The organism is Pumilibacter intestinalis (genome assembly GCF_943193005.1).
Classification (GTDB): Bacteria; Bacillota; Clostridia; order Christensenellales; family Pumilibacteraceae; genus Pumilibacter; species Pumilibacter intestinalis.
The window spans coordinates 57672-108569 of the sequence record NZ_CALPCH010000009.1; the positions used below are offsets into that span (position 1 = coordinate 57672).

38 protein-coding genes and 1 pseudogene (1 of these 39 cut by a window edge) are annotated in these 50898 nt (G+C 50.5%); 35 read left to right on the forward strand and 4 right to left on the reverse strand.

Annotated features, from left to right (window positions below; all coding sequences use genetic code 11):
* On the forward strand, nucleotides 1-976 hold the 3' portion of the coding sequence (locus NFR55_RS05920; RefSeq protein ID WP_251547247.1) for an ATP-binding protein. It extends 218 nt beyond the left edge of the window; 976 of the gene's 1194 nt are visible here — the last part of the coding sequence; its start codon lies beyond the left edge, outside the window; the stop codon is at nucleotides 974-976.
* Nucleotides 977-1024: 48 nt separating this feature from the next.
* Here NFR55_RS05920 and NFR55_RS05925 read toward each other — a convergent pair whose 3' ends face one another.
* On the reverse strand, nucleotides 1025-1618 hold the full coding sequence (locus NFR55_RS05925; RefSeq protein WP_251547249.1) for a recombinase family protein: 594 nt from the start codon (nucleotides 1616-1618) through the stop codon (nucleotides 1025-1027).
* 374 nt (nucleotides 1619-1992) lie between these two features.
* Here NFR55_RS05925 and NFR55_RS05930 point away from each other — a divergent pair, with 374 nt between their 5' ends.
* From NFR55_RS05930 to NFR55_RS10520, 17 genes are all read left to right on the forward strand, one after another.
* Nucleotides 1993-3645 (forward strand): Ig-like domain-containing protein, encoded by a 1653-nt coding sequence (locus NFR55_RS05930; protein WP_251547251.1) that lies wholly within the window; start codon nucleotides 1993-1995, stop codon nucleotides 3643-3645.
* Nucleotides 3646-3753: 108 nt separating this feature from the next.
* Complete coding sequence (locus NFR55_RS05935) at nucleotides 3754-6207, forward strand: alpha-amylase family glycosyl hydrolase (RefSeq protein ID WP_251547254.1); 2454 nt, start codon at nucleotides 3754-3756, stop codon at nucleotides 6205-6207.
* A 15-nt stretch (nucleotides 6208-6222) separates the two neighbouring features.
* Nucleotides 6223-7122: a hypothetical protein gene (locus NFR55_RS05940; protein WP_251547256.1), complete on the forward strand. Its 900-nt coding sequence runs from the start codon at nucleotides 6223-6225 to the stop codon at nucleotides 7120-7122.
* Between the two features lie 6 nt (nucleotides 7123-7128).
* On the forward strand, nucleotides 7129-7926 hold the full coding sequence (locus NFR55_RS05945) for a LacI family DNA-binding transcriptional regulator (RefSeq protein ID WP_251547258.1): 798 nt from the start codon (nucleotides 7129-7131) through the stop codon (nucleotides 7924-7926).
* A gap of 61 nt (nucleotides 7927-7987) precedes the next feature.
* On the forward strand, nucleotides 7988-9238 hold the full coding sequence (locus NFR55_RS05950; protein ID WP_251547260.1) for an extracellular solute-binding protein: 1251 nt from the start codon (nucleotides 7988-7990) through the stop codon (nucleotides 9236-9238).
* Between the two features lie 40 nt (nucleotides 9239-9278).
* The gene (locus NFR55_RS05955; RefSeq protein ID WP_251547262.1) at nucleotides 9279-10976 is read left to right on the forward strand and encodes a glycoside hydrolase family 13 protein; all 1698 of its coding nucleotides are present in this window, start codon (nucleotides 9279-9281) and stop codon (nucleotides 10974-10976) included.
* Nucleotides 10976-13207 carry a glycogen/starch/alpha-glucan family phosphorylase gene (gene glgP / locus NFR55_RS05960; protein ID WP_251547264.1) on the forward strand — a complete coding sequence of 744 codons (2232 nt, stop codon included), beginning with the start codon at nucleotides 10976-10978 and terminating at the stop codon, nucleotides 13205-13207. Before NFR55_RS05955 ends, glgP begins: the two co-directional genes overlap by 1 nt.
* Nucleotides 13186-14613, forward strand: coding sequence for a 4-alpha-glucanotransferase (gene malQ / locus NFR55_RS05965; protein ID WP_251547266.1), 1428 nt, complete (start codon nucleotides 13186-13188; stop codon nucleotides 14611-14613). The genes glgP and malQ overlap by 22 nt, the downstream gene beginning before the upstream one ends.
* 14 nt (nucleotides 14614-14627) lie before the next feature.
* Entirely contained in the window at nucleotides 14628-16127 is a 1500-nt protein-coding gene (locus tag NFR55_RS05970) for a carbohydrate ABC transporter permease (protein WP_251547268.1), read from the forward strand.
* On the forward strand, nucleotides 16124-16969 hold the full coding sequence (locus tag NFR55_RS05975) for a sugar ABC transporter permease (protein ID WP_251547270.1): 846 nt from the start codon (nucleotides 16124-16126) through the stop codon (nucleotides 16967-16969). The genes NFR55_RS05970 and NFR55_RS05975 overlap by 4 nt, the downstream gene beginning before the upstream one ends.
* Before the next feature lie 338 nt (nucleotides 16970-17307).
* Entirely contained in the window at nucleotides 17308-18180 is an 873-nt protein-coding gene (locus tag NFR55_RS05980) for an InlB B-repeat-containing protein (RefSeq protein WP_251547272.1), read from the forward strand.
* A 323-nt stretch (nucleotides 18181-18503) separates the two neighbouring features.
* Nucleotides 18504-19271, forward strand: coding sequence for a hypothetical protein (locus NFR55_RS05985; RefSeq protein ID WP_251547274.1), 768 nt, complete (start codon nucleotides 18504-18506; stop codon nucleotides 19269-19271).
* Between the two features lie 97 nt (nucleotides 19272-19368).
* Entirely contained in the window at nucleotides 19369-20565 is a 1197-nt protein-coding gene (locus NFR55_RS05990; RefSeq protein ID WP_251547275.1) for an alpha-L-fucosidase, read from the forward strand.
* Nucleotides 20566-20591: 26 nt separating this feature from the next.
* Nucleotides 20592-21023, forward strand: a complete 432-nt coding sequence (locus tag NFR55_RS05995) for a DUF4430 domain-containing protein (protein WP_251547277.1) — start codon at nucleotides 20592-20594, stop codon at nucleotides 21021-21023.
* Nucleotides 21020-21538: a hypothetical protein gene (locus NFR55_RS06000; RefSeq protein WP_251547279.1), complete on the forward strand. Its 519-nt coding sequence runs from the start codon at nucleotides 21020-21022 to the stop codon at nucleotides 21536-21538. The genes NFR55_RS05995 and NFR55_RS06000 overlap by 4 nt, the downstream gene beginning before the upstream one ends.
* Nucleotides 21539-21637: 99 nt before the next feature.
* Nucleotides 21638-21778, forward strand: coding sequence for a hypothetical protein (locus NFR55_RS06005; protein ID WP_251547280.1), 141 nt, complete (start codon nucleotides 21638-21640; stop codon nucleotides 21776-21778).
* A 58-nt stretch (nucleotides 21779-21836) separates the two neighbouring features.
* Complete coding sequence (locus NFR55_RS10520; protein WP_275556914.1) at nucleotides 21837-24737, forward strand: hypothetical protein; 2901 nt, start codon at nucleotides 21837-21839, stop codon at nucleotides 24735-24737.
* Nucleotides 24738-24799: 62 nt separating this feature from the next.
* Here NFR55_RS10520 and NFR55_RS06015 read toward each other — a convergent pair whose 3' ends face one another.
* Together NFR55_RS06015 and NFR55_RS06020 are read right to left on the reverse strand one after the other, a co-directional pair.
* A complete protein-coding gene (locus NFR55_RS06015; protein ID WP_251547282.1) occupies nucleotides 24800-25804 on the reverse strand; it encodes a GGGtGRT protein in 1005 nt (334 codons plus the stop codon).
* Nucleotides 25805-25818: 14 nt separating this feature from the next.
* Nucleotides 25819-26484 (reverse strand): iron-sulfur cluster assembly scaffold protein, encoded by a 666-nt coding sequence (locus NFR55_RS06020; protein WP_420851540.1) that lies wholly within the window; start codon nucleotides 26482-26484, stop codon nucleotides 25819-25821.
* 231 nt (nucleotides 26485-26715) lie between these two features.
* Between NFR55_RS06020 and glpK the strand changes: the two genes are divergently transcribed.
* The 11 genes and pseudogenes from glpK (at nucleotide 26716) to mnmA (ending at nucleotide 40785) form a co-directional block, all read left to right on the forward strand.
* Nucleotides 26716-28206 carry a glycerol kinase GlpK gene (gene glpK / locus NFR55_RS06025; protein ID WP_251547286.1) on the forward strand — a complete coding sequence of 497 codons (1491 nt, stop codon included), beginning with the start codon at nucleotides 26716-26718 and terminating at the stop codon, nucleotides 28204-28206.
* Between the two features lie 39 nt (nucleotides 28207-28245).
* A complete protein-coding gene (locus NFR55_RS06030; RefSeq protein WP_251547288.1) occupies nucleotides 28246-29490 on the forward strand; it encodes a nucleotidyltransferase family protein in 1245 nt (414 codons plus the stop codon).
* A 124-nt stretch (nucleotides 29491-29614) separates the two neighbouring features.
* Nucleotides 29615-30274, forward strand: coding sequence for a redox-sensing transcriptional repressor Rex (locus NFR55_RS06035; RefSeq protein ID WP_251547290.1), 660 nt, complete (start codon nucleotides 29615-29617; stop codon nucleotides 30272-30274).
* A 138-nt stretch (nucleotides 30275-30412) separates the two neighbouring features.
* Nucleotides 30413-33034, forward strand: a complete 2622-nt coding sequence (gene adhE, locus NFR55_RS06040; protein ID WP_251547292.1) for a bifunctional acetaldehyde-CoA/alcohol dehydrogenase — start codon at nucleotides 30413-30415, stop codon at nucleotides 33032-33034.
* Nucleotides 33035-33052: 18 nt separating this feature from the next.
* Nucleotides 33053-33805, forward strand: coding sequence for a phosphotransferase family protein (locus NFR55_RS06045; RefSeq protein ID WP_251547294.1), 753 nt, complete (start codon nucleotides 33053-33055; stop codon nucleotides 33803-33805).
* A gap of 289 nt (nucleotides 33806-34094) precedes the next feature.
* Nucleotides 34095-36407, forward strand: a complete 2313-nt coding sequence (locus NFR55_RS06050) for an anaerobic ribonucleoside triphosphate reductase (protein WP_251547296.1) — start codon at nucleotides 34095-34097, stop codon at nucleotides 36405-36407.
* A 213-nt stretch (nucleotides 36408-36620) separates the two neighbouring features.
* On the forward strand, nucleotides 36621-37142 hold the full coding sequence (gene nrdG, locus NFR55_RS06055) for an anaerobic ribonucleoside-triphosphate reductase activating protein (protein ID WP_251547298.1): 522 nt from the start codon (nucleotides 36621-36623) through the stop codon (nucleotides 37140-37142).
* Between the two features lie 153 nt (nucleotides 37143-37295).
* The gene (locus NFR55_RS06060) at nucleotides 37296-38135 is read left to right on the forward strand and encodes an NAD(P)/FAD-dependent oxidoreductase (RefSeq protein ID WP_251547300.1); all 840 of its coding nucleotides are present in this window, start codon (nucleotides 37296-37298) and stop codon (nucleotides 38133-38135) included.
* A gap of 126 nt (nucleotides 38136-38261) precedes the next feature.
* Nucleotides 38262-38501: pseudogene (locus tag NFR55_RS06065) on the forward strand (hypothetical protein); the annotation flags it as partial.
* 233 nt (nucleotides 38502-38734) lie between these two features.
* Complete coding sequence (locus NFR55_RS06070) at nucleotides 38735-39673, forward strand: magnesium transporter CorA family protein (RefSeq protein ID WP_251547304.1); 939 nt, start codon at nucleotides 38735-38737, stop codon at nucleotides 39671-39673.
* A 17-nt stretch (nucleotides 39674-39690) separates the two neighbouring features.
* Complete coding sequence (gene mnmA / locus NFR55_RS06075) at nucleotides 39691-40785, forward strand: tRNA 2-thiouridine(34) synthase MnmA (RefSeq protein WP_251547306.1); 1095 nt, start codon at nucleotides 39691-39693, stop codon at nucleotides 40783-40785.
* 206 nt (nucleotides 40786-40991) lie between these two features.
* Here mnmA and NFR55_RS10525 read toward each other — a convergent pair whose 3' ends face one another.
* The gene (locus NFR55_RS10525) at nucleotides 40992-42473 is read right to left on the reverse strand and encodes a DnaJ domain-containing protein (RefSeq protein WP_275556915.1); all 1482 of its coding nucleotides are present in this window, start codon (nucleotides 42471-42473) and stop codon (nucleotides 40992-40994) included.
* 461 nt (nucleotides 42474-42934) lie between these two features.
* Here NFR55_RS10525 and NFR55_RS06090 point away from each other — a divergent pair, with 461 nt between their 5' ends.
* The 6 genes from NFR55_RS06090 (at nucleotide 42935) to pta (ending at nucleotide 50682) form a co-directional block, all read left to right on the forward strand.
* Nucleotides 42935-46015: a response regulator gene (locus NFR55_RS06090; RefSeq protein WP_251547307.1), complete on the forward strand. Its 3081-nt coding sequence runs from the start codon at nucleotides 42935-42937 to the stop codon at nucleotides 46013-46015.
* A complete protein-coding gene (locus tag NFR55_RS06095) occupies nucleotides 46002-48053 on the forward strand; it encodes a bifunctional diguanylate cyclase/phosphohydrolase (RefSeq protein ID WP_251547319.1) in 2052 nt (683 codons plus the stop codon). The genes NFR55_RS06090 and NFR55_RS06095 overlap by 14 nt, the downstream gene beginning before the upstream one ends.
* A 17-nt stretch (nucleotides 48054-48070) precedes the next feature.
* Nucleotides 48071-48424 carry an Hpt domain-containing protein gene (locus NFR55_RS06100; RefSeq protein ID WP_251547321.1) on the forward strand — a complete coding sequence of 118 codons (354 nt, stop codon included), beginning with the start codon at nucleotides 48071-48073 and terminating at the stop codon, nucleotides 48422-48424.
* A gap of 22 nt (nucleotides 48425-48446) precedes the next feature.
* Nucleotides 48447-48686 (forward strand): hypothetical protein, encoded by a 240-nt coding sequence (locus NFR55_RS06105; protein WP_251547322.1) that lies wholly within the window; start codon nucleotides 48447-48449, stop codon nucleotides 48684-48686.
* Between the two features lie 346 nt (nucleotides 48687-49032).
* Nucleotides 49033-49578, forward strand: coding sequence for an MntP/YtaF family protein (locus tag NFR55_RS06110; RefSeq protein ID WP_251547323.1), 546 nt, complete (start codon nucleotides 49033-49035; stop codon nucleotides 49576-49578).
* A 102-nt stretch (nucleotides 49579-49680) separates the two neighbouring features.
* Nucleotides 49681-50682, forward strand: a complete 1002-nt coding sequence (gene pta, locus NFR55_RS06115; protein WP_251547324.1) for a phosphate acetyltransferase — start codon at nucleotides 49681-49683, stop codon at nucleotides 50680-50682.
* Nucleotides 50683-50898: the final 216 nt, after the last annotated feature.

The following is a 50898-nucleotide window of genomic DNA, read 5'->3' on the forward strand; positions in this document are numbered from 1 at the left end:
TGAATATATAGAAAACGCTTATCAAAAAGATAAGTGCAATTTTGTATTGATTGACGAGGTGCAATTATGCCCGAAATTCGAACTCACGATAAACAGTTTGCACGCATCGGAAAAGTACGATATTTTTTTGACGGGTTCAAACGCATTCTTATTAAGCTCGGATCTTGCGACGCTGTTTACGGGTAGAACTTTTGAAATCAAAGTATATCCGTTTTCATTTAAGGAGTATCAAGAGTATTTTGGGTATGGCGATATATTTAACGCCTTTGAAAACTATTTGAAAGAGGGGGGAATGTCCGGCTCGTATCTTTATAACGATTTGGAAACTAAATACGATTACATTGCAGACATCTTTAATACGTTGATTGTGCGTGATATTCGCCAAAAATACAAAATCAAAAATCCACAACTTATGGATAGGTTGGTCGATTTTTTAATGGATAATATATCGAACCTGACTTCCGCAAGAAATATTGCGGAAACACTCACTGGCAATAAAGATAAGACGAACCATAAAACGGTCAGTAGCTATATGCAATACTTATGTAACGCATTTGCATTTTACAAAATACGCAGATACGATATACGCGGCAAAAAATACTTGAATACAAACGATAAATTTTATTTAAGCGATCATACTTTCCGTTATGCAAAGCTCGGCACGAAAAATCTTGACTACGGACGGGTGCTTGAAAATATTGTGGCAATCGAATTGTTGCGACGCGGGTATGAAGTGTATGTCGGTGTTTTGTATAAAAAAGAAATTGATTTTGTTGCCATAAAACGAAACGAAAAGATTTATATACAAGTCAGTGACAGTATAAGCGAACAAGCGACGTTTGAGAGAGAATTATCTCCGTTGCTTGCCATAAAGGACGCATACCCTAAAATGATACTGACGAGAACGCGGCATGAGGAGTATTTGCACGAAGGAATCAGAGTAATAGATATTGCCGATTGGCTATTAAAATGTTAGTTGCATTTTCTTACGTTATCTCAAAATGACGAAAATCATAATTAACTGTTAATCATAATAGCCTTTTACATACCGATAAAAAGTAGTGGGGCGGAGGTTGGTAAGGCGTAAGGCTTCGGCGTAAGATATGGTGTGAGAAAGGTAGGCGGCGGCAACTTCCGAAAAGTTGGAAGGGATAGCTACGCGGGGGCGTCCGAAACGAACGCCTTTTTGTTTGGCGATTGCAATGCCTTCGGCTTGGCGGGTGCGGATGTTTTCCCGTTCGTTTTCGGCAACGAAAGAGAGGAGCTGTAACACAATGTCGGCAATCAATCGTCCGATTAGATTTTTATAAGTGCGAGTATCGAGAAGGGGCATGTCGAGTACAAGAATATCCGCGCCGACGTCTTGGGTAATATGCTTCCATTCTATTATAATAGAGTCGTAGTTGCGCCCTAATCTGTCTATGGATTTAATGACGAGCAAATCGCCCGTCTTTATTTTTTTGAGCATTTTTTTGTATTGCTCGCGCTCGAAGTCTTTGCCGCTTTTTTTATCGCAGTAAATTTTGTTGAAGGTGACGCCGCAACGCATAAAAGCGTCGAGTTGGCGTTCTAACTTTTGGTCTTTGGCGGATACGCGCCCGTAGGCATAGTTGCTCATTTTCATTTCTCCTTTCTATATGTGAATTTGAATTTAATTCTATTATAGCGCAGCGGAAAAAGCGAGCAAATAAAAAAAATCACCAAAATCTATACTTTTTGCAAAAAGGGGGTTGACAACCGAATTTTTGTGTGATATAATACAAATATCCTAAAATACTGTTGAAATCGTGTGCTTTCTTGCAAAAAATACTTTCTCCAAATCGTATAATTTTTGGAGATGATGAGAACAACGGTTTGTTTTATATGTTTTAGGTTAAACAGTTAACTAACTGTCTGCGTGCAAGTCGGGCTGAAAATCGGTGTTTGAGAAAGAATTAAAAAACTTAATTTTTTCTTTTAACATAAAAAATTTTTTAAGGAAGGGAAAACAGTATGAAGAAATCAAACCTACTTACGACAGTTGTTCTTGTTGCCGTATTGGCAATGTGCTGCGGTTTGCTCGCGGCTTGCGGCGACGAAAACACGCACACTCACACGTACTCGACCGATTGGTCGAAAGACGCAAGCGGTCACTGGCACGTTGCTACTTGCGACGACCTCAAAGAAGGCGACAAAGACTATAAGAAAGATTTTGCCGCTCACGTTTGGGGCGACGATGACGAATGCGACGTTTGCAAATACGTAAAGGCGGCGGCTACGGAGATTACGCTTAACAAAACCGAGCTTGCGCTTAGTATAGCAAATACCGAGGATACTCTTACGGCTACGTTAAACGGCAGCGGTACAGTTGCTTGGACGTCTTCCGACGATACCGTAGTTCAGGTAGGAGAAGAAACGGGTGCTGTGGAGGCTCTCAAGCCCGGCACGGCAACCGTAACCGCCACGGTTACGGGTACCGAAGTTACGGCAACCTGCCAAGTTACCGTTGCCGACGCGTACTATATAATCGGCGGAATGGATTCGGCTTGGAGTAAGGCGGGAGCTTTCGGCGGAAACTTTGCATATTTCATGCCGACCCAAACGGAAGGCATTTACAAGACCGAAAGTTTTGAATTGCCCAAACTCGGTAATTTCCAGGTTGCGCCCGTAGGCAATATCTGCGTGGACGACAACGACGAAAACGTATGGTGGAAGCATGCGTTCAACGGCGATAACATAAATACGGACGATAAAGTGTTGAGCAATAAAAGCGGCAACATTGCAGTTGAAAAGCACGGAATGTACACGATTACCCTCGACCTGACAGGTGAAAAAGCCGTAGTTTCGGGCGTTTGCGACGAGGAAATCGAAGACCCCGAAACCGAAACAATTTATTATCTGTTCGGCAGTATGAACAGCTGGCAGGTAGCTGACACGGTTGACGCGGCAGGCGAATATGTATTTACAAACAATCCCGACGGAACGATTACGCTGACAGTGGAAATGACAAGATACACCGAATTCAAAGTTTTGGCGGTGGGAATGAAATACAATATCGAGTACGCCGAGTCTGCAGTACCTCGCGATTTGATAGGCAAGAATGGTACCGCTACCGTCGATACTGCATACAAACTCACATGGGTTGACGGGAAGACTAATATCTGCGTAGGTTTATCGGGTAAGTATACTTTCACGCTTGACCCCGACGGCGGCAAAAACAACATTTTAAGCTATACCTTCGAGGCTACCGACAAGACCGAAACGGAGCCCGCAGTTCTCCATTATTTCATTAAGGGCGACGCTTTAACGGTTGAAAACGGTTGGAACGTGGGAACGGCTGAAGCGTATGAGTTAAAAGAAAGTTCCGAGTCTTCCGGCGAGTATACGATTACAATCGAGCTTAAAAACAGCGGCACGTTTATGTTTTGGTCATGCGCCGAAAATGGAGACGGCACTTATACGGACCAGGTAGATTATTATAACAAAGACACTATTACTACGCTTAACGCCGCAAACGATTGCGTTACCGTTAGTAGCAGCAATTATGCTCCCACCGAAGCGGGCTGGTATACTATAACGCTTAATCCCGCCACCAAAACTTTAACCGTAAGCTATTCGGCAACAAATCCCGATGCGGGAGCTGCCACTGACAATCCTACGCTCTGAGCGTAAATCATACTACAAGTTTCCGTACCGAGGACTTCGACTTGTTTCGGAGTCTTCGGCGCGGAATAATTTTGCGGATTAAACGGTTAATCGAATTTGGAGGGAATTATGAGAAAGAGAAACTTGCTTTGCGTTATAGTGGCTGTTGTAATGCTGTTCGGCGGCGTTTTCACCGGATGTACGGTAAACGGCGGCGATAAAAAGCCCGGTACGGGCGACAATTCGGGCGGCAATTATACCGTTACCGAAGAAGCGGCATTGAAATACGAGCAAAATCTTACTTGGGGTGAAGAGAACCACCTATACATTCACTATTTGAGAGGGGCTCACTCCGAGAAGGAACACGGCAAAACCAACAGTGCGGCGGCACCCGATTATTCCGCCCCGATATCTTCCGACGTTTACGGCGATTGGGGGCTTTGGGTGTGGGAATACGTGCCTACCAACAGCGAGGGCAGGGCGTTTTATCCGATGAAGATAGACGAGTCGGGCGCGGTTTACGATATCGACCTTACGGCAACGTATAACGACGGCGGCTGGGACAGCGTATCTTGCGAAAACAAGGGGCTTGAAATAGGATACGGCGAAGCGACTTGGCTGGGTATTCAGATATTCTCGCAAGACAGCCGCATTAACGGCGCGGGCTTTTGGGTAAACGACGGCGGCGACGTGTATCTGGAATTGACGGCGGCAAAACGCGACAAGGGAGATTATCATTGGTTCGTTCGTCAGAGCGAAGTGCAAGACGGCAACGACCGCTTTTCGGACGCGGACGTAAATGACCCTTACGCGGGAATTCCCGCGGGTTCGGCAATCACCAAGTACGACGTGATATCCGATAAGGGAAACAACAACGTATACGCGCAACAAGCCGTAGCGGAAGGTTGGGAAGAAAACAGCGTAGGCTATCAAATATTCATTGCCTCGTTTGCGGATAGCAACGGCGACGGAATGGGCGATTTGAGAGGCATTATAAACAAGCTCGATTATCTTTCCGCCCTCGGCGTGGATACGCTTTGGCTTACTCCTTTTCAGCACTCCAATTCCTATCACGGCTACGATATCATGGATTACTTTACGGTAGACCCGCGCTTCGGCACGCTCGACGATTACAGGGAGTTGCTTTACAAGGCGCACCGAAAGGGCATGAAAGTTGTGATGGATTTCGTTTTGAACCATACCTCGCTTTCAAACCCTTGGTTTACGAAATCGCAGAACCTCGTAAAAGAAACGGTAACGCTACCAAACGGCAGCAAGAAAGAAATCGATTACCGCAATTTCTACACTTGGCAGAACGAAGAATATATAAAGAGCATAGACGAGAGCACTCAAGAGGGGCGCAGAGCAAAGAAGCAGTGGTTTAAGGACGCCAACGGATATTATTTCTTTTCCAGTTTCGGCTCTTCCATGCCCGAATTGAATTTCGACAATCAGGCTACGCGCGACGCGATACTCGAGGTTGCTTTGTATTGGATGAGTTTCGGGCTTGACGGTTTTCGTCTTGACGCTGTAAAGCACATCTATATGGCGAACGAAAATCCCAACCATTCCGATTGGATAGTAAAAGACAGCGACGAAGAAAACGACGCCGATTATTCGTTCGATATGAATAAAAACGCGCATTTCTTCATGGAGTTCAACGCAAAGCTCAAAGCGACCTATCCCAACGCGATTTTGATAGGCGAAAATTTCAACGGCGACCCCGCTTATCTTGCGGGACTTTACGGCGGCTTGGATTCGCAGTTTAATTTCAACTGGTATTACGATACGACGTCGGCTTTGAATAAAATCGCGAGCGGCGAACAGGATTACGCGGCGAAAATTTTGAACCAGTACGACGCCGCACAGTTCAATTTCTCGCAGTACCGCAAAGATTATATCGACGGCGTGTTTACCTCTAACCACGATATTCAGCGCGCCCGCGACAGATTGAACGCAACGGATACGGGCGAGGGAGTTCCTCTTTCCTCCGTGCGCGGCGACGAGGCTTGGAATTCGTCCGAAGGACTCGCAAAACTTTGGGCGGGACTGTCTTTGACCGTTCCCGGCATAACGTGGATTTACAACGGCGACGAGCTCGGGATGTTCGGCTCGAAAACGCCTAATCCCGCAGGCGACAGCGCGGGGCATGAGGATAGGTGGTATCGTCAGCCCATGAAATGGTCGAAGGAGTTTGACGAAAGCGGCGACAACTGCAAATATCTTATCGGCTTTAACGACTACACGATGACGTGGGACGCTCTAAACGCTCAGCTCGACGGAGTGAAAGAGCAGACCGCAGACCAAAATTCGATATACTCCGTTTACAAGGAACTCATAAAAATTCGCAAAGAAAATCCCGCTCTTGCAAGAGGCAAAGTGGTTTCGCACACCGCAAAAGGCAATGTGGTTTGCTATTCGGTAAAGGACGCCACAAGCGAAATTCTCGTGTATGTGAACGCTTGCGCCACGCCGCAAGCCGCAAACTACTCGCTTCCGAGCGGTGCGGAGCTTCTTTACGGAAGCGGCTTAGCGGACTCTAAAGTGCCGTCTATGTCTATACAAATTTACAATGTTAAATAAGGGGGGCGAACCGAAATGAAAAAGATACTGACTTTGGTTCTCGCAAGCATACTTTTAACGGGCGGCTCTGCCGCGGCGGTTGCGCTGAAAGCAAAAGCCGAAGCGTTGCCCGAGGCGCAGTCGGCAACGGTTGCAACGGAACAAAGCAAATTGTACTTGGTTCCCGGCACATATATGCTTGACGGCGTGAAAGCAGAAAACTCCGTTAGCGCCGGAGCTACCAAACTTACGGCGGAAGAATGCGCCGAAATCTTGACGGATAACGCGTATTTGTGCACTCTTTCGGCGGGCGAGGCTCTTCCCGTGCCCGCGAGCGACAGGGTGGATAAAAACGGCGAGCCGTATACGTTTAACGGTTGGTGGTCGATTGTGAACGCAACCGTTACGTATTTCGACAAAATGCCCGAACTTTCCGAAACGCTCTATCTTTACGCCGATTGGCGTGCGGAGCTGTCGCAACGCAAAGACCCCGTAATTCCCGACGAGAGCACGGTTGCCGTTCCCTCCAACTACATGTCCATAAAACGCGCGGCGACGGGCAAAGAGGAAATCGTAACATTGCGAATAAGCGGCACCGACGACGTAAACGCCGATACGCTCGGATATTACAAACCCGTTCAACTTTATAACGATTGGTTCGAACTTAACCCCGGCGACGTTATCACCGTTTATGCGGCTGGATTGGGCGGAGAAGAACAAACGCAAGCCGCTCCGCTCGACGTTGCGGGAAATCGCATCACGTTTGAAAACAGTACCGAAAATGCCAACAATACGGGAACGTATTTGAAATTGGACGCAAACGACTCTCGGGCTCTCGTTTACAGGGCAACGCAGAAAACTCGCGCATTCAGAATATACGTGAAGTTCAAGTCGAAGGGCGCGGAAATGTTGGTGTATATGGAGCCGAAAAACTAACCGCGCATGGAAAAACTTACGATTAAAGATATTGCGCGGCTTGCGGGAGTGTCGGTTGCAACCGTTTCTTACATAATAAACGGTAAAAACGCGGAAAGGTACACTGCGGACACTAAGCAAAAGGTTTTGCAAATCGTAAACTTATATAATTTTCAGCCTTCTCGAATAGCGCAGTCTTTCGCATTGAGCAAAAGCAACAACGTAATCATTCTATCCGAAAAATACGAATCCGTTTTGCAAAAAGCCGAAAGTTACGATTTTTTGAGATTGTTCGGAAACGCGTTCGAAAGACTGGGCTACAACCTCATTATACGCACTTATTTGGAGAATACCAAAATCGACACGGCGGACGCCATAATTTGCATGGGCGTGGAAGAGGACAGGTTTCTCAAGCTCGCGCGTGAAAACTTTGTTCCGCTTTTATCCGTAGACGGAATAATACACGACGAGTTGTTCTTTCAAATCGTTCAGGATTTCGGCTATGTGGTAGAGTGCGCCGAGAAAAAGTTCGGCAAGAATAATTTCGCGTTGGTGCTCGTGGATATGTACAATCAAGCCGTGAAGGACGAGTTGAGCAAACTGCCGTGCGAAGTGATTTTTATCGGCGACGACCAAGTTCGCGGCTTGACGGGGTGCAACATAGTTACGGTAAACGCATCACTTTACAAGTTGTGCGGCGAGTATAACGAAAATATTCTCTTGATACCCGCCAACACGGAAAGAAAGGTTAACGCGCTTGTGGACTGTTTTTACAAGGCTACCGAGAGAGTGCAGGGCGTTTGTCATACCGTAAGGGTAAGGTAATCCGTAGTAATAACAGATTGAGCGGTGAAAAAAATCAATTGACTTTTTATGGAGGTATATTATGAAAAAGTTTGCTTCTTTTATTGTTTGCCTTATACTCGCAATGAGTGCCGTGCTCGGCTTAACGGCGTGCGGAGTGAGTAAAGATGCCGTAGTGATATGGGCGGCGGAGGAAGAAAAAGCTCTTATGGAAACGCTCGTGAGCGAGTTCAAAGCGGCGAACCCCGACGTGGAAGAGGATATCAAAGTGGTGGTGCAAAGCGTGTGGAACGCGCAAAGCGTTGTGGCGAAAGACCCCGAAGCGGCGGCGGACGTTATCATGATACCGCACGACCAAGTGGGCATAATGGCAAAGCAGGGCTTGCTCGCCGAAATTCGCGACGGCACTTCCGCCACGTTTGCGACGGACATCAAAACTCTGAACGCGCCCGCCACGGTGCAACAGGCTACGTACGACGGAAAAGTGTACGGTTTTCCGCTCACAATGGACACCTACATACTTTATTACGACAATACGATTTTTACCGATGCCGATACCGTAAAGAGCGTTGACTCCATGCTTGCGTTCGATATGCCGAATATTCCCGACAGGGACGAAAAAGCGGCGGCGTTCGGGTTCCGTATCGAGGACGGATTTTATTTGAATATGGGATTTTTCGCCATGGGGTGCACGCTTTACGGCGAAAACGGCGACGACGTAACGGCTTGCGACTGGAACAACGCCGACGGCTTGAAATTTATGAAATACGCGGCGGAGAACTTCCGCATGAGCGGAAAGAAATTCAAATCGGGCGACGTGAGCAATCTTGCGAGCGCAGTGCTCAATCATCGCCAAGGCGCATGTATTTCGGGCGGCTGGGAAATGCAGGATACTTTCAAAAACGCCGCGCACATAAGTTACACGACTCTCCCGAGCATTACGGTAGACGGCGACGAAAAACAGCTCGTATCTTTTTCAAACAGCAAATTGTACGCGGTGAACAACCGTTCTAAGTATAAGGGAACGGCTTCGCGCCTTGCGGCGTTCGTCACGAGCGAAGAATGTCAACTCCGTTTTGCGAGCGACAGGGGATACTATCCCACAAACTTGAATGCGCAGAGTAGCGAGAGCGTGACGGGAAACGCGTTCTTTCAAGTAATACGCGCGCAACTCGATAATTCGGTACCCGTTCCCGTTATTCCCGAAATCTCGCGCTACTGGGAGCCTGCCAAAACGCTCGGAACCTCGTTATACAACGGCTCTCTCAAAGGCGACGACGCGAGCTTGCAAGCTGCGCTCGACAAGTTTGTTGCGAGTTTGCGGCAAGATTAGTTGTATGCGATTTTAACGCGTTCGCTTAACCGAGGAGAATATGAACGAATACGCTATTTACCACCGACCCGAAAGCGAATACGCCTACGCGCTCGATAATCGAACGCTTCGCATTGTTCTGCGAGTGGCGGAAAACGAGCGGTTGCAAGCGGTAGAACTGTTATACAACAATAAATACGACTTTACCGAGCGCAGGAATACGGTAGAGATGAAACTTTGCGCGAGCGACGGCGTATTCGCTTATTACGGCGTAAACGTAACGCTTGCCGACGTGCGCTTTGCTTATATCTTCAAGATAAAAGAAAAGGGCAAGACGTATTACTATTCGGAAAACGGACTGACGGAAAGTTACGATTTTGCGCTTGCCTATTACGACTTTTTTCAATTTCCGTTTATCAATCCGTCCGACACGGTAAAACGCATACCGTGGACGGCGAGCGCGGTGTTCTATCAGATTTTCGTCGACCGTTTTTGCCGCGGGAATTTTACCAAAGACGACGGGTATATAACGCAAAAGTGGGAAGAAATTCCCACCGCAAAATCGTACTGCGGCGGCGACTTAAAGGGCATAACGCAAAAGCTCGACTATCTTGCGGATACGGGCATAAACGCCTTGTATCTCACGCCTGTGTTTACGGCGAACAGCAATCACAAATACAATATCTCGAGTTACGAAATTGTCGATTCCTCGTTCGGCTCGCTCGGCGATTTGTGCGATTTGTTGGACGAAGCGCACGCGCGAGGTATGCGGGTGATACTCGACGCGGTGTTCAATCATTGCGACTGCACGCACAAATATTTTGCGGACGTAATGCAAAAGGGGCGGGAGTCGGAATATTACGATTGGTTTATGATTGACGGCGATTCGCCCGACCTCGAAAAGGGCAACTACGCGCACTTTGCCGACTGCAAGTATATGCCCAAATGGAACACGAACAATTCCGCCGTGCGGCAGTATCTTATCGGCATTGCGGTATCGTATCTGAACACGGGGTTCGACGGCTTGCGTTTGGACGTTGCCGACGAGGTGTCGCACACCATGTGGCGGGAGTTGCGCGAAGCGGTGAAAGCGATTAAGCCCGACGCGCTTATACTCGGCGAGGTGTGGCACGAGAACACTCACTATTTGCGCGGCGACGAATTCGACGGCGTGATGAATTACCGCGTGCAAAAGGCGTTTATCGACTATTTCGCTTGCGGCAAAATCACGGCGAAAGAGGCGGCAAACAAACTCAACCGCGTGCTCATGCAAAATTTCGAGCAAGTCAACGCAATGATGCTCAACTTTTTGGACAATCACGACACGCCGCGCTTTCTGCGCTTTTGCGGCGGGGATAAAGACAGGTTGCTTGCGGCGTTATGCGCGCTCGTGCTTTTTCCGGGAATGCCGTGTATCTTTTACGGCACCGAACTGCCGCTCGACGGCGGGGGCGACCCCGACTGCCGCCGCACATTCGATTGGACTTTTTCAAGTCAAGACGAGGAGTATTTTTCGCGGTACAAACAAATTCTTGCGCTGAAAAAAGAAGCGTGCGCACAGAACGGAAACACGGAAATCGGAGCGAAAAACGGCTTGCTTATAATTGTGCGAGAGAGTGCGTGCGAGCGGCTTACGGCGGTATTCAACACGGAAACGGCGCGTTCGTTTGCGTGCGCGGGAGAATTGCTGTACGGGCAAAATTACGACGGCAAAACTCTCGGTTCGAACGGTGTATTTGTTTTTAAGGAGAAAAAGTAATGACAGAGAAATTGTTGCAAGAATTAAAAGAATACGATGCGGCGGGCAAGGATATAAAAACGCTGTATACCGAAATATCCGAACTTTGCATGAAATACATTGCGCCCGAAAAGCGCGAGGGGCGCACAGCGTATTATCTTTCCATCGAATATCTAATGGGCAGAATGTTCCACAACAACCTACTCGAACTCGGCGTTCTGGAGGAAGCGGAAAAGATTTTATCGGAAAAGGGCGTGAATATAAGCGATTTCGAGGAGATAGAAGACGCCGCACTCGGCAACGGCGGCTTGGGGCGTTTGGCGGCGTGTTTTCTCGATTCGGCGGCGGGGTGCGGTTATCCGCTCGACGGCTACGGTATACGCTATAAATACGGCTTGTTCAAGCAAAAGTTCGAAAACGGCGAACAGGCGGAAAGCGCGGACGATTGGCTTATCTGGGGTGACCCGTGGAGCGTGCGGCGCGAAAACGAAAAGCGCGTTGTGCACTTTGCGGATATGGACGTGACCGCCGTTCCCTACGATATGCCCATCGTCGGCAAGAGCGTGAACACCCTGCGCTTGTTTGCCGCCGAGGGGAGCGAGCAGGCGCAAAAGATATGCGAATATTTGTATCCCGCGGACGACACCGAAGAGGGAAAACTATTGCGTATTCGGCAGGAATACTTTTTGTCGGCGGCGGCAATCGGCGAACTTGCGGAAAGGTACGTTGAAAAGCACGGGCGCAACTTTAACGAGTTTGCAAAGTACCACAGCTTACAGCTCAACGACACGCACGCCGTGATGTCGGTCGCGGAGTTTATACGCTTGCTCACTAAGAACTACGGCGTATCGTTCGCGCGTGCGCTCGATATTGCCAAGCGCACGTTCAACTATACCAATCACACGATTTTGCCCGAAGCGTTGGAGTGTTGGAATTACGCGCTCATGGAAAAGATATTGCCCGAAATCGCGGAGGTGTTCAAAACAATTCAAATTTATGCCGAGCGGGAGTGGAAACGCAAAAAGTGCTCCAAAGAGGAAATTGCGGCAATGTCCGTGTTGCACGGCGAAAGTTTGTCTATGGCAAACGCGGCTGTGTACGTGGGCGAAAAGGTCAACGGCGTGGCGGCAATCCATTCCGAGCTCGTAAAGCGCAACCTGTTCCCCGTGGCGTACAAATACTATCCCGATAAATTCCAAAACGTGACCAACGGCATCACGCAGCGGCGTTGGCTCATGCTGTGCAACCGCGAGCTGTCCGCGCTTCTCGACAGCAAGCTGACGAGCGCATGGCGCGAAGATATGACAAGGCTCGAAACGCTCGATACAACCGACACGGCGGAGTTTATCGCGGTAAAAGCCGAAAAGAAAAAACAGCTTGCCGAATACATTTTACGGCATGACGGAATACAGCTCTTGGACGGGGCGATTGTCTATGCGCAGGTCAAGCGGCTTCACGAATACAAGCGGCAACTCATGACGGCGTTTGCAATCTTGCGAATTTATTACGATTTGAAAGACGGGAAGCTGCCCGATTTCCGCCCGTCGGTGTTCCTGTTCGGCGCGAAGGCGGCGAGCGGGTATTTCAGGGCTAAAGGCATTATCAAGTACCTGAACGAGATTGCGCGGCTTGTAAATAACGACGAACAAACTAATAAGCTGTTGCAGGTGGTGTTCGTGCAAAATTACAACGTGTCGTATGCCGAGAAGATTGTTGCGGGCGCAGACGTGAGCTTGCAGGTTTCCACGGCGGGTTTCGAGGCGAGCGGCACGGGCAACATGAAATTTATGCTGAACGGCGCGGTAACGTGCGGCACTATGGACGGCGCGAATATAGAGATTGTGGAGCACGCGGGCAAGGATAACAATTACATCTTCGGCGCGAGCGTGGAAGAAATCGAGCGTTTGAAAGATACGTACGACCCGAACGAAATATTATCGCAAAATCCCGACTTAAAGCGGGTTGCCGAAACGCTGACGGACGGCACGTTCTCGGACGGCGGCAAGGGTTATTTCAAGGAACTGTACTCTTCGCTTACAGTGGGCGCGCATTGGCACAAGCCCGACCATTACTTTATCTTCCGCGATTTGCCCGAATACGTAGACTCGCTGATAAGTGTTAACCGCGACTATGGGAACAAAGCGGCGTTTGCGAAAAAGCAGATGGAAAACACGGCGCACGCGGCGTTCTTTTCGTCCGACCGCGCAATTGCCGATTATGCGAGAAAGATATGGAATATCGAAAAGGCATAAGAAAATGCGGAATACTAATGCCCGTGTTCTCGTTGCCGAATAAGTACGGTATCGGGAGTTTCGGCGATGAAGCGTATCGCTTTGTGGATTTTCTTGCCGCCACGGGGCAGAGCTATTGGCAGGTACTGCCGCTTTCACCTACGTCTTACGGCGATTCGCCCTATCAGTCGCCGTCGGCGTTTGCGGGCAATCCGTATTTTATCGACCTCGACTTGTTGCGCATGGACGGACTCATCACGGACGAAGAATGCCGCGCCGAGCGGACCGAGGATAAATCAATCGACTACGCGAAACTGTACGGGCGCAGATTTGGGGTGCTCGAAAAGGCGTTCGGGCGGTTTTGGAAACCGCGTTCGTATGCGCATTTCGAGGAGGATAACCGCGATTGGCTTTTGCCGTATGCCGAGTTTATGGCGCGGAAGCGAGCCAACGGCGGCAAGGCATGGAACGAGTGGAAAGAAAAGGCAAGCAACGTGCAGGCAGACGGCGAGTTTTGGGTGTTCTTGCAATACGAATTTTATTTGCAGTGGAATGCGCTCAAATCGTACGCCAACGCGCGGGGCGTAAAAATCATAGGCGATATGCCCATATACGTTGCCTACGACAGCGCGGACGTATGGAACAGTCCGCAATACTTTTTGCTCGATGAAAAAGGCATGCCGAAAGAAGTGGCGGGCGTGCCGCCCGATGCGTTTTCTTGCGACGGACAACTTTGGGGCAATCCGCTGTACGATTGGGACGAAATGAAAAAGGACGGATTTGCGTGGTGGAAAAAGCGTTTCGGCGCGGCACTCGATATGTACGACTTAGTGCGTATTGACCACTTTCGCGGCTTTTCCGATTACTATGCGATTCCGTTCGGGGAAACGACGGCGCGGAACGGAAGGTGGAAAAGCGCACCCGGGAAAGAGCTGTTTGCGGAACTCAAAAAGGAATTTCCCGACGCGAATATCATCGCCGAGGATTTGGGCGTGATAGACGAGCGAGTGCGCGACTTGTTAATGCAGACGGGTTTCCCCGGCATGAAAATCGCGCAGTTTGGGTTCTCGGAGGATAACAGCGGATACAATCCCGAAAACTATCCGCAAAACTGCGTTGCTTACACGGGAACGCACGACAATCCCACAACGAAAACGTGGGCGAAAAACTTAAACGCCGCCGAAAAGGCACGTTTTCATAAATCGGTTCGGCGGCATATCGGAGAAACGGACTCGATTGCGTTGATACGGAGTTTGCTATGTAGCGCGGCGGAAACGGTAATAATTCCCATGCAGGACTATTTGTCGCTGGGCGAAGAAGGGCGCGTAAATACGCCGTCTACACTCGGACGGAATTGGGTTTGGCGCGTAAAACAAAATTATAAGCGGCACGGAAAACAAATAAAACGGTTGTGCGCGTTGCGGTAAGGAGGTGACGGGGTATGGAACAAAAGTATACGGACAATGCGTTTGTGAAATTCTTTAAGAGCATAGGCGCGTGGTTCGCGGCACTGTGGAGCGGCATTTGCTCGTTCTTTCGTAAGCTCCCCAAGCGGATTGGTGGTGCGTTCGTGCGGTTGGGGAGAGCATGCAAGCGGTTTGCGCTCGACTTCGTTCGCGGGCACTGGACGAATAAACTGTCGTACATATTTATGGGCGCGGGAAATATCGGCGCGGGGCAGTATATAAAGGGCTTTTTGTATCTGCTTATCGAGGGCGCGTTTATCGCGTTTATGACGCTGTTCGGCGGCTCGGCGTTCGTCGGGTTCTTTACGCTCGGAACGACCGCCATGAATACGGGCGACGCGGTAGACGAATGGGGCAATCCCATAGTGGCGCACGGCGACGATTCGTTGCTAATGCTCTTATACGGAGTATGCACGTTGCTCGTGATAATCGCGTTTGCCGTGCTCTATTTCAAATCGATTTTTTCGGGCGTTGCGGCAAGAAAGATTAAGGAAAGCGGCGGAAAACCCAAGTGCTTTAAGCGGGAAATATTCGAGCTGTTCGACCAAAAGCTATATAAGACCATGCTCACCGTTCCCGTTTTGTGCGTGTTGGCGTTTACCGTAGTTCCGCTCGTGTACATGATACTCATGGCGTTTACGAGCTACGACCACAATCATCTGCCGCCCGCCTCGCTGTTCGATTGGATTGGCTTCGAAACCTTCGGCAAAGTGTTTGCCAATCCGCAGATAGCGGGCACGTTCTTTCCGCTCCTCGGCTGGACGCTTGTTTGGGCGCTTATCGCCACGGTAAGCTGTTACTTTGCGGGGATATTCCTTGCCATGCTCATCAACCGCAAAGGGGTGGTGGGCAAGCCCGTGTTCCGCACTGTCTTTGTTTTGACCATTGCCGTGCCGCAGTTCATAACGCTGCTCACCATGTCGAACTTTTTGCATATCGACGGTCCGCTAAACACCGTGCTTATGGACTTGGGGCTAATCAAGGAGCGTATCGGGTGGCTAACCGACGTTTCGCACAATGCCGTCCTGCCGCGCTTCTCGGTGCTCATGGTGAACTTATGGATTGGTGTGCCGTATACCATGCTCATAACTACGGGCGTGCTCATGAACATTCCCAAAGACTTGTTCGAGGCGGCGAAGCTCGACGGCGCAAGCCCCGTAAAGCTGTTTGCGCGAATAACGCTACCGTATGTTATGTTCGTGACGGGACCGTATTTAATACAGCAATTTATAGGAAACATCAATAACTTTAATATTATCTATTTGCTCACGGGTGGAGGTCCGTCCGTGCCCGAATACCATATCGCGGGCAAAACGGACTTGCTCATAACATGGCTGTATAAGCTGACAATCGAGCAAAACGATTACAACCTCGGTTCGGTTATCGGCATTTACACGTTCGCGGCGTGCGCGGCGTTCTCGCTCGTAGCCTATTCACGGACGAGCGCGGTGAAAAACGAGGAGAATTTTCAATGAGAAAGAGCATGAAACGCAGAAGAATTGCGGGCAATATAATTGCGGAGAGCGCGCTTATTATTCTTTCCGTCATTTGGCTTATCCCCATTGTGTGGATTGTGTTGCAGGCGTTCCGCAAAGAGTCGGGCGCACTTACGTACACCTTCTTTCCGCAGGAACTTACTCTGGGCAATTTTGCTACGCTTTTCAAAAATACGATGTTCGGGCGGTGGTTTCTCAACACCTTTTTAGTCGCGATTGCGTCGTGCGTGCTGTCTACGATAATCACGCTAATGGTGGCGTATGCAATGAGCCGTTTCCGCTTTAAGGCGAGAAAGCCGTTTATGAAAATCGCGCTTGTTTTGGGAATGTTCCCCGGCTTTATGAGCATGATAGCCGTGTATTATATTCTCAAAGCGTTCGGTTTGGACGGTCAGCTCGTGTCGCTCGTGCTCGTATATTCGGGCGGCGCGGGACTCGGGTTCTACGTTGCAAAAGGCTTTTTCGACACCGTATCCAAATCGCTCGACGAATCGGCGAGGTTGGAGGGCGCGTCGAGCTGGAAAGTGTTTTGGAAGATTATAGTGCCTATGAGCAAGCCTATCATAGTATATACCGCGCTCATGGCGTTTATCTCGCCGTGGTCGGATTTCATTTTCGCCAAAGTAATATTGGGAACGAACAGGGAAAGCTATACTGTGGCGATAGGCTTATTCGAACTGCTTGACAGCACGCACAAAAACACATATTTCACCTGTTTTGCGGCGGGCTCCATTCTCGTTGCCGTACCCGTAATGTTGCTGTTCATCTTCTTGCAAAAATACTATGTGGAGGGAATTGCCGGCGGCTCTGTCAAAGGCTGACGGAAGAAAAAACGAGAGTCCGTCCGAGCAATTCAGACGGACTTTTTGTATATTGAAAACTTGCGAAACGCGCTCATTTATGCTATATTATTATTGTAAACACGGTCGGTTGGTAAATTTGCCTTGAAATGGGTAAAAACGGTGGGCAGTATTTTTATCAACTAAACACAATCTTGTCGGTCTAAAAGTCTTCTGGCTTTTAGACCGATTTTTCTTATATGCAGTCCGACAAGTTTTCGTAATCTATCGGTTGACTGTATTCGAAAAAAATGCTATTATATTTACAGAAATTCGATTTTTTAAGAAGCTTTATGAAAAATATGCTTTCAAAACGAATAATGAGAATAGTTGTTGCTATCGTAATTGCGTTGTTTTGTTTCGGTTTGACGGGGTGTTCGGATATAGGTTCGCAATTGGGCATTCCGCAAGAAGATGAAATCCATATAGAAAATGGATTTGTATACTATATGCCTAAAAAAGGCACTATTGCCTATTTGGTCGGAATACAAGCCGAGGCGGGAGATGAAAACGGGCTTGCTGTTATTCCAAAAGAATGCGACGGTAGAACGGTAAGTAATTTGGGGTATCAAAAGAAAATCGAGCATTGGTCCGGAACGTACTATAAAGCAGAATTGACAATAGACGAAAGCATAAAAGAGGTTTTTATCCCGTCATCGGTTAGGAGTGCGAAAAATTTAACAACCAATAATGGTAGAGTTAGATTTATTGTTAATAGTCGTATCGATGATTATCCTATATGTCCCGGTCTTAATGGCTATGACAAAATAGTTTTTGTTTATCCCGAAGATTGTTTATGGAGTGAAAACGCTTATATAAAATATAAGCAGTCGATTGTTAACAACGCAGAGGTAAAAACGGGCAACATATATTTTAATCTAAATCCTAATGAGGGTGATGAATATTGCTATTGGCTTGATTATCTGGAAGCGAAAGGTAAAATCAGGAGGCCGAAAGACCCTATAAGGGAAGGATATGCTTTTACGGGTTGGTATACCGAATCGGAATGTGTCAACATATGGGATTTTGAATGTGAAGTAGAGCTTGCATATTTAAAATCCGAAAATGAGGTAGTAAATATCAATAGTGACGGTTATCGATTTAGTGAAGAAACTTTTGATGAATATAGAAATTATATAGAGTCTGTATCAAACCATAAAATCACTCTTTATGCGGGATGGGAGAAGGCGTGAGAGAATATTCGATTGTTTATATGATAATCGGATAAGACAGATTTTGTAGTACACACTATCAAAAACGCGAGATTTCGTAAAACACACACATAAGAAAATGCCGTGATTAGCCTGAAAGCCGATTGCGGCATTTTTGTTTGTCAAAAAAGATTTTGCAAGTAGACAATAATATATTACGATAAATTTATAAAAAGTTATTGTAAAATCAATTCAATAAGAACGGGATAAATGAGATTAAGACGAATAATGTGCTTTTATCCGACAAACAGGCGAAATCGCGGAGCGGAATATTACGGCGGTATATAGAGAAAAATATACTCGGAATGGAAGTGCGGGATTACGAAAAGTCGAGTTACGGCGGATATGCGTATAGGCGGGTGCAAAGGCTCAGAAAAAGGGGAGAAAAGCGGGGGATATTCGTGCCCGCGCTCGAATACGAGCTCACAAAGCCCGACAAGCGTCGCACGGCGTTTTGGATAACGGCAATAGTCTCCGCGGCGATATTTGCGGGTATCACGGCGGGGCTGTGGCTGCTGTATAACGAAATTATAAAGATATTTTCCGACCTCGGCGGGTTGTTTCGTTTTATGCGTTATGTGTTCAATCCCGACGTGCTGTTCGGTTCGTTCGGGCTGTCCGCTCTGCCGGGTATACTTATGGCGGGCATGTATATTTTGATATTCGTGTTGCTTTCCGTGCCCTTTTCTTCCGCCGTTTATTTTTACCGTTTGGTGCGCGACGCGTATTATATGTCGCACTGCTCCAAAGAGGAATTCGCAAAGGGCGAAATAGTGGCTTCCCGCATGTTCAGCCTCGCGGTTTTTTTAACGGCGATTACAATCCTTTTGATAGTGCTGTTGGCGTATATATCCGTTGCGAGCGCGATGATATATATAGGTCTTATCTACGGCGGACTTGCCGCTGTGCTCGGCACTTTGCTCGCGCTCATACTCATAGAAAGAACGAAATCAAGCAAGTGGTTCGATACCCTCGACGAAAGCAAAAAGCAGAGTTATTTGGCGCACGAGAGCGCGTTGCGCATGGCAAAATCCCGCGCGCGCAAACCGTATGCGCAACGCTTCGACGATTAGATTTTTCGGAGCGGTTATTTGCGATTGACTTGAAAAAAGTTACGTGATATACTGATAGCGTTTGATAAAAACGAATTGAGAAAAAGGAACGTCGCAAATGGATTACGGTTACATAGAGCGTTTCAAGCGGTTGGGGTTCGGCATATTCGTGCATTTCGGATTATACAGCTTGGTAGGCAAAGGGGAGTGGCACTATTCGCTCGGCGGCATAAAGCCCGAGGAATATAACGCCCTCGCCGCAAAATTCAATCCCCATGAAAATTGGGCGCAAGAGCTTGTGCAAACCGCAAAGGACGCGGGCGCGAAGTATATTACGCTCACCACCCGTCACCACGACGGATTTTCCCTATACGATACGCGCGGACTTAGCGATTTCGACGCTCCGCACTTTTGCGGCAGAGACCTTGTGGGCGAGTTCGTTTCGGCGTGCAAGAGCGGCGGTATAGTTCCGTTTTTCTATCACACTTTACTCGATTGGCACAACAAAGATTACGAAAACGATTTTCCCGCGTACATAGACTATCTCGTTGAGAGCGTGGAAACGCTTTGCACGCATTACGGCAAGATAGGCGGACTGTGGTTCGACGGCATGTGGAACAAGCCCGCCGCCGACTGGCAACAGGACAGGCTGTACGGCGCGATAAGAAAACTGCAACCCGAAGCAATGATAATAAACAACACCGGACTCGACGAGTTGGGCAAGACGGGTCACCCCGAAATAGACAGCGTAACTTTCGAGCGAGGCAAGCCCGCGGCGGTGGACCGCACGCACAAGCCCGTGGCGGGCGAGGTGTGCGAGGGTATAACCGACCACTGGGGATACACAGAAAACGATATTTGCACAAAGTCGGTGCGCGACTTGATAGAAACGCTTATAGACTGCCGCAAATTCGATTGCAACTTTTTGCTGAATATAGGACCCAAGGGCGACGGCAAAGCGCTCGAGGGCGAAAGCGCGTGCTTGCGTGCAATAGGCAAATGGATTAGAGCGAACAAAAACTTTATCTACTCCGTTAAAGCGGCGGATTTGAACGCCGAAAACGCGTGCGTGCTCACCGACGGCGAATGGTATTACGCGGTGATAAAGAAAGTTCCCATGAGCGCGATAGCAAACGTGGCGAGAGCGGAAGATTTCAAGCGCGTTAAAATCGATACCGATAAAAAGTTGAAAGACGCCGTTTGGCTTGACAGCGGCGAGCGCGTGGAAACTTTCGACGACGGCGTTACGTTCGACGCCAAGCCGTTCGATTACGGCACGAGCTTGGGTGCGCGAGTAGCAAAATTCAAACTTTAACCACACTGCTTACGAGGAGATAAAAAATGAAAAAGAGATACGTTTTTGTTGCGGCTGTAATCGCGGCGTTGTGCGCGTTTATATCGGCGTGCACGCCTATCGAAAAAGAACCGCTCGTGATAAAAGAGTCGGATAAGCACATTGTTATAACGGCGGACTCGGAGAGAGTGAGCATTACGAACGACACCACGCTTTTGGACTATATGAACAGTTTGAAACAGAGCGGCGAACTCGAGTTCGAGATTGCGAACGGCATGGTGGTTTCCGTTAACGGAATAGCCAACGCCGACCCGAGTTACTGGATGCTGTACACGAGCGACGCCGACAATGCCAACGCGGCGTGGGGAACTGCGGAATACAAGGGCGAAAAATACGGCTCGGCTATGTTCGGCGCGGAAAAGCTGAAAATAAAGAACGGCGAAATTTATATTTGGGTTTATCAGTCGTTTCAGGCGTGAAAACAACAAAAAGCATTATAACGGCGGGAGTGTTCACCGCCGTTTTGATAGGCGCGCAACTTGCTCTTAGCGGCGTTGCGGGTGTTGAGATAGTAACGGTTTTGTTGCTGTCTTTTTGCTACAGGTGCGGAGTAAAACAGGGTATGCTCGTGGTCAATGCGTTCACGCTTTTGCGGTGTTTCGTATTCGGCTTTTTCCCTAACGTGATGGTATTGTATTTCGTGTATTACAACCTTTTCGCCGCGGTATTCGGACTGATAGGCGGAGCGTTCAAGCGCGTTTACGGAGTGCGAAAGCATATAGTCGTGGTAATAGCGGCGGTGGTTATGACGGCTTTGTTTACCGTTGCGGACAATATCATTACGCCCGTAATGTACGGCTTTACGTTAAACGCCGCCAAAGCCTATTGGATTGCGTCCGTTTATACCGCCGTGCCGCAAATGCTGTGTTCGCTCGTAACCTCGCTGTTGCTTTTTCCGCCCCTTCTCAAATTCATGCAGGCGAGCAAATTTTAAGTCGCAGGTATCGAGCACGGCGGAGTCGGCGTTAAGGTCGGTTTTGTCTACGCCGCAAAAAACTGCGCGGAGGGCAAAGACCTCATAACGCTTGCATCTATGTTCCGCATGCCGGTGAGCTTGCACAATATAGAAGATAAAGATATTTACCGTCCGCATGCTTGGAGCGCGTTCGGCACAAAAGAGCTCGAGAGCGCCGACTACCGCGCCTGCACCGAATACGGCGAACTTTACAAATAAAATTAAAGGATATTGCGTTGAACTTGACTTAAAAAATCGAATTGTTTATAATATTGAAATGGATATTATAAAAACACTGAAAAATCCGCCTAATGCGTATCGCGGCAAACCTTTTTGGTCGTGGAACGGCGAGCTTGAAGAAAGCGAGCTTTTGCGCCAAATCGACTGTATGCACGATATGGGGTTCGGCGGATTTTTTATGCACTCGCGCACGGGACTTATTACCGAATATTTGGGCGACGAGTGGTTTAGACTTGTGCGTGTATGCGCAGAGTATGCGTATAATAAGTACGGCATGGAAGCGTGGCTGTACGACGAGGACCGCTGGCCGAGCGGCACGTGCGGCGGCATGGTTACGAAAGACAGGAAAAATCGCCTGCGGTTTTTGTCGTTGTACGACGGCGACGAGCAAGCGATTGCCTGCAAAGAGGTTGCGGGTATTTTGTACCGTTATGCCGTTCGGTTGGAAACGGACGAAAGCGGCGAACAACGGCTTGCGGACTGTTACGCGGTTGAGAGCGAAAGCGAGGTAAAAGAGGGATACCGTTACGCGGTGTTTGCCGAGGAAGAACAGCAGTGTTCGGATTTTTACAACGGCTTTACGTACATAGACGCGATGAACCGCGAGGTTACCGAGCTGTTTATTGAGAGCACGCACGAAAAGTATTATAAAAAATGCGGCGATTTGTTCGGCACGGCTATAAAGGGAATATTTACCGACGAGCCGCACAGGGGTTGCGTGTTCAACGGCTTCGGCATATCAAACGAAAACCGCGACCGCATGACTCCGTACACGGCGCAACTGCCCGCAAGTTACGCTCGCAAGTACGGGCGCGAACTGTGCGTGCCCGAAATATATTGGCGCAAAAAGGATAGCGATTACAATAAGACGGCGACGGAATACATCGACGTGCTCGACGACCTGTTTACGCAAAACTTTGCCAAACCGTGCAAAGATTGGTGCAACGAACACGGCATTATGATTACGGGACACATTTTGCACGAGGACTCGCTCAGTATTCAGGCGAGCCTTACGGGTTCGTGTATGCGCTATTACGAATATATGGACTATCCCGGGATTGACGTGCTTACCGAAGAAAACAATATATACTGGGCGGCGGTGCAGTGCTCGTCGGTTGCCCGTCAGCTCGGCAAAAAGTTTGTGCTCAGCGAACTTTACGGCGCGACGGGCTGGAATATGACGCTCCAAAGATACAAGACCTGCGCCGATTGGCAGGCGTTTTTTGGAATAAATTTCCGCTGTCCGCATTTGTCTTGGTACACGATGCATGGAGAGGCAAAGCGCGATTATCCCGCAAGCATACTTCACCAAAACGCTTGGTACAAAGATTGGAAGGCGCTCGAAGATTATTTCGCGCGACTCGGAGTATTGAGCGCGGAGGGCAAAAAACTTTGCGACGTGCTGTACGTTGCGCCCATGCGGGAAGCGTGGGGGTGCGCTCGCCTCGGTTGGATGGAAACACTGTGCGCCAAAGACCAAAACGCCGCGCGATTGGATAAAGAGTATTTCGACGATTTTCGCCGCCTGTTTGAAAGCGGCATAAATTTCGACTACGGCGACGAAGAAATCATTCGCAAATACGGCAGTGTGGAAAAAGAAAACGGAATAACGTATTTGCGTGTGGGAAAAGTGCGGTACGATAAAGTATTTTGGAATTCGGCATACGATATATGCAAAGAAACGCGCGAACTTATAGAGCGGTATAAGTCCGAGGGCGGATTTGTTACCCGCGATACGGAAGCGATTTCGTCCGCTTGGCGTTTTCAAACCCCTAAAGGCGTTGCGGTTACGGCATACGAGTTTGGCGGCGATATTTGGGCGTACGTTCTCAATACCGACAAACAAAGCTCTGCTACGGGCGAAATAGTTATACCCGATTCGCTCGACGGATACAACGCCGAAATTTGGGATTTTCGCGTAGGCGAGAGGGTAGGAAAAGCGGAAACGGCAAAACGCGGCAAACGCAACGTTTTAGCCGTGAATTTGTTTGGCGGGCAGGAGCTGATAGTGCGGTTTACGCGCGGCGTTACCGCTTCGGTCGAAAAAGGAAAGAAATCGGTAAAAGCGGCGTTGCCTAAAGAGTTTGCATATGAGTTGACCGAACCTAACGTATTGCCGCTTGACGAAGTTGTGTGGGAAAAGGACGGGCAAATACAAAACGGCGGAAAGCCGTGCAATGTTTTGCACGTAGACCGCAAAATACGCGCCGATTGCGGGAAGATGTTGCGCGGCGGCGAAATGTTACAGCCTTGGTTTGTGAAAAAGTACGGCGAAAGCGGGGAGGAGCAAAAACTTTGCAATCTTTCGCTTGCATATACGTTTAATGCCGAAACCGTTCCTGCCGACACCGTTTATTTGGCAAAAGAGAAAACCTTACTTTCCGTAACCGTAAACGGCGAACCGCTCGGGAAAGCGTCGGATTTGTTTTGGGCGGATAAATGCTTCACGCTTTACCCGATTGCGCTTAAAAAGGGCGAAAACAAAATCGTGATGAGCGGAGAGTTTGCGGAGACCGACGGACTCGAAGCGATATATATACTCGGAAATTTCGGAGTGACTTTACCCGCAACCCTTACCCGTTTGCCCGCTTCGCTTACGGCGGGAGATATTTCCGAGCAAGGCTTGCCGCATTATTCGGGGTCTGTAAAATACCATACCGGCATTACCGAGGGAAACGTGCGCATTGCTTTCGGCGACTTAAAGTGCGCCGTTATGCGCATACACGGCGGCAAAGAAATGCAAACGCTTGCTTTCGCGCCGTACGAAACAACGGTTTCGCTATGTTCCGAGCTAATACTCGAAACGGTATTCAACAGGCGCAACACGTTCGGACCGTTACACCAAACAATGCCGCAATCGTGCTGCGCGCCCGACAGTTTTTTAACCGATGGCAAAGACTACGTGCCGTTTACTCCTTTATATCAAGGGCTTTTATAAAAGAAAAGAGCTTCGGCGCAATTTGCCGAAACTCTTTTTGTTTTATTGCATTGTGCTTTTTGTTACTTCGTCATAGCCTCTTGCACGGCTACTGCGCAAGCAACCGAGGCGCCGACCATGGGGTTGTTGCCCATGCCGATTAAGCCCATCATTTCAACGTGGGCGGGAACGGAGGACGAGCCCGCAAACTGTGCGTCGGAGTGCATTCTGCCCATGGTGTCGGTCATGCCGTAAGAGGCGGGACCCGCAGCCATGTTGTCGGGGTGGAGGGTTCTGCCCGTGCCGCCGCCCGAGGCAACCGAGAAATATTTTTTGTCGTTGTCTACAGCCCACTTTTTGTAAGTGCCCGCAACGGGGTGCTGGAAACGGGTGGGGTTGGTGGAGTTGCCGGTTATGGAAACGTCTACCTTTTCATGCTGCATTATGGCTACGCCTTCGCGCACGTCGTCCGCGCCGTAGCAACGAACTTTGGCTTTCTCTCCGTCCGAGTAGGGGAGAGTTTGCACTACTTTGAGCTCGCCTGTGGCGTAGTCGTATTTGGTCTGCACGTAGGTGAAGCCGTTTATGCGGGAGATTATCATAGCCGCGTCTTTGCCGAGACCGTTGAGGATTACCTGAAGCGGCTCTTTGCGCACTTTGTTTGCGGTTTTGGCAATGCCGATTGCGCCTTCGGCGGCGGCAAAGCTCTCGTGACCCGCGAGGAAGCAGAAGCATTTGGTTTTCTCGTCGAGCAGCATGGAAGCGAGGTTGCCGTGTCCGAGACCCACCGCGCGCTGTTCGGCAACCGAGCCGGGCACGCAGAACGACTGCAAGCCTTCGCCGATTGCAACCGCGGCTTCGGTGGCTTTCTTGCAACCTTTCTTAATCGCGATTGCACAGCCCACGGTGTAAGCCCAGGTTGCGTTTTCGAACGCTATCATCTGCGTGGATTTAACGATTTTCTCCACGTCTATGCCCTTGTCGAGGCAAATTTTGCGAGCGTCTTCGAGGTCTTTAATTCCGTTTGCCTTGAGAGCTTCGTTTATTTTCTTTATTCTCTTGTCATATCCTTCAAAAGTGATACTCATGGTTTTCTACCTCCTTACTGCTTTCTCGGGTCGATATATTGCGCCGCGCCTTCAAATCTGCCGTATGTGCCGGTGGAAGACTTGAGGGCTTCGTTTGCGTCCATGCCGCCGCGTATCTTTTCCATCATTACGCCGAGTTTCACGAATTCGTAGCCTATAACAAGACCCTCTTTATCGAGCGCGAGCTTTGTTATGTAGCCTTCCGCCATTTCGAGATAGCGAACGCCTTTGGCTTCGGTGGAATATATCGTACCTATCTGACTGCGAGTGCCTTTGCCGAGGTCTTCGAGTCCCGCGCCTATCTCGAGTCCGTCCTCTGAGAAAGCCGACTGCGTTCTGCCGTATACTATCTGCAAGAACAGTTCGCGCATTGCGGTGTTTATCGCGTCGCAAACAAGGTCGGTGTTGAGGGCTTCGAGGAGCGTTTTGCCGGGGAGAATTTCGCCCGCCATAGCCGCGGAGTGGGTCATGCCCGAGCAGCCGAGCGTTTCAACGAGGGCTTCGCGAATTACGCCCTCTTTTACGTTGAGCGTAAGTTTGCACGCGCCCTGTTGCGGTGCGCACCAGCCCACGCCGTGAGTGAGTCCGGATATGTCTTTGATTTCTTTGGCTTGCACCCACTTGCCCTCTTCGGGAATGGGCGCGGGACCGTGATGCGGTCCTTTTTTGACGCAAATCATTCTTTCTACGTCTTTTGAGAAATGCACGTTTTATGTACCTCCGATTGATTTCTTGTATACAATTATATCACTATATCGGCGCAATAAGCAACTGTTTTTCAAAGTTTTGTTGCAATCGCGGGCAGAGTGGGCGCAAACCGTAAATTCGCCGCGTTATAATACCGTTTTTGTGGTTTTTCGTTAACTCGAAATCCTTGAAAAAGCGCGAAATATGTGTTATAATGTTTATATATGGAAAAGACAAAACGCGGATACGTGCTTGCCGTAGACCAAGGCACAACGAGCACGCGAGCCATAATATTCGACGAAAACGGTGAGATAGCGGCTTGCGCTCAGCACGAGTTTAAGCAGATTTACCCCAAACCCGGCTGGGTGGAGCACAACCCCGAAGATATAATCGCTTCGGTTTATAAGTCCATAAGCGAGGCGGCGGCGAAAGTAAACGCGGCGGATATAGAGGCGGTGGGCATAACCAATCAGCGCGAAACGGTTATAGCTTGGGACTCCGAGACGGGCAAGGCGGTGTATAACGCCATAGTTTGGCAGTGTCGTCGCAGTGCCGACGAGTGCGCTCGGCTCACCGAGGCGGGGTGCGACGAACTCATATACGAAAAAACGGGACTTATGCCCGACGCCTACTTTTCGGCAACCAAAATAAAGTGGATAATGCAAAACGTGCCCGAGGCGTTAAAGTTGCAAAACGCGGGCAGACTGCGCATAGGCACGGTGGACACATATCTTATGTACATGCTGTCGGGCGGAAAGATATTCGCAACCGACTACACCAACGCCGCCCGTACCATGCTTTTCAACATACATAAAAGAGAGTGGGACTCCGACTTACTGCGGCTTTTCGGCATAAAGCGCGAAACGCTTCCGCTCGTTTGCCCGTCCGGCTACGAGTTCGGAAAAACGTCGGGTTCGCTTTTGGGCAGAGAAATTCCCGTTTGCGCAGTTGCGGGCGACCAGCAAGCCGCGCTTTTCGGGCAGAGGTGTTTTGCCCGCGGCTCTATGAAATGCACTTTCGGCACGGGCTGTTTTTTGCTGTGCAACACGGGCGGCGACGCGGTGAACTCCAAGCGCGGACTGGTTACCACTCTTGCGTCGGACGCCGACGGACTGCCTTGCTACGCCCTCGAGGGAAGCGTGTTTACTGCGGGGAGCGCGGTGCAGTGGTTGCGCGACGAAATGGGATTTATCAAAACGTCGGGCGAGAGCGAAAGCGCGGCTTTGAGCGTGCCCGACAGCGGCGGCGTGTACGTAGTGCCCGCATTCGTGGGGTTGGGTGCGCCATATTGGGACAGCGACGCCCGCGGCATAATATGCGGAATTACCCGCGGCACGAGGCGAGAGCACATAGTTCGCGCAACGCTCGAGTCTATAGCGTATCAGTGTTTCGACGTGATACACGCAATGGAGCGCGACACGGGCGCGGAGATAAAGCGGCTTAACGTAGACGGCGGCGCGAGCGAAAACAACTTTATGATGCAGTTTCTCGCCGATATTTCGGGAGCGGAAATAGTGCGCCCGCGCGTGACCGAAACAACCTCGCTCGGAGCGGCAATGCTCGCCGCCCGCACTCGCGGAGAAAAGACCGCCGCCATGCTTCAAAAAACGGACTTTGCGGGCAAGATTTTCAAACCCTCTGTTTCCGAAGCGGAGCGGCAAAGGCGGATACTCGGCTGGAAGAGCGCGGTTGCAAAGGCGAGATACAAGCAGTAAAAAGATACAGGCAGCGGAAAAAGTTACGGAGGAAAAAACATGCGCGAAAAACTTGACGTGTTTTCATATATAGATACGGCGTGCGCGGTGCTCGACAGTAAGCGCGAGGGCTACGGCAAGAGCGCGGCGAGAATTTCGGCGTATCTCGAAAAAGCGTTTGAAAACGTGGATTCGTTGGTGGGCGTAACCTATCGTATAAAAGCCACGCCGTCGCTCAAAGAGAAGATAATACGCAACAACTTATATAAGCAGTATTCCGCAGAGGAGCTTGTGAGCGCGTGCTCGGATATAGCGGGCATACGCCTCGAGTGCCGTTTCCTCGACGACGAAAAAGCTCTTTTCGAAAGGCTGGAGGAGTTGTTTTGCAACGAGGACGAAAACGGATATTACTATCCCGACGGGCACAAGCACCTTATGCTCAAGCTCGGTTCGCCGCAACCCGAACGGCAGAAAAACGGACTGGAGATATACCGCATAGACGGCTACGTAATTCTCGGCGGCGAGAGATACAATTACGAACTGCAAATTAAGTCGCTTGTTAACAGCTTTTGGTCTGAAATCGAGCACAAGATAATCTACAAAAACAAGCGTTTCATGCTCATAGACGGTTTCGTAAACGAGCTTATGAGCAGTATCAACGAAAACCTGAAGAACATAGACCGACAGCTCAACATGCTGTTTCACCACTGCTTGGATACCTCGCAGTCGGGTCAGACGGCGGCTATAGGCAACATGTTGCTCGGACTCATTAACGAGGTGTTTTCCCGCCTTGTGGAAAACAAAGTGGGGGTGTCGGTAAATATAAAGCCGTACAGTCAAGCGCTCGTGAAATACATCCTCGAGTATTCGTCGTTCGCGCTCCGGCGCGACGATAAAGCATACGAGGGCTTCGGCAAAGAGCGTTCGCCGTTCGGACAGACGGTCGTTCATTTCATGGAGTGGATGCGGTCGGTCAAACTCAACGAGATACCGGTGGGAAGCCCCATAACTTTCGGTCGCCCTTTTGTGTACGAAAACGAAATGCAGGAGATAATAGGAAAGAAGTTCATTGCGGAAATAAACCGCGATTTCTTTTGCAACACATTTTTCCACATACTGTTTTCGCTCGAGGTGGGCAACGATATGCAAGACTTCGCAACCTACGTGCGCTACTACGAGCACAGAATAGGGGCGGCGCAAAAATCCGAAACGGGCAAAGTGCGCCTTAAGTACGAGATAGAAAAGGCTGACGTGGGAAAACTCGTGCTCGAAAAAGAAATAGCTCGGCTCGCCGCAATAGAATAATAAAGTACAGAGTGGAAAAAGTGCGGTAATTCGTTTGACAAAAAAATGCAAATATCATATAATATAAATCGATAATAAATTATCGATTTGCGGTTTGTTATCGAATTACCTCGGCGGAGCAGAGATGATTGAAGTAAAAGAGGGCGTTACCGCCTCCAAAGCCACAATTTCGCGCCTACCCGTATATCTGCGGTTCTTGCGTGACAAATTAAAGGCGGGGGACGAAAACGTATCGAGCACGCTTATAGCCGGACAGCTTCGGCTCAATCCCGTGCAAGTGCGAAAAGACCTTGCGCTCGTTTCGTCCGCCTCGGGAAAACCCAAGCTCGGGTTTAAGATAAAAGAGCTGATTGAGAGCATAGAGAGCTTTTTGGGCGTGTGCAACACGCACGACGCCGTGCTCTGCGGGGTGGGAAGCCTCGGGGTAACTCTCTTAAAGTACGAGGGGTTTAAGAACTACGGGCTCAACATTGTGGCGGCGTTCGACACAAACCCCGAACTCGTGGGCAAGAAGATAAACGGCATAACGGTGTTTTCTTACAATTCGTTGCCCGCAAAGGTTAAAAGGCTTAACATAAAGGTGGGCATAATCACCGTGCCCAAGGAGGCGGCGCAGTCGGTTGCCGACGGTATGGCGGCGAGCGGCATACGCGCGATATGGAATTTCGCGCCCACGCATTTGAGCCTTTCGCCCGATATAGCGGTTAAGTACGAAGACCTCGCGGCGTCGCTCGCGGTGCTCAGCAAAAAGCTGGAAGACAAGTTGCGCGACGAAGAAACATAACCCCGTAGGAGATTGCCACGGGCATAAATGGCTCGCAATGACATGCGCCCCAACCCGTCATTGCGAGCGCAGCGAAGCAATCCCCTGCATGAGAAAAATCACTAAGTATTCAACTTTATTAAAGAGGAGATAAAAAACATGGAAAAAACGGCTATCGTAGACAGCGTTGAGAGCTTGCTCGAGCGTATCGAACAAGTACGCGCGGCGCAGAGAGAGTTTTCGTCTTTTTCGCAGGAAAAAGTGGATAAAATCTTTCTTGCCGCGGCGAGCGCAGCCAACAAGATGCGCATTCCGCTCGCAAAGCAGGCGGTGGAAGAAACGGGTATGGGCGTTGTGGAGGATAAAGTAATAAAGAACCACTACGCCGCGGAGTATATCTACAATGCGTATAAAGACACCAAAACTTGCGACCTTATAGAGGAAGACAAGGCGTTCGGTATTCAAAAGATAGCCGAGCCTATAGGCGTAGTGGCGGCGGTAATACCCACCACCAACCCCACGAGCACGGCAATATTCAAAGCGCTCATCTGCCTTAAGACCCGCAACGGCATAATAATAAGCCCGCACCCGAGAGCCAAAAACTGCACCATAGCGGCGGCTAAAGTGGTGCTCGAGGCGGCTGTTAAAGCGGGTGCGCCCGAGGGCATAATCTCGTGGATAGACGTTCCGAGTTTGGATATGACCAACACGCTCATGAAGAGCGCGGATATAATTCTCGCAACGGGCGGACCGGGCATGGTTAAAGCGGCGTACTCGTCGGGCAAACCCGCTGTGGGCGTAGGCGCGGGCAATACGCCGGCTATTATAGACGACACCGCGGATATAAGCCTTGCTGTATCGAGCATAATCCACAGCAAAACTTTCGATAACGGCATGATTTGCGCCTCCGAGCAGTCGGTTATAATACTCGACAAAGTATATAACGCGGTTAAAAAGGAATTCAAGGCTCGCGGCTGCTATATCTTAAACGAAGAAGAGTGCGAAAAGGTACGCAAAACCATACTCATCAACGGCGCGCTCAACGCTAAGATAGTGGGGCAGAAAGCGCACACCATTGCCGCGCTTGCGGGCGTAACCGTACCCGAAGACACCAAGATAATAATAGGCGAGGTGGAGAGCGTGTCGCTCGACGAAGAGTTTGCGCACGAAAAACTCAGCCCCGTGCTTGCTATGTATCGCGCCAAAGACTTTTCCGACGCGCTCGAAAAGGCGGCTCAGCTCGTTGCCGACGGCGGATACGGACACACCTCGAGTTTGTACGTGAACGCCGCGAGCGAGCATGACAAGATAAACAAATTCGCGGCAAAGATGAAGACCTGCCGCATACTCGTAAACACTCCCTCGAGCCACGGCGGCATAGGCGACCTCTACAATTTCAAACTCGCGCCGTCGCTCACGCTCGGTTGCGGCTCGTGGGGCGGCAACTCGGTGTCGGAGAACGTGGGAGTAAAACACTTATTGAATATAAAGACCGTAGCGGAAAGGAGAGAAAACATGCTGTGGCTCAGGTTGCCCGAAAAAGTATATCATAAGAAAGGGTGCTTGCCCGTTGCGCTCGACGAACTCAAAGCAGTTATGGGCAAAAAGCGTTGCTTTATAGTTACCGACGAATTTTTGTTCAAGAACGGATACACCAAGTGCATCACCGACAAGCTCGACCAAATGGGAATTGCGCACACCACCTTCTTCAACGTGTTGCCCGACCCCACGCTCGGATGCGCCCGCGAGGGAGCGGAAGCAATGCGCGCGTTCGAACCCGATTGCATTATAGCTCTCGGCGGCGGCTCGGCAATGGACGCGGGCAAAATCATGTGGGTGCTGTACGAACACCCCGAAGCCGATTTCATGGATATGGCTATGCGTTTCGTGGATATCCGCAAGCGTGTGTACACCTTCCCCAAAATGGGCGAAAAGGCATACTTTATCGCCGTTCCCACCTCGGCGGGCACGGGCAGCGAGGTAACTCCGTTCGCGGTTATCACCGACGAAACCACGGGCATCAAGTATCCGCTTGCCGACTACGAGCTTTTGCCCAAAATGGCTGTAATAGACGCCGACCTCATGATGAACATGCCTAAGGGGCTTACCTCCGCGTCGGGCATAGACGCAATGACTCACGCGCTCGAAGCGTACGCGAGCATGCTCGCCACTCCGTATACCGACGGTCAGGCACTCGTGGCTCTCAAGCTCATATTCGAAAATCTTCCCGCGGCTTACGAAAAGGGCGCGGCGGACGCCAAGGCTCGCGAAAACATGGCGGACGCGTCCACCATGGCGGGTATCGCGTTTGCCAACGCGTTCTTGGGCGTGTGCCACTCCATGGCTCACAAGCTCGGCGCGTTCCACCACCTGCCGCACGGCGTTGCCAACGCTCTGCTCATTACCGAGGTAATGAAGTTCAACGCCTCCGAGAACCCCAAAAAGATGGGTACGTTCTCGCAGTACGCCTACCCGCACACTCTCGCTCGCTACGCCGAAATAGCCTCGTTCTTAGGGCTCGGCGGCAAGAACGACGAGGAGAAATTCAACAACCTTCTCAAAGCGGTAGACGAACTCAAAGCCAAAGTGGGTATCAAAAAGACCATAGCCGATTACGGCATAGACGAAAAGAATTTCCTCGACCGACTCGACGAAATGGTGGAGCAGGCGTTCGACGACCAGTGCACGGGCGCAAATCCCCGTTATCCGCTCATGAGCGAAATCAAGGAAATGTATCTTACCGCTTATTACGGCGAAAACAAAGCAAAGAGCAAAAAGTAAAAAAGGGAGGGATAAATTATGAAACTCGATAAAGTAATGGCACAGCGCACCGACAAAACGGTGTACCGCGACGGCGACAAGGTAATCAAAGTTTTCTCGGCAGAGAAGCTCAAGTCCGACGTTCTCAACGAGGCTCTCAACCAAGCCCGCGTGGAAGAAAGCGGACTCAAAATACCCAAAATTTGCGACGTTACCCGTCTTGACGACGGACGTTGGGCTATAGTGATGGACTATATAGAGGGCAAAACTCTCGCCGAGCTTATGGAAGAAGACAAGGCGAACTACGACAAGTATCTCGAAAAGTTCGTGGACTTGCAACTCGGCGTTCACAGCAAAAAAGTGCCCCTTCTCAACAAGCTCAAAGACAAAATGATGCGCAAAATCAGCGAAACCGATTTTTCGGCTACCGTTCGCTACGAGCTCAACGTAAGACTGGAGAGCATGCCCAAGCACACCAAACTGTGCCACGGCGACTTTAACCCCTCCAACGTGATTATAGCCAAAAACGGCGAAGCGTATATAATAGACTGGGCGCACGCAACGCAGGGCAACGCCTCCGCCGACGTGGCTCGCACCTATCTCTTGTTCTGCCTTGCCGGCAAAACGGAGGTTGCGGAAAAGTATCTCAAACTCTTCTGCGAAAAGAGCGACACAGCCAAACAATACGTGCTCAAATGGTTGCCCATAGTGGCGGCGAGTCAGTCCGTGAAAGGCAAGCCCGAGGAAAAAGAATTTCTTTCCAAATGGGTTGACGTTGTGGAATACGAATAAAATACAAAGGCTCGAGCCGCTTGAAGCCCTCTCGCACGAGAGGGCTTTTTTGTCAAGCGTTTTGGCATGATTTTCGCAAAATTTAATTATCTTTTTTTATTGGAAATCCGTTGACACGGCATAGCGGAGAGTAGTATAATCAAAGCACTCACCGACAAAACACGACACAATATATGGTGGATAATTTTGGAAAATATTTGAAACTAAATCAATATATTGTATTTTTTCGCGGCAGGCGAATAAAATAAACCAAATAGTGTAAGTCAATACAATCGGAGGATGAACGTATATGAAACAGATTGTCAAACGCGACGGACGAAAAGTTGCTTTCGAGGGCGCAAAAATCGAGAACGCCATAGCGAAAGCTCTTTCGGCGGCCAAGGTGCACGACGTAAAGCAGGCGAAAAATCTCGCCAAGCAGGTGGAGGACTCGTTTGCTCCTTCTTACGTGCCCACCGTGGAAGAGGTGCAGGATAAGGTAGAGGCCGTGCTTATAGAGAACGGACTCGTGCGCACCGCCAAAGAGTATATACTTTACCGCGCCGAACGCACCCGTATACGCGAAACCAACACGCGGCTAATTAAAACGCTCGACGAGCTTACTTTCAAGGAAGCCCGCGACAACGACGTAAAGCGCGAAAACGCCAACATAGACGGCGACACCGCAATGGGCACTATGCTCAAGTACGGAAGCGAGAGCGCGAAGCAGTTTTACGAAATGTGCGTGCTCAACCCCAAGCACAGCGAAATGCACAAGAGCGGAGACATACATATTCACGACCTCGACTTTCTCACGCTCACCACAACTTGCTGTCAGATAGATTTGGATAAACTGTTTACGGGCGGATTTTCCACGGGTCACGGATTTTTGCGCGAGCCCAACCACATAGCTTCTTATGCTTCGCTTGCTTGCATAGCGGTGCAGAGCAACCAAAACGACCAGCACGGCGGGCAGAGCATACCCAATTTCGATTACGACCTCGCGCCCGGCGTTGCCAAGACCTACGCCAAAAACTACCGCGACAACTTAGGGCGCGCGCTCGAGCTTCTCACGGGCGACAGGGCGGCGGCGGACGTTGCGATTTCGTCTTTCGAGCAACTTAAGAGCGAGGGCGTAACTCCCGTGCTCGACAACAACAACGGCTACGCCGAAAAGGAAGCCGCGCTTCTCAAAAAGAACTTCAACGCCGACGTTGTGGCTAAGGCTCAGGCGTTCGCGCTCGAACGCGCCCTGCCCGAAACCGACCGCGCAACCTATCAGGCGATGGAAGCTCTCGTGCACAACTTAAACACCATGCACTCCCGCGCCGGCGCGCAAATTCCGTTTTCGTCCATAAACTACGGAACGGACACGTCGAGCGAGGGCAGAATGCTCGTGAAAAATCTTTTGAAAGCAACCGAGTCGGGACTGGGCAACGGCGAAACGCCCATATTCCCGATACAGATATTCAAAGTGAAAGAGGGGGTAAACTACAACCCCGGCGACCCCAACTACGACTTGTTCGAGCTCAGTTGCAAGTGCAGCGCAAAGCGTTTGTTCCCCAATTTCTCGTTTATAGACGCGCCGTTTAATTTGCAGTATTACAAACCGGGGCACAAGGAAACGGAAATTGCGTATATGGGTTGCCGCACCCGCGTTATAGGCAATTCTTACGACCCCGAAAACGAAATAGTGACGGGCAGGGGCAACTTGAGCTTTACCTCGGTTAACCTGCCGCGCCTTGCCATAAAGAGCAAAGGCAACGTGGAACTTTTCTTCGAACAGCTCGACAGAGTTATAGACGTTGTGATAGAACAGCTTCTCGAACGCCTTGCGATACAGTCCAAAAAGAAAGTGAAAAACTATCCCTTCCTTATGGGGCAGGGCGTGTGGCTCGGCTCGGATAAGCTCGGACCCGAAGACACGGTGGGCGAGGTGCTCAAGCAGGGCACGCTCACGTGCGGATTTATAGGGCTTGCCGAGTGCTTAAAGTCGCTTATAGGCAAGCACCACGGCGAGAGCGAGGAAGCGCAAAACCTCGGACTCGAAATAGTGGGGCACATGCGCAAGCGCATGGACGAAGCCACCGAAAAGACGGGACTCAATTTCTCGCTTATAGCCACCCCCGCCGAGGGACTGAGCGGCAGGTTCGTGCGCATAGACGCCAAGAAATACGGCAAAATTCCCGGCGTGACCGACCGCGACTATTACACCAACTCTTTCCACGTTCCCGTGTATTACAAAATTTCCGCCTTCGATAAGATTAGGCTCGAAGCGCCTTATCACGCGCTCACCAACGGCGGACACATATCTTACGTGGAACTCGACGGCGACACCGTGAACAACGTGGAAGCGTTTATGAAAGTGATACGCTACATGAAAGAGTGCAACATAGGCTACGGCTCTATAAATCACCCCGTAGACCGCGACCCCTACTGCGGCTACACCGGCGTGATAGGCGACACCTGCCCCAAATGCGGCAGAAAGGAAAGCGAAGGCGATTTCGGCTTTGAACGCATACGCCGCATTACCGGCTATTTGGTGGGTACGCTCGAACGCTTCAACAACGCGAAAGCGGCGGAAGAGCGCGACCGCGTAAAACACGGAATTAGTAAAAAATAAACACGCAACTAAATCCTGTCATTGCGAGCGTAGCGAAGCAATCCCAAACATGAGAAAGGTATGCAACTTTCCCTGTTCCATGTAGGAGATTGCCACGGGTGCGAGCACCCTCGCAATGACATGCCCCCCCTAAACGTCATTGCGAGCCGCCCGCCCCCCTGTCATTGCGAGGAGGGTGAAGCCCGACGAAGCAATCCCATACATGAGGAACATATGTCCGATTTATCCCAAACAATCAAACTTGCCGATATAGTCCCCGAGTCGGTGGTGGACGGCAAGGGCATACGCATGACGGTGTTCGTGCAAGGTTGCCGCCATAAGTGCCCCGGTTGCCAAAACCCCACCACATGGGACGAGAGCGGCGGCGAGGAGCACGCGCTGAAATTCATAACCGATATCGCGGAACGCAATCCGCTTTTGGACGGGCTGACTTTTTCGGGCGGCGAACCCTTTTTGCAACCCGCGCCGCTTTGTGAACTGGCAAAGTGGTGCCACGAGCGCGGCATGAACGTGTGGAGCTATTCGGGCTACACTCTCGAGCAGTTGAGAGAAACGGGCGAAACCAACCCCGCGGTGAAACGATTGCTTGAAGAAATCGACGTGCTTGTAGACGGACCGTTTATAGAGGCGCAAAAAGACCTTACGCTTGCTTTTCGCGGCTCGCGCAATCAACGCGTGATAGACATGAAACAAACTCGCGAGCGTGGCGAAATTGTTTTATTGATGAACGAGTGAGCTTGTCTAAGATGCTTTACTTGTTCCATGCGTGAGATTGCCACGGGCACAAATGCCCTCGCAATGACATGTGCCACCTTGTCATTGCGAGCGAGTGCAACGAGCGAAGCAATCCCATTCATGAGAAAGTACAAAAAAGGGAATACTTACCGTATGAGTGACTTTTACGACGTAATAACGGTGGGCGGAGGACCTGCGGGACTGAGCGCGGCAATATATGCGGCGAGGAGCGGCGCGAGCGTTGCGGTGGTAGAAAGCCTTACCGTGGGCGGCGTGGCGGCGGCAACTCCCGAAATAGAAAATTATCCCGGTTACGAAAGCATATCGGGCTACGAACTTTCGCAGAAAATGAGCGAGCAGGCGCAAAGACTGGGCGCGCGGATAATCTACGGCAAAGTAGAAAAAATCCGCGACGGGCAAGTTAAGCGTTTGCAACTCTCGGGCGGCGAAGAACTTACCTGTTCCGCGCTCGTGCTTGCGCCCGGTTCTACTCCGCGCAAGTTGGGCGTTGAGCGCGAAAGCGAACTTTTGGGCGCGGGGCTTAGCTACTGCGCAACCTGCGACGGCAATTTTTTCCGCGGCAAGCACGTCGTTGTGGCGGGCGCGGGCAAACACGCCGCAAGCGCGGAAGAATATCTGCGTAACATTGCTCAAAAAGTCACCGTCGTAAATCCGCGAGTAACGCCCGTAACCAAACTGATAGGCAACCCGCTCGCCGCGATTGAAATATCGGAGAACGGAACCGCCCGCGTTATAGAGTGCGGCGGTCTGTTCGTAGAACTGGGCTACGAGCCGTCTACCGAGCTTGTGAAAGGCTTTGTGCAAACCGACCAAGCGGGTTACGTAATTTGCAACGAGAGAATGCAAACCGATAAAGCGGGCGTGTTCGCCGCAGGCGATATAGTTCGCAAACCTTTGCGGCAAATAGTTACCGCCGCCGCCGACGGCGCGATAGCAGGGCAGTTTGCCGCGGCATACGCCAAAACTCGATAAAATTCGACAAAATTCCATAACTCCCCCTTTTATGAAAAAATCGTTTGATATTGCAAATAATATCAAACGATTTTACAATTTTTTCAGACGATAATCCTATAAAAGTGCGGTTAACCTCTTTTAGACGGCGCGATACTCTCGCTTAGTTTGCTCACGAGTTTGTTTATGCTCCGAAATTACAGCGAAATGTGGCTGTTTAACCTCGGCGGCTCGGTGCTGTACGTAGTTATGTGGACTGTGCAATACGTAACGAGCGGCGCGGGACTCGCCTTTGCGGTTGTGCAAGCGATAGTATCGGTAATAAACGTGAAAGGCGTTGTAGATTGGAAAAGGAGAGCGGGGCGGAACAAAGAAAATAAAGAGTAAAAAAATTACGCATACCCCCGCAAAATCAGGTGCATTTTGCGGGGGTATGTGATATAATGGTAATATAAAAAATTCGGGAGGTAAAAAATGGACGATTATCCAAGTAAACGAAACGATTGTTTGTTTGCGCCTCCTTTTATTGCGGGTTGAGTTTTTCCGTGCCTTTTGTCGGCGGCGCAAACGATTGTTTCGTTTGAGTCGTTTTTATTTTTTCAGACGGGAGGTAACGAAAAATGCTCAACATTTACGCAATGCAGTCGCAAAGCCGCGAACTGCGCAAAATCGACGAAATAACGCCCGGCGCGTGGCTTAATCTCGAAAATCCGTCCGATAAGGAGCTTGAAGAGGTTGCCGAAAAAACGGGCGTGGGCGAAGATATGCTAAAAGCCGCGCTCGACGAAGAGGAACGCGCGCGCATAGAAACCGACGACGGAAACACACTCATAATAGTGGATATACCCGTTATAGACGACAGCGCGGAATGGTACGTGTATTCCACTTTGCCGCTGGGCATCATCACGGCGGGCGACTATTTTATAACGGTGTGTTTGCGCGAAACGGCGGTGCTCGGCGATTTCATAAAGGGCAGGGTGCGCAATTTCGACGCCAACAAGCGCACGAGATTTATTTATCAGATACTTTACCTAAACGCGATAAAGTTTTTGCACTGCCTTAAGCAGATAGACAAAACGAGCATGCGGGTGCAACAAACTCTGCACCGCTCCATGAAAAACAAAGAGCTTATTCAGCTGCTCGACCTCGAGAAAGCTCTCGTTTATTTTTCCACGTCGCTCAATTCGAACCAAATAGTGATAGACAGGCTTCGCGCCATGAGCACAATCAAGCACTACGAGGACGACGACGAAATTCTCGACGACGTAATAGTGGAAAACAAGCAGGCTATAGAAATGGCTACCATTTACCGCGATATCATGTCGGGCACTATGGACGCGTTTGCGAGCGTGATAAGCAACAACCAAAACACGGTAATGAAATTTTTGGCGGCTATCACCATAATTCTCACCATTCCCACCATTATAGCATCCATTTGGGGCATGAACGTGGGCGTGCCGTTTGCGGGCACGGTTTGGGGCTTTTGGGCTGTGATAGGCATTATAGTCGCCGTAACCGTGCCCGTGCTCATCATAATGATTAAAAAGCGAATGTTTTAGCCGCGGGATTTTTATATATGAAAAAAGCTGATACCGTTGTGGTGGGAGTGTCGGGCGGAGTGGACTCGTCGGTTGCGGCGTATCTTCTGCGCGAACAGGGCTACAACGTGATAGGACTGTTTATGAATAATTGGGAAGAAGAGGACGAGGGCGACTCGGCTTGTTCGTCGGCTTCCGATTGGCAAGACGCCCGCGCGGTTTGCGGAGGTCTTGGTATTCCCGTGTATTCGGTTAATTTCGCCGCGGAGTACCGCGACCGCGTGTTTTCCTATTTTTTGAGCGAGTACAAAAAGGGGCGCACGCCCAATCCCGACGTGCTTTGCAACCGCGAAATAAAGTTCGGACCGTTCGCCGAGTACGCTAAACGGCTGGGCGCGGACTACATAGCCACGGGGCACTACTGCAACGTGCGGCACGCCGACGGCGGCGCAAGGCTTACGGAGGCGGCGGACGCAAACAAAGACCAAACGTATTTTCTCAATCAGGTAAGTTCGGCGCAACTCGGTAACGTGATTTTTCCGCTTGCCGAAATGCAAAAGAGCGAGGTTAGGGCAATCGCCGAACGCGAAAACCTCGTTACCGCCGAAAAGAAAGACAGCACGGGAATATGCTTTATAGGCGAACGAAATTTCAAACGCTTTTTGAGCAAGTTTTTGCCCGCCATGCCGGGTAATATAGTAGACGTGAGCGGCAAGGTTATCGGCAGGCACGACGGGCTCATGTATTACACGCTCGGTCAGCGCAGAGGACTGGGCATAGGCGGCATAAAGGGCGAAGAGCAAAACCGCTGGTTCGTGGTGCGCAAAGACCTCGAGAAAAACGAGCTAATTGTTAAGTGCGGCGAGGGCGAGGAGCTTATGTCGTATGCGCTCGACACCGACGGCTTCAATATTATAGGCTCGCGCCCGCAAGGCAAGAGCATAAGGTGCAAAGTGAAAACGCGCTATCGCCAACCCGCGCAAGAAGCAACGCTCGAGTTTACAGGCTCGGGAGCGCACATAGAGTTCGATTTGCCGCAACGCGCCGTTACTCCCGGTCAGTACGCCGTGGCATACGTAGCCGAGGAGGGGTATCCCCGCCTTCGCTGTATCGGCGGCGGCGCGATTTTGTAGTAAATTAAGTCGTCATTGCGAGCGGTTTTGGGTTTCCTGTCATTGCGAGCGAGCAACGCGAGCGCGGCAATCTCAAACATGGAGCAGATAAAGTATCTGCTCCTTTCTCATGCAGGGGATTGCCACGGGCACAAGTGCCCTCGCAATGACGGGTAAAAATCATGTTATTGCGATGGTTTTTGCACCCATGCCATCATGGTTTGCGGTTATGATTTTCTAAAGCCCAAATTGTCGGCTTGGCGCAAAAAGCCCAAACCTATGCCGCGATTTTTGGTAACGCCGTGTCCCATAAGATAGCACGCACCCAAATTGTAAATGGCGGCGGGGTGCTTCTGCGCAACTGCCTCGCGAAACCAGTATACGGCTTGCACGTAATCGCGCTGTACGGTTTCGCCCTTGTAGTAAATTTCTCCGAGCGCGTTTTGCGCCTCGGCGTCGCCCGAGAGAGCAAGGGCGGAAAGTTCGTCGAAATGAACCCAAAACGCTCGCGTTGCGAGTTTGCCGCGGTATTCGTCTTGAGCCGCGGCGTTTTCTCGTATGAGCTTGCGTTCCGTCTCAATTCTTTGAGTCGAAATTCCTATGGAGCGGTTGTATTCTTCGCGCTTTTTGGAGTCCGACAAAGCGGCGAAAGCGGTTTTCAATTTTAGGAGCTTTGCGGCGTTTTCGGGGTCGGACTTGTCCGAATACAGTTTATACAGCTTTTCGTATGCCTTATTTATCTCTTCGCTTGTAGCCCATATCAAAAGCCCGAGCGTGCCGTAGTGGGTGGGCTTTGCCAAAAGCGCGTCGGCTTTTTGCTTGTTCGCCCAGTCGCGGGCTTTGCGCTCCGCCGCCGTTATGTATTTGTCGGCTTCGGCTATTTGCTGTTTTGCCCGCACTTTGGCTTTCCAGTCGTCTATTTCGCGCTTTAGCGAGTCGAGTTTTTCGTTTACCGCCGTTAGCTCCTCTTTCATGCGCTTTTGCCTGTCGAGCTGAGCGGAGGGGTTGTTGTTCACGTTTATTTGGCTTACCGAAAGCCGCTCTATCTCTTTCTTGAGTTCGATTGCGCGGGAAGCCGAGCTTTTGAGATTGTCGGCGAACATGCCCGTTATCTGATTTTCGCCCGTGGCTTTTCTGAACCAGCCGAGTTGCTCCTCGAGTTCGCGTATTCTCGCGGCGGATTTGGTGAGTTCACGGTCGCGCTCGAAAAGTTCTTCCTCGAGTTCGCTGCGGTCGCGTGCGTATTCTTTTGCCTTGAGTTTGTTGCGGGCGGCTTCCTGCCCGTATACCTGCTTGGATATCGCCTTGCCGTCGGCTTTGCCCTTTTCGTAACCTTCCGAAAAAGCGCGCTCGCGCACTCCGAGCAGTTGCGCCTGCACCTGCGCTTTTATCTGCGCCTGTATCTGTGCTTGCATTTGCATCTGCGCCATTGTCTGCGCCGCCTGTTGCGCTCCTCCCGCCGCGCTCTGTGCGCGAGCCGCGTTTGCCCGAGCGTGCGCCGCGCGAAGCTCGGAGTCGTATGCCTTGCGTTTTTCGGGGTCGGATAGAACGGCGTTCGCCTCGTTTATATCTGCGAATTTTTTGGCGGATTCGGCGTTACCCGGGTTAACGTCGGGATGATAGCGTTTGGCAAGCGTTCTGTAGTTGCGCTTTACGTCCTCGTCGGTAGCCGTGCCGCTAAGTCCGAGTATGGCATAGTAATTTTTCATCTTTTCACCTCGTTTACACGAATAATTATATTATGAGCGCGAAATTAAGTCAAGCGTATGCACGGCTTGGGAAAATCGTTAAAATACTCTTGCAAAAAAACAGAGCCTGTGTTATACTGAACGTGTGTATATGTCATTGCGAGGAGGGCGTAGCCCGACGTGGCAATCTCAGCCGAGAGGACGGTACGGTGACTGTACGTGTACCATGCGGGAGATTGCCGCGCTCGCGTTGCTCGCTCGCAATGACAATATGCATCCCCGTCATTGCGAGGAGGGCGTAGCCCGACGTGGCAATCTCAGCCGAGAGGACGGTACAGTGGCTGTACGTGTATCATGCGGGAGATTGGGCTGCTCGCGTTGCTCGCTCGCAATGACGGGAAACCCGACAGGAGATTGCCGCGGGTGCAAGCACCCTCGCAATGACGCGAAAACCCCAAAACAGTAGAGGAATTTTTTCAACAATGCTTAAAAGAAGATGGCGCGATATAGTAGTAATTGCAGTCAGTACGGTTGCGGTTGTGCTCACTTTGATAGTGTATTCGTTTTTTACGGGCACGTACATTTTCGAGGAAAACTCCGACCACCTTTTGGAAATATACGGGCAGGTAAATCAGCGTTTTTCTCAAAAGGTGGAAAGCTACCGCGGACTGATGAAAAGCTGGACGAAATACATAGAAAATTCCATGAATATTATTACCGACGAGAATTCCACGCCCGAAGAAATAAGCAAACGCGAAAAAGAATTCTTGGAATTTATGTTGGCTCAGCAAGAGTATTGGAGTTTCAATAACTTTTATTTTATAAGCGATAAGGGCAACGAAAACGGGCTTGCGGATAAAGGATTCGAAAATTCGGTTTCTTGCTACTCGCTGTTTGATAAAAACGGCGATAACTACGGCGCCAACGTTACGCTTAAATTCCGCAGGTCGCTCGGCGAGCTTATAAAAGAGGATAAGGGCGGCGTTGTTGGCGTGCGCGAAAACGGCGGGGAACAGTTCATGCTGTTTGCGGTGAGAGCGGACGGAGAAACCACAGGCGACCCGAAAACGTACCATTATAAGGGCAATTACGGCGAGTTCGATTATTTTGCGATAGGCATAAGTTTCACAGCCGAAGCCATGATGAACGTGCTCGAAATAGAAACTTTCGGCGACGAAGGCATATGTTTCGTTGCGCTCAAAGACGGCAACGTGTTGTTGCAGACCAGTTCCAACCACGCCGCAAGAAACAATTTGTCCGAATTTTTGAATAGCGAAAACGCTAAGGTTTCTCATAAATCCATAGACGCTATCGTTAAGGAATGGGAAGACGAAAAGGCGGGGACCGCTCTCGTATATCTTAAGGACAGCGACGAAGAGTATTATCTCACCTATCAGCCCGTGGGATTTGCGGAGTGGATGTTTTTGGGCTTTGTGCCGAGCGCGGCGGTAGACAGCGGCATGAGCAGGTTCAGGCTGCTTACCATGCTGGTTATGGGGGCGGTGTTTGCCGCAATCGCCGCGGTGGTTGCGGTAATGCTCATCGTGAGCAGTAAGCGAAAGGTAAAGGAGCGCGAGCTCGAAATCAAATCGCGCGAAAACCTGCTCGACTTGCTCACCGTTAACACGAACGATATATTCATACTGTTCTCGCCCGAAAGTTTCGTGGCGGAATACGTGAGCGCGAACATATACAATGTGCTCGGCTTAGACGCCGACGAGGTGAGGGCGGACGTGCGCAACGTGTTGAAAGCGGCGGTTGAAACGCACGCGCCGTTTATCACCGCGGGGCTTAAAGCTCTGCCCGTGGGCAAAACGTGGGACACCGATATTCAAATGAAACACATGGGCGGCGACGAAACTTACTGGTTCCAACTCACGCTTTACCATTCGGTGCGCAACGGCAAAGACAGTTGCGTAATGATGTTCTCCGACCGCACCAAAGAGCGCAAACTCAACGAGAACTTAAAAGACGCGCTCGAGGTTGCAAAATCGGCAAACGAGGCAAAGAGCAATTTCCTTTCCAACATGAGCCACGATATACGCACGCCCATGAACGCCATACTCGGATTTGCCACGCTCATAGCCAAAGACTCCGACAAGCCCGACAAAGTGCGCGAATACATAAGAAAGATATCGTTCTCGGGTCAGCACCTGCTAAGCCTTATAAACGATATACTCGATATGAGCAAGATAGAGAGCGGCAAAACCACGCTCAACATAGAGGAATTCTCCTTCCCCGAATTTTTGGAAGAACTGTATTCCATAATAGTGCCGCAGTCCAACGCCAAAAAACACTCCTTCGACGTGTACACCAAAGGGCATTTGCCCGAGCGCGTATTCGGCGACAGAATGCGACTCAATCAAATACTTTTGAACCTACTTTCAAACGCGGTGAAATACACGCCCGAGGGCGGGCACATAGAACTCACCGTGGAAGCTCTCGAGAAAACGGCGCACAATCACACACACCTGCGCATATCCGTTAAAGACAACGGCATCGGCATGAGCGAACAGTTCGTGAAAGAAATTTTCGACCCGTTCGCGCGAGAGATAAACGTGCACACAAAGGGCATACAGGGCACCGGTCTCGGCATGGCTATAGCCAAAAACATGGTGGGTCTTATGGGCGGCATGCTGTCGGTGGAGAGCGAGCTCGGCAAAGGCAGCGTGTTCACTGTGGAAATGGAACTCGCCATAGCCGCCAAGCACGACGAGGACGACAAAGAGTTTTGGAAGCATCACAACGTGACGCGCATACTCGTTGTGGACGACGAAGAGGATATCTGCGTGGGCGTGCGCGAGCTTATGGCGGACACGGGCGTAGACGTTCATTACGCGCTCAGCGGCAAGAAAGCGGTGGAAATGGTATCCGACGCATTCGACTCCGACGAAGCGTACTGCATTGTGCTTATAGACTGGAAGATGCCCGAAATGGACGGCATAGAAACGGCTAAACTCATTCGCAAAAAGGTGGGCGACGACGTGCCCATTATGGTGCTTACCTCGTATAGCTTCGACGAGATAGAAGACGAAGCGAAAGAGGCGGGCATAACGCTGTTCATGCCCAAGCCGTTCTTTGTGTCCAATTTCCGCAACGCCATAGAAAAACTGCGCGACGGCGACGAAAAAGAGCTTGCCGCAGTGCCCAGCAAAATAAGTCTTGCGGGTCTTAAAGTGCTCGCGGCGGAAGACAACGAGATTAACGCCGAGATACTCACCGACCTTCTCGATATAGAAGGGGTAACATGCGAAATAGCGCAGAACGGACAGGAAGCCGTGGATAAATTCAACGCCTCCGAGCCGGGGCGGTACGATATGATATTTATGGACGTGCAAATGCCCGTAATGAACGGCTACGAAGCCACTCGCGCCATACGAGCTTCTAAGCACCCGAGCGCGAAGAGCATACCCATTATAGCCATGACCGCCAACGCGTTCGACGACGACGTGCGCCAAGCTCTCGACTCGGGCATGAACGCGCACTTGGCAAAACCCATAGATATGGAAAAACTCAAAAAGATTATAGCCGAATTGCGTGAGGACACCGATGCGAGGCAATAAAAGAAAAATACTCATAGTAGACGACTCCGAGCTTAACCGCGCGCTTTTGGCGGATATGCTTTCCGACCGTTTCGATATTCTCGAAGCGGAGAACGGCATGGAAGCCATGACAATATTGCACGAGCACGAGCTTGAAATCTCTTTGATGCTTTTGGATATAGTCATGCCCGTTATGGACGGTTTCGACGTGCTCGCAATGATGAACCAAAAGGGACTCATAAAGAGCATACCCGTTATAATGATTTCGGCGGAAACGGGCGGGTCGTATATAGACCGAGCTTACGATTTGGGAGCTATAGACTACATAAGCCGACCTTTCGACGAACGCACGGTTATTCACCGCGTAACGAGCAATTTCATGCTCACGGTGAAGCAAAAAGAAATGTCGGATATGCTCAGCGAGCAGATATACGAAAAAGAGAAAGACAACAGCCTTATGATAGAGGTGCTTTCTCACATAGTGGAGTTCAGAAACGGCGAGAGCGGCTTGCACGTGTTGCACGTTCATTCCATAACCGAAATGCTCTTGGAGCAACTCATGAAAAAGACGGATAAATATCCGCTTTCGGTAAAGGATATCCGCATGATATCCAACGCGTCCGCGCTTCACGATATAGGAAAGATAACCATACCGAGCGAGGTGCTCAACAAGCCGGGCAGGTTTACTCCCGAAGAATTCGAGATAATGAAACGCCACACCGTAGAGGGCGCGAAAATGCTCGACGACATACCTTTTCGCAAAAACGAGTTGCTCGTAAAAATAGGTTATCAGATTTGCCGCTGGCATCACGAGCGTTACGACGGCAGGGGGTATCCCGACGGACTGAAGGGCGACGATATTCCCATCGCCGCGCAGGTGGTTTCCATTGCCGACGTGTACGACGCGCTCACGAGCGAGCGGTGCTATAAAAAAGCCATAGACCCCGACGCCGCGATAAAGATGATACTCGGCGGCGAGTGCGGCGCGTTCAATCCTCTGCTGCTCGAGTGCCTTACCGATATAGCCGAAGCGCTCAAAAAGGAGTTGAGCCTTATTTCGTTCGGGCACGCAACCGAGGGCGGCATACGCGATACCGTAAAAGAGGTGCTCAAAAACAGCGGACCCGAAGCGTCGGCGCGTTCCATAAAGCTCGTTGAACGCGAGAGAATGAAATACAAGTTTTTGTCGGACATTTCGCGCGAAATCATATTCGAATACATAGCCATGCCCGAAATGATACAGCTTTCGGAGTGGGGCGCGGAAACTCTCGGAGTGCCCATCAAAATTATAAACCCCGCCGAGAACGAGCAGTGGATTAGCGTGGTTGCGCCCGAAGATTACCGTGATTTTTTGGAGAAGATAAAAAAATCCACGCCCGAAAATCCCGTGGTTACGGGTAAATACCTGATGAACATAGGCGGCGAAAAAAAGTGGAACAAGGTGATTGCCAAAGCGCTTTGGGGCGACTCCGAAAACCCCGAGTTCGAGGGCGCGATAGGCAAGATAGTGGATATAAACGACGAAACCGCCGCAATGGAGTATCTCGAACAGCAAGCCGAGCACGACTCCCGCACGGGACTGCTCAACCACAACGCCGCCAAAAAGCGCATTTCGCAACTTTTATACGAGAACAAGGGCAAGAAGCGTTACGCGCTCGCAATGTTCGACGTGGACAATTTCAAGCAGGCTAACGACGTGTACGGGCACTTGTTCGGCGACGAGGTTTTGGAAGAAATCGCCAACCGCATAAGAGAAAACATTCGAAGCACCGATATAGGCGTAAGAATGGGCGGCGACGAGTTCATAATATTCATGGAATACAAGGACTCCGCCGAACCGCAGATAAAGAGAATTTTCGAGCATTTAACGGTGAAATTCAGGCAGTTCGACGTGGGCGTGAGCATGGGCGTTGCCTGTGCCGAGAATTTCGACGGCGACTATGAAACGCTGTTCAACATGGCGGACGCGGCAATGTACACGGTGAAGCGCAACGGAAAAAATTCATACTGTTTTTACACCGACGAAATGCGCGACTGTTTGGGGAAAACAAGGCAGTGAAACGGGAGGAGATATAAATGAACGTCAGAGAATGTTACGCCGCAATGGGCGGCAATTACGACGAGGTGTTTTCGCGGCTTCGCACCGACGAACGCATAACCAAGTTTTTGTTTCGAGTGCTCGAGGATAAGAGCTTCGACTTGCTCACCGAGTCGCTCGCCGCGCATAATATGGAAGAGGCTTTCAGAGCGGCGCACACCATAAAAGGCGTGTGCATGAACCTTGCCATTACAAAGCTGTTCGAGTCGTCTAACAAACTTACCGAAACGCTTCGCGGCAGGAGCGAATACGGAGAAGATATAGAGCCGCTGTTGGCGCAAGTAAAAGAGGACTACGCTCTTACGTTGGATTGCATAAGAGCGTTGCAATAAAGAGAGAAAAGGAGAAACAGTCATGTCGAGAAAAAGCGACCTGAAAAAGGCGATACAAGAGAGCGAGGAAGAAATAGAAACGCTTGAGAAAAAGCGCATACGTTCGCAGTCCGCGCTCTTGGAGGCATTTTTGAACCACACCGAACCGAGCGAGGCGGACTCCGAATATTTCCGCGTATTTACGTCGCTTATAGAACTCGAGCGCGAGAATTTGCGCCGTTTGTCTAAGGAGTTGAGCGAGCTGGAGGGTAACGAAGAATAAAGGCGGCTATAACGGCGCGTCTTGTCACTGCGTTGTGCGCCTTTACGGGCTACCATGTCATTGCGAGGGCACGCAGTGCCCGAAGCAATCCCCTGCATGGAACAAGTACAGTCACTACTCCGTTCTCATGCCGGAGATTGCCACGGGTGCAAGCACCCTCGCAATGACGTTAACATACAACCATGTCATTGCGAGGCATGAAATGCCGAAGCAATCCCCCGCATGAGGACGTATATCTTGTCATTGCGAGGAGGGCAAAGCCCGACGAAGCAATCCCCCGCATTAGGAACTATCCCTCCCATAGAAAGCAATAGCAACAACAACGAGCGTGCATACACTGGTAGTGATGAACGTATTCGTTGTTTCCGTTATACTCGCGCTGGGTCTCAGCGCGGACGCGCTTGCTTGCGGGTTTTGCGCCGGCGCGTCAAGGCTGAAAATACCGCTTGTAAGCGCGATTGCCGCCGCAACAGTGTCGGCGTTGTGCGTTGCCGTGGGAATGGGTGCGGGCGGTAAGGTTGCTCCTCTTTTGCCCGAGAGCGCGGGCAGATACATATCTTTTGCCGCGCTCGGCATTTTCGGACTGATAAAAATAGGGAGTCGCGCAAACGTGCGAGAGGTCTTCGACTGCAACTGCGACAGAAATCTGTCGGTGGGCGAGGGGCTTGCGTTGGGTGCCGCGCTCTCGGTAGACGGCCTTGCCGCGGGTTTCGGCTATGCGGCGGGAGTTTACATGCTTGTTTGCACCGTCGCCGCCACGTTTGTATTTTCGGCGGCGGCTCTTTTTTTTGGCGCAAAAGGCGGAGCGGGTTCGCGCGGCGGCAGAGCGGGGAACATAACGGCGGGTCTTGCGCTCGTAATTTTGGCTGTGCAAAAACTTATCTTCGGATAACTTGTTTACTTAAATCCTTTACAAAATTTTCGTATAGTGGTAAAATATATACGCAAAAAAAATTACTCAAAAGGGAGATAAGAAAACAATATGTCTCGTATAATGGATTCGATACGCGAGCGTGCGGCAAAGCTCAATCGCCACATAGTGCTGCCCGAGGGCACCGACGAACGCACTATTCGTGCGGCGGCGGCTATAACCGAACGCAAAATGGCGCGTATAACCGTGCTCGGCAACGAAGAGGAAATGCGCAAAATGTGCCCCGACGTTAAGTTCGGCGGCTTTAATATCGTAAATCCGCAAACGTCGGACAAGCTGAACGCTTACGCCGACCTGCTGTACGAGCTTAGAAAAGCCAAGGGCATGACGCGCGAAGAGGCGCAAAAGACCGCCGCCGACCCGCTCTATTTCGGCACGCTCATGCTTAAGGCGGACGACGCCGACGGCATGGTTGCGGGTGCGCTCAACTCCACGGGGGCGGTGCTTCGTCCCGCGCTTCAGATAATAAAGACCGCTCCGGGAATAGGAAGCGCGTCGAGTTGCTTTATTATGGCGTTGCCGCCCGAGAACCCCGCGAGCAAGCTGTACGGCGAAGAGGGAGTGCTCGTATACGGCGACTGCGGCGTAATACCCAATCCCACCGAAGAACAGCTTGTGGATATCGCGTATTCCACCGCGAAAACCGCCCGCGACGTGTGCGGCTTTTCCGAACAGCGCGTTGCGCTCTTGAGTTTTTCCACCAAAGGAAGCGCGAAAGACCCGCTTGTGGATAAAGTTACGGGCGCACTTGCGAAGATTAAAGAAAAGTATCCCGATATGCTCGTAGACGGCGAGTTGCAAGGCGACGCCGCGCTTGTTCCGAGAGTGGCGGAAAAGAAAGTGAAAGGCGACAGCAAAGTTGCGGGCAAAGCCAACGTGCTCATATTCCCCGACTTAAACGCAGGCAACATAGCGTACAAGCTCACTCAGTACCTGGGCGGCGCGGAAGCGATAGGTCCGCTCATTCAAGGACTCGCCAAACCCGTAAACGACCTCAGCCGCGGTTGCACGGTGGAAGATATAATTTCGGTTGTGGCTGTAGTGGTACTCAACACCCAAAAATAGTCGGCGGGCTAACCCGTCATTGCGAGCGGCGTAGCCGCGTGGCAATCCCCTGCATGGAACAAGTACAGTCACTATTCCGTTCTCATGCAAGAGATTGCTTCGTCGCAGTGCTCCTCGCAATGACAAGAAAGCCGTTTGTCCGTCATTGCGAGCGGCGTAGCCGCGTGGCAATCCCCTGCATGGAACAAGTACAGTCACTATTCCGTTCTCATGCAA

Coding starts and splice junctions, on each gene's coding strand:
- NFR55_RS06020 (WP_420851540.1), bottom strand. CDS start 26,484: ATGATTTGCGTCAAAAAAGGACCGCATCACGGTCCCGCGCCCATTCCC.
- glgP (WP_251547264.1), top strand. CDS start 10,976: ATGACAGAGAAATTGTTGCAAGAATTAAAAGAATACGATGCGGCGGGC.
- NFR55_RS05945 (WP_251547258.1), top strand. CDS start 7,129: ATGGAAAAACTTACGATTAAAGATATTGCGCGGCTTGCGGGAGTGTCG.
- adhE (WP_251547292.1), top strand. CDS start 30,413: ATGGAAAAAACGGCTATCGTAGACAGCGTTGAGAGCTTGCTCGAGCGT.
- NFR55_RS05990 (WP_251547275.1), top strand. CDS start 19,369: ATGGATTACGGTTACATAGAGCGTTTCAAGCGGTTGGGGTTCGGCATA.
- NFR55_RS06015 (WP_251547282.1), bottom strand. CDS start 25,804: ATGAGTATCACTTTTGAAGGATATGACAAGAGAATAAAGAAAATAAAC.
- NFR55_RS05950 (WP_251547260.1), top strand. CDS start 7,988: ATGAAAAAGTTTGCTTCTTTTATTGTTTGCCTTATACTCGCAATGAGT.
- NFR55_RS05930 (WP_251547251.1), top strand. CDS start 1,993: ATGAAGAAATCAAACCTACTTACGACAGTTGTTCTTGTTGCCGTATTG.
- NFR55_RS05955 (WP_251547262.1), top strand. CDS start 9,279: ATGAACGAATACGCTATTTACCACCGACCCGAAAGCGAATACGCCTAC.
- NFR55_RS06005 (WP_251547280.1), top strand. CDS start 21,638: ATGTTCCGCATGCCGGTGAGCTTGCACAATATAGAAGATAAAGATATT.
- NFR55_RS05980 (WP_251547272.1), top strand. CDS start 17,308: ATGAGAATAGTTGTTGCTATCGTAATTGCGTTGTTTTGTTTCGGTTTG.
- NFR55_RS06070 (WP_251547304.1), top strand. CDS start 38,735: ATGCTCAACATTTACGCAATGCAGTCGCAAAGCCGCGAACTGCGCAAA.
- NFR55_RS06060 (WP_251547300.1), top strand. CDS start 37,296: ATGAGTGACTTTTACGACGTAATAACGGTGGGCGGAGGACCTGCGGGA.
- NFR55_RS06095 (WP_251547319.1), top strand. CDS start 46,002: ATGCGAGGCAATAAAAGAAAAATACTCATAGTAGACGACTCCGAGCTT.
- NFR55_RS10520 (WP_275556914.1), top strand. CDS start 21,837: ATGGATATTATAAAAACACTGAAAAATCCGCCTAATGCGTATCGCGGC.
- NFR55_RS10525 (WP_275556915.1), bottom strand. CDS start 42,473: ATGAAAAATTACTATGCCATACTCGGACTTAGCGGCACGGCTACCGAC.
- NFR55_RS06030 (WP_251547288.1), top strand. CDS start 28,246: ATGCGCGAAAAACTTGACGTGTTTTCATATATAGATACGGCGTGCGCG.
- mnmA (WP_251547306.1), top strand. CDS start 39,691: ATGAAAAAAGCTGATACCGTTGTGGTGGGAGTGTCGGGCGGAGTGGAC.
- glpK (WP_251547286.1), top strand. CDS start 26,716: ATGGAAAAGACAAAACGCGGATACGTGCTTGCCGTAGACCAAGGCACA.
- NFR55_RS06045 (WP_251547294.1), top strand. CDS start 33,053: ATGAAACTCGATAAAGTAATGGCACAGCGCACCGACAAAACGGTGTAC.
- nrdG (WP_251547298.1), top strand. CDS start 36,621: ATGTCCGATTTATCCCAAACAATCAAACTTGCCGATATAGTCCCCGAG.
- NFR55_RS05995 (WP_251547277.1), top strand. CDS start 20,592: ATGAAAAAGAGATACGTTTTTGTTGCGGCTGTAATCGCGGCGTTGTGC.
- NFR55_RS05970 (WP_251547268.1), top strand. CDS start 14,628: ATGGAACAAAAGTATACGGACAATGCGTTTGTGAAATTCTTTAAGAGC.
- NFR55_RS06050 (WP_251547296.1), top strand. CDS start 34,095: ATGAAACAGATTGTCAAACGCGACGGACGAAAAGTTGCTTTCGAGGGC.
- NFR55_RS05940 (WP_251547256.1), top strand. CDS start 6,223: ATGAAAAAGATACTGACTTTGGTTCTCGCAAGCATACTTTTAACGGGC.
- NFR55_RS06035 (WP_251547290.1), top strand. CDS start 29,615: ATGATTGAAGTAAAAGAGGGCGTTACCGCCTCCAAAGCCACAATTTCG.
- NFR55_RS06110 (WP_251547323.1), top strand. CDS start 49,033: ATGAACGTATTCGTTGTTTCCGTTATACTCGCGCTGGGTCTCAGCGCG.
- NFR55_RS05985 (WP_251547274.1), top strand. CDS start 18,504: ATGGAAGTGCGGGATTACGAAAAGTCGAGTTACGGCGGATATGCGTAT.
- malQ (WP_251547266.1), top strand. CDS start 13,186: ATGGAATATCGAAAAGGCATAAGAAAATGCGGAATACTAATGCCCGTG.
- NFR55_RS06100 (WP_251547321.1), top strand. CDS start 48,071: ATGAACGTCAGAGAATGTTACGCCGCAATGGGCGGCAATTACGACGAG.
- NFR55_RS05975 (WP_251547270.1), top strand. CDS start 16,124: ATGAGAAAGAGCATGAAACGCAGAAGAATTGCGGGCAATATAATTGCG.
- NFR55_RS05925 (WP_251547249.1), bottom strand. CDS start 1,618: ATGAGCAACTATGCCTACGGGCGCGTATCCGCCAAAGACCAAAAGTTA.
- NFR55_RS05935 (WP_251547254.1), top strand. CDS start 3,754: ATGAGAAAGAGAAACTTGCTTTGCGTTATAGTGGCTGTTGTAATGCTG.
- NFR55_RS06090 (WP_251547307.1), top strand. CDS start 42,935: ATGCTTAAAAGAAGATGGCGCGATATAGTAGTAATTGCAGTCAGTACG.
- NFR55_RS06105 (WP_251547322.1), top strand. CDS start 48,447: ATGTCGAGAAAAAGCGACCTGAAAAAGGCGATACAAGAGAGCGAGGAA.
- pta (WP_251547324.1), top strand. CDS start 49,681: ATGGATTCGATACGCGAGCGTGCGGCAAAGCTCAATCGCCACATAGTG.